45 protein-coding genes and 1 pseudogene are annotated in these 54,407 nt (G+C 58.8%); 21 read left to right on the forward strand and 25 right to left on the reverse strand.

What is annotated here, in order from left to right:
- Positions 1-291 precede the first annotated feature (291 nt).
- Positions 292-762 carry a hypothetical protein gene (locus tag SNL23_RS02095; protein ID WP_143503669.1) on the forward strand — a complete coding sequence of 157 codons (471 nt, stop codon included), beginning with the start codon at positions 292-294 and terminating at the stop codon, positions 760-762.
- 105 nt (positions 763-867) lie between these two features.
- A pseudogene (locus SNL23_RS31450) lies at positions 868-948 on the forward strand (YeeE/YedE family protein); the annotation flags it as partial.
- Positions 949-996: 48 nt separating this feature from the next.
- Here the strand turns inward: SNL23_RS31450 and SNL23_RS02105 are convergent.
- Genes SNL23_RS02105 through SNL23_RS02115 form a run of 3 tightly spaced genes read right to left on the reverse strand, consistent with a single transcriptional unit; the run spans position 997 to position 4,255 of the window.
- Positions 997-1,989, reverse strand: coding sequence for an alpha/beta hydrolase (locus SNL23_RS02105; protein ID WP_318301484.1), 993 nt, complete (start codon positions 1,987-1,989; stop codon positions 997-999).
- A gap of 21 nt (positions 1,990-2,010) precedes the next feature.
- Complete coding sequence (locus SNL23_RS02110; protein WP_083676720.1) at positions 2,011-3,474, reverse strand: MDR family MFS transporter; 1,464 nt, start codon at positions 3,472-3,474, stop codon at positions 2,011-2,013.
- A 25-nt stretch (positions 3,475-3,499) separates the two neighbouring features.
- A complete protein-coding gene (locus SNL23_RS02115; protein WP_076016931.1) occupies positions 3,500-4,255 on the reverse strand; it encodes an SDR family NAD(P)-dependent oxidoreductase in 756 nt (251 codons plus the stop codon).
- Positions 4,256-4,320: 65 nt separating this feature from the next.
- Here SNL23_RS02115 and SNL23_RS02120 point away from each other — a divergent pair, with 65 nt between their 5' ends.
- The 4 genes from SNL23_RS02120 to SNL23_RS02135 all read left to right on the forward strand — a co-directional run bounded on the left by SNL23_RS02120 (position 4,321) and on the right by SNL23_RS02135 (position 8,010).
- Entirely contained in the window at positions 4,321-4,965 is a 645-nt protein-coding gene (locus tag SNL23_RS02120; RefSeq protein WP_076016930.1) for a TetR/AcrR family transcriptional regulator, read from the forward strand.
- A 1,116-nt stretch (positions 4,966-6,081) separates the two neighbouring features.
- Positions 6,082-6,774, forward strand: a complete 693-nt coding sequence (locus SNL23_RS31455; protein ID WP_442969512.1) for a methyl-accepting chemotaxis protein — start codon at positions 6,082-6,084, stop codon at positions 6,772-6,774.
- Positions 6,775-6,832: 58 nt separating this feature from the next.
- Positions 6,833-7,072, forward strand: a complete 240-nt coding sequence (locus SNL23_RS02130) for a cytoplasmic protein (RefSeq protein ID WP_076016928.1) — start codon at positions 6,833-6,835, stop codon at positions 7,070-7,072.
- A 161-nt stretch (positions 7,073-7,233) separates the two neighbouring features.
- Positions 7,234-8,010, forward strand: coding sequence for a nucleotidyltransferase domain-containing protein (locus SNL23_RS02135; RefSeq protein ID WP_318301486.1), 777 nt, complete (start codon positions 7,234-7,236; stop codon positions 8,008-8,010).
- A 225-nt stretch (positions 8,011-8,235) separates the two neighbouring features.
- Here SNL23_RS02135 and SNL23_RS02140 read toward each other — a convergent pair whose 3' ends face one another.
- The 8 genes from SNL23_RS02140 to lexA form a co-directional block, all read right to left on the reverse strand.
- The gene (locus tag SNL23_RS02140; protein WP_318301487.1) at positions 8,236-8,535 is read right to left on the reverse strand and encodes a hypothetical protein; all 300 of its coding nucleotides are present in this window, start codon (positions 8,533-8,535) and stop codon (positions 8,236-8,238) included.
- Positions 8,536-9,365: 830 nt separating this feature from the next.
- On the reverse strand, positions 9,366-9,791 hold the full coding sequence (locus tag SNL23_RS02145) for a hypothetical protein (RefSeq protein ID WP_318301488.1): 426 nt from the start codon (positions 9,789-9,791) through the stop codon (positions 9,366-9,368).
- Positions 9,792-9,900: 109 nt separating this feature from the next.
- Positions 9,901-12,429 (reverse strand): excinuclease ABC subunit UvrA, encoded by a 2,529-nt coding sequence (gene uvrA, locus SNL23_RS02150; RefSeq protein ID WP_318301489.1) that lies wholly within the window; start codon positions 12,427-12,429, stop codon positions 9,901-9,903.
- Positions 12,430-12,437: 8 nt separating this feature from the next.
- Complete coding sequence (locus SNL23_RS02155; protein ID WP_318301490.1) at positions 12,438-14,141, reverse strand: ATP-binding protein; 1,704 nt, start codon at positions 14,139-14,141, stop codon at positions 12,438-12,440.
- 113 nt (positions 14,142-14,254) lie between these two features.
- Positions 14,255-17,344 carry an error-prone DNA polymerase gene (locus tag SNL23_RS02160; RefSeq protein ID WP_318301491.1) on the reverse strand — a complete coding sequence of 1,030 codons (3,090 nt, stop codon included), beginning with the start codon at positions 17,342-17,344 and terminating at the stop codon, positions 14,255-14,257.
- On the reverse strand, positions 17,320-18,735 hold the full coding sequence (locus SNL23_RS02165) for a Y-family DNA polymerase (RefSeq protein ID WP_318301492.1): 1,416 nt from the start codon (positions 18,733-18,735) through the stop codon (positions 17,320-17,322). The genes SNL23_RS02160 and SNL23_RS02165 overlap by 25 nt, the downstream gene beginning before the upstream one ends.
- A gap of 7 nt (positions 18,736-18,742) precedes the next feature.
- Entirely contained in the window at positions 18,743-19,354 is a 612-nt protein-coding gene (gene imuA, locus SNL23_RS02170; RefSeq protein WP_076016919.1) for a translesion DNA synthesis-associated protein ImuA, read from the reverse strand.
- Positions 19,354-19,971 (reverse strand): transcriptional repressor LexA, encoded by a 618-nt coding sequence (gene lexA, locus SNL23_RS02175; protein WP_076016918.1) that lies wholly within the window; start codon positions 19,969-19,971, stop codon positions 19,354-19,356. The genes imuA and lexA overlap by 1 nt, the downstream gene beginning before the upstream one ends.
- A gap of 191 nt (positions 19,972-20,162) precedes the next feature.
- On the opposite strand from lexA, the gene dkgB reads away from it, so the two are divergent.
- The gene (gene dkgB / locus SNL23_RS02180; RefSeq protein WP_076016917.1) at positions 20,163-20,966 is read left to right on the forward strand and encodes a 2,5-didehydrogluconate reductase DkgB; all 804 of its coding nucleotides are present in this window, start codon (positions 20,163-20,165) and stop codon (positions 20,964-20,966) included.
- Here the strand turns inward: dkgB and SNL23_RS02185 are convergent.
- The 6 genes from SNL23_RS02185 to SNL23_RS02210 all read right to left on the reverse strand — a co-directional run bounded on the left by SNL23_RS02185 (position 20,963) and on the right by SNL23_RS02210 (position 28,313).
- Positions 20,963-21,394: a chemotaxis protein CheY gene (locus tag SNL23_RS02185; RefSeq protein ID WP_076016916.1), complete on the reverse strand. Its 432-nt coding sequence runs from the start codon at positions 21,392-21,394 to the stop codon at positions 20,963-20,965. The two genes, dkgB and SNL23_RS02185, sit on opposite strands and share 4 nt — an antisense overlap.
- 136 nt (positions 21,395-21,530) lie before the next feature.
- Positions 21,531-25,166 (reverse strand): transporter substrate-binding domain-containing protein, encoded by a 3,636-nt coding sequence (locus SNL23_RS02190; protein ID WP_318301493.1) that lies wholly within the window; start codon positions 25,164-25,166, stop codon positions 21,531-21,533.
- A gap of 1 nt (position 25,167) precedes the next feature.
- Positions 25,168-25,794 (reverse strand): response regulator transcription factor, encoded by a 627-nt coding sequence (locus tag SNL23_RS02195; RefSeq protein WP_318301494.1) that lies wholly within the window; start codon positions 25,792-25,794, stop codon positions 25,168-25,170.
- A 292-nt stretch (positions 25,795-26,086) separates the two neighbouring features.
- A complete protein-coding gene (locus SNL23_RS02200; protein WP_076016913.1) occupies positions 26,087-26,803 on the reverse strand; it encodes an MgtC/SapB family protein in 717 nt (238 codons plus the stop codon).
- Between the two features lie 553 nt (positions 26,804-27,356).
- Positions 27,357-27,959 carry a GNAT family N-acetyltransferase gene (locus tag SNL23_RS02205; protein ID WP_318301495.1) on the reverse strand — a complete coding sequence of 201 codons (603 nt, stop codon included), beginning with the start codon at positions 27,957-27,959 and terminating at the stop codon, positions 27,357-27,359.
- Between the two features lie 12 nt (positions 27,960-27,971).
- Positions 27,972-28,313: an FKBP-type peptidyl-prolyl cis-trans isomerase gene (locus SNL23_RS02210; RefSeq protein WP_076016912.1), complete on the reverse strand. Its 342-nt coding sequence runs from the start codon at positions 28,311-28,313 to the stop codon at positions 27,972-27,974.
- Between the two features lie 484 nt (positions 28,314-28,797).
- Here SNL23_RS02210 and SNL23_RS02215 point away from each other — a divergent pair, with 484 nt between their 5' ends.
- The 3 genes from SNL23_RS02215 (at position 28,798) to SNL23_RS02225 (ending at position 31,272) form a co-directional block, all read left to right on the forward strand.
- Positions 28,798-29,031: a DUF6124 family protein gene (locus SNL23_RS02215; protein WP_076016911.1), complete on the forward strand. Its 234-nt coding sequence runs from the start codon at positions 28,798-28,800 to the stop codon at positions 29,029-29,031.
- Between the two features lie 175 nt (positions 29,032-29,206).
- Positions 29,207-30,094, forward strand: a complete 888-nt coding sequence (locus tag SNL23_RS02220) for a nitrilase family protein (RefSeq protein WP_076016910.1) — start codon at positions 29,207-29,209, stop codon at positions 30,092-30,094.
- Positions 30,095-30,108: 14 nt separating this feature from the next.
- On the forward strand, positions 30,109-31,272 hold the full coding sequence (locus tag SNL23_RS02225) for a hypothetical protein (protein ID WP_318301496.1): 1,164 nt from the start codon (positions 30,109-30,111) through the stop codon (positions 31,270-31,272).
- 39 nt (positions 31,273-31,311) lie between these two features.
- On the opposite strand, the gene SNL23_RS02230 is transcribed toward SNL23_RS02225, so the two are convergent.
- Positions 31,312-31,932 (reverse strand): transglycosylase SLT domain-containing protein, encoded by a 621-nt coding sequence (locus SNL23_RS02230; RefSeq protein WP_076016908.1) that lies wholly within the window; start codon positions 31,930-31,932, stop codon positions 31,312-31,314.
- A gap of 295 nt (positions 31,933-32,227) precedes the next feature.
- Between SNL23_RS02230 and SNL23_RS02235 the strand changes: the two genes are divergently transcribed.
- Positions 32,228-34,144 carry a hypothetical protein gene (locus SNL23_RS02235; RefSeq protein WP_167663277.1) on the forward strand — a complete coding sequence of 639 codons (1,917 nt, stop codon included), beginning with the start codon at positions 32,228-32,230 and terminating at the stop codon, positions 34,142-34,144.
- A gap of 78 nt (positions 34,145-34,222) precedes the next feature.
- On the opposite strand, the gene SNL23_RS02240 is transcribed toward SNL23_RS02235, so the two are convergent.
- From SNL23_RS02240 to SNL23_RS02250, 3 genes are all read right to left on the reverse strand, one after another.
- Positions 34,223-36,139, reverse strand: a complete 1,917-nt coding sequence (locus tag SNL23_RS02240; protein WP_076016905.1) for a hypothetical protein — start codon at positions 36,137-36,139, stop codon at positions 34,223-34,225.
- A 109-nt stretch (positions 36,140-36,248) separates the two neighbouring features.
- A complete protein-coding gene (locus SNL23_RS02245) occupies positions 36,249-38,213 on the reverse strand; it encodes a hypothetical protein (protein ID WP_167663278.1) in 1,965 nt (654 codons plus the stop codon).
- Positions 38,214-38,786: 573 nt separating this feature from the next.
- Positions 38,787-39,755, reverse strand: coding sequence for a hypothetical protein (locus SNL23_RS02250; RefSeq protein WP_076016903.1), 969 nt, complete (start codon positions 39,753-39,755; stop codon positions 38,787-38,789).
- A 175-nt stretch (positions 39,756-39,930) separates the two neighbouring features.
- Between SNL23_RS02250 and SNL23_RS02255 the strand changes: the two genes are divergently transcribed.
- The 3 genes from SNL23_RS02255 to SNL23_RS02265 all read left to right on the forward strand — a co-directional run bounded on the left by SNL23_RS02255 (position 39,931) and on the right by SNL23_RS02265 (position 42,092).
- The gene (locus tag SNL23_RS02255; protein ID WP_076016902.1) at positions 39,931-41,427 is read left to right on the forward strand and encodes a PAS domain S-box protein; all 1,497 of its coding nucleotides are present in this window, start codon (positions 39,931-39,933) and stop codon (positions 41,425-41,427) included.
- 132 nt (positions 41,428-41,559) lie between these two features.
- Entirely contained in the window at positions 41,560-41,811 is a 252-nt protein-coding gene (locus SNL23_RS02260) for a CsbD family protein (RefSeq protein WP_003211583.1), read from the forward strand.
- Between the two features lie 11 nt (positions 41,812-41,822).
- Positions 41,823-42,092: a DUF1652 domain-containing protein gene (locus SNL23_RS02265; protein WP_003211585.1), complete on the forward strand. Its 270-nt coding sequence runs from the start codon at positions 41,823-41,825 to the stop codon at positions 42,090-42,092.
- 105 nt (positions 42,093-42,197) lie between these two features.
- Here the strand turns inward: SNL23_RS02265 and SNL23_RS02270 are convergent, their stop codons facing one another.
- Complete coding sequence (locus SNL23_RS02270; protein WP_318301497.1) at positions 42,198-43,382, reverse strand: MFS transporter; 1,185 nt, start codon at positions 43,380-43,382, stop codon at positions 42,198-42,200.
- A gap of 155 nt (positions 43,383-43,537) precedes the next feature.
- On the reverse strand, positions 43,538-43,846 hold the full coding sequence (locus SNL23_RS02275) for an RcnB family protein (RefSeq protein ID WP_003211589.1): 309 nt from the start codon (positions 43,844-43,846) through the stop codon (positions 43,538-43,540).
- A 160-nt stretch (positions 43,847-44,006) separates the two neighbouring features.
- Between SNL23_RS02275 and SNL23_RS02280 the strand changes: the two genes are divergently transcribed.
- Complete coding sequence (locus SNL23_RS02280; RefSeq protein ID WP_076016900.1) at positions 44,007-44,357, forward strand: LemA family protein; 351 nt, start codon at positions 44,007-44,009, stop codon at positions 44,355-44,357.
- A gap of 12 nt (positions 44,358-44,369) precedes the next feature.
- Here SNL23_RS02280 and SNL23_RS02285 read toward each other — a convergent pair whose 3' ends face one another.
- Positions 44,370-44,762: a nuclear transport factor 2 family protein gene (locus tag SNL23_RS02285; protein WP_256576955.1), complete on the reverse strand. Its 393-nt coding sequence runs from the start codon at positions 44,760-44,762 to the stop codon at positions 44,370-44,372.
- A 57-nt stretch (positions 44,763-44,819) separates the two neighbouring features.
- On the opposite strand from SNL23_RS02285, the gene SNL23_RS02290 reads away from it, so the two are divergent.
- From SNL23_RS02290 to SNL23_RS02305, 4 genes are all read left to right on the forward strand, one after another.
- Positions 44,820-45,377 carry a helix-turn-helix domain-containing protein gene (locus tag SNL23_RS02290; RefSeq protein WP_076016898.1) on the forward strand — a complete coding sequence of 186 codons (558 nt, stop codon included), beginning with the start codon at positions 44,820-44,822 and terminating at the stop codon, positions 45,375-45,377.
- 23 nt (positions 45,378-45,400) lie between these two features.
- Positions 45,401-46,747 carry a glutamine synthetase family protein gene (locus SNL23_RS02295; protein WP_318301498.1) on the forward strand — a complete coding sequence of 449 codons (1,347 nt, stop codon included), beginning with the start codon at positions 45,401-45,403 and terminating at the stop codon, positions 46,745-46,747.
- Between the two features lie 50 nt (positions 46,748-46,797).
- Entirely contained in the window at positions 46,798-47,895 is a 1,098-nt protein-coding gene (locus tag SNL23_RS02300; RefSeq protein ID WP_318301499.1) for a DNA alkylation repair protein, read from the forward strand.
- 150 nt (positions 47,896-48,045) lie between these two features.
- Positions 48,046-49,905, forward strand: coding sequence for a DUF3857 domain-containing transglutaminase family protein (locus tag SNL23_RS02305; RefSeq protein ID WP_318301500.1), 1,860 nt, complete (start codon positions 48,046-48,048; stop codon positions 49,903-49,905).
- Here the strand turns inward: SNL23_RS02305 and SNL23_RS02310 are convergent.
- Positions 49,853-50,791 carry a LysR family transcriptional regulator gene (locus SNL23_RS02310; RefSeq protein ID WP_318301501.1) on the reverse strand — a complete coding sequence of 313 codons (939 nt, stop codon included), beginning with the start codon at positions 50,789-50,791 and terminating at the stop codon, positions 49,853-49,855. The two genes, SNL23_RS02305 and SNL23_RS02310, sit on opposite strands and share 53 nt — an antisense overlap.
- A gap of 130 nt (positions 50,792-50,921) precedes the next feature.
- Here SNL23_RS02310 and SNL23_RS02315 point away from each other — a divergent pair, with 130 nt between their 5' ends.
- A complete protein-coding gene (locus tag SNL23_RS02315; RefSeq protein ID WP_076016893.1) occupies positions 50,922-52,565 on the forward strand; it encodes a GMC family oxidoreductase in 1,644 nt (547 codons plus the stop codon).
- 191 nt (positions 52,566-52,756) lie between these two features.
- Positions 52,757-54,379, forward strand: a complete 1,623-nt coding sequence (locus SNL23_RS02320) for an MFS transporter (RefSeq protein ID WP_318301502.1) — start codon at positions 52,757-52,759, stop codon at positions 54,377-54,379.
- Positions 54,380-54,407: the final 28 nt, after the last annotated feature.

The following is a 54,407-nucleotide window of genomic DNA, read 5'->3' on the forward strand; positions in this document are numbered from 1 at the left end:
GTCAGTGAGGTTTTCTACTCATCTCGCAGGTGATGCGGCGCGGTTACGCTGCAATCGTGGACAGGCCGTCGCAGGCGGTTTCTTTTGTCACGGGGTTGAGCCTAAACCTATGGCGTCAGGCTGAAATGGTCCTTTAGCTGGCATCGGCTCCTCCTTTAGTACTGGGAGGCAAACGGCCCCATCAAGGCGGGCATGCGACCTATCGGCCCAGAGCGGTCATTTGAATTGTCTATAAACCACAAGCGCTTTAGCATCGTCGGCCCATAACCGATGGTCGACAGGCGCGCCGCGATGACTAGCTCTGCACACATTTGCTACAACTCAAAACACACTGGTTTGACGTTGTCAGACGTTGCCAAACATCTGCGAGAAAACGCCTCGTGGCGCGTCTCGGTAACGGAGTGGAGCGGCTATGGGATGGTCATCCCACAATTGCTTGTCCATACCCCTGTCCCTTTTCTGATTCAGATAGAGGACGACCCTGATTGGGTACCTGGGGAAATTCAGGAAATCATCGAATGGGAAAACCTCGATCAGAATGCGGAGATCGCGCAAAAAATCGCTCAATGTGATGCCCGACTGGCCATCCAGTCGACCACCCCAGACCAGGTCATCAGTGACGGATCGTCGATAACCGTCTCTACACTCGGCGTGGCGATAGACCCTTGCGACCCAGACATTTCGGCTGTGCTGATTATGTTGTGTCGCAAGCTTGAAGGCGTCATTCACGATTGTGTAAATGGCGGGGTCACTGTTCGCTGATCAACAGCCTTCACCCACCCTTCTGTGCAGGAACTGAAAAAATGAGCATTGATTGGATCAACTTTACGCCTTGGACGTCATTAGGCGAGAAAGCGTTGTTTCTTCTTGACCTTGGTGATTGCGGGCGTGCTCGTCGGCGTGGGAACCCGGTACGGCTCCGGCTGTACCAGTGGTCACGGCGTGTGTGAGAGGCAGCAGTCGGCCAAAAGCTGCCATTGAACGACTGCATATTCGTTACGCGGTGCGGATTGCATCGGTCATGATATCGAGTGCTTCGACGGCCGATTGCCCGGGTCCGGAATGCGTAAATCCATGATCGCAATTGGCGAAATCCAAATGACGCACGTCTACCCCGGCGGCCGCAAGACGCATTGCATAATATTGTCCACCCGACCTCACCAAGTCGTTCTGCGCTGTCAGAATGAGCGTTGGCGAAAGACCATTAAAGCTATCGGCTAATACCGGGGATGCCAGCGGTAGCAAGCGGTCCGCCAGCTTTGGCAAGTACAGGCTTTGAAAAAAGTTCATCATTGAAGGCGTTAGCACTGATGCATTCCCGACCGGTACCAGGGGCTCATTGATGTCCCACGAAAAATCCAGTCCTGGATAAATCAACACTTGCAGGCGAGGTGCAAGATCCTTGCGATCTTTCAACTGTTGAGTCACGGCCGCGACAATGGTGCCTCCAGCGCTAAACCCACTGAGTGTGGGGGTGTCCGCAAGAAGCCTATACTCGTGCGGTGAGGTCATCATTCGCTCAATGACATCGCAGGCTTGCATGATTGCAATTGGAAAAGGCGCCTCAGGTGCTAACGCATAGTGCACATTAATCACCGCGCGGCAGGCTTTGACAGCAATATGTCGACAGATCAAATCGTCCTGCCGAGCAAAGCCGACCACGAAACCACCACCATGGAAATTGAAATGCGCCGGCAGTGCGTCCTCCACTCCCTGCGGTCGATACTCAGTAATAGTCACCGTTCCGTGGTGGGTTTCTATCCGCTTCCTTACCACATGAGCGGATAGTTTCCTGATGCCTAGTGTGCCACCTACGCCCACGAAAAAAGGAGCAGCGCAACGCAGTAATAGCACCCTCGCCCATCCGATCACCGTGATGTGTTCGACACCCTCCCGTGCAACAACGGTATTACCCTTTATTAGTAACAATACCGTTACTGACAATGTGATGGTCGCTGCACACATCCATGCCAAAAGCTCAGAGGTCACTGCGCGCGCTCCGTTGTGAGTTCAATATTCAGGAACATCGACGCGCCCCTCTGCTACGGCGACCATTTCTGGTGATAGTGGTTTTTCCCTGAGCAGCAAAGCCAATACCAACGCAAGCACCATTAAAATCATCGCGCCTTGGAATACGCTGTGAAAAGCCGCCAACATCGCTTCGGCAGTTGCCGCGTGTGCCATGCGGGGGGCGAGCACGGCACCAAATATGGCCGCGCCAGTAGCTCCACCAAGGGTTTTGAAGAAGTTCAGAGCGCCAGTTGCGACACCCAGATCGTCGTAGGCAACCGCGTTCTGCCCTGCCACAACCACAACTTGTATGAAGAACCCGAGGCCGATGCCCAGTACCGCGAGGAAAAGCACGATGAGCCATAGCGCCGTGCCCACATGCAATCGCCCCAGCAGGTAAAGCCCAAGCCCCGCAAGCAGTGCGCCCAGGATGGGGAAAATTTTGTAACGACCGGTTCCAGAAATGATCGTACCGGTCAACATGGTTGCACCGATCAGACCTGATAAAAGGGCAATGATGCTGCTGCCAGCGCCTAGAGCGGACAGTCCGAACACGTTTTGCAGCATGAGCGGGACGAAGAGCAAGCCAACAAAAAGTGTTGCCGTAGACAGGAAGAACAAAGCCGATGAAACCGAAAAAATGTCATTGGCAAACAGTCTAAGCGGCGTGATTGGCTCCGCAGCGAAGCGCTGTACCTGCACGTACGCCGATAGGGCGATCACACTTATAGCCGTCAGCCCCAGTGCTTGCCATGAGCCCCATCCAAACGCGTGTCCTCCTTGCACCATCAGCAGTAGAAATGAACCCGTGAAGAGGGTCGCGAGGAGTGCACCACCTACATCCAACTGGTGTGCTATTGAACGAGCAGGCAAGTGCAAGCGAACGGCGATCAAATAGAAGGCTAGCCCTCCGATCGGAACGTTGATCAGAAAAATCCAGGGCCAGCTCCATTGGTCCACAATGAACCCACCCAACAGCGGGCCGACGATAATCGCCAAAGCAGGGACTACCCCGAGAATGGCCTGATAGCGCCCTCGGTCCCGTGCCGGAACCAGGTCGCCGACAATCGCCATGACCAGGGAGCTGAGCCCTCCTGCACCGATGCCTTGGAAAGCACGAAAAACGATCAACCAAAGCATTGTTGGGGCAAGCGCGCACAGCACCGAACCCAAAACAAATAATGCGATAGCCACCTGGAGCACTTTTTTACGGCCCTTCATGTCACCCAGCTTGCCGAAAATCAGCGTGCTTATTGCGCTCGTGAGCAAGAAAGCTGTGGCGACCCATGATGCGTGAATACTGTCGTGCAGATCCTCACCCATGCGGGCGAGCGCGGTGGCAATAATGGTTTGGTCGAGTGTCGAAATAAACAAGACCAGCATCAGTGGCCATAGCATTGCTGAAAGCGCTACTGCCTTCTCAGGCTGTACAGCGTCGGAATATGGGAAGTTGTTATTTAGCATTGGCGTATTCTCTGATGTAGGTCATTCAGACTTGTGCCATGCCGCCATCGATGGCCAGAACACTTCCCGTCATGTAGGACGAATCGGAGCAAGCGAGGAACAACGCTGCGCGGGCAATTTCCTCTGCCGCCCCCCAGCGTTTCAACGGCACGGCGGCACAGACATAGGCGTCCACGTCAGGCTGCTCATAAGCCAATTGCGTCAGCGGGGTCTTGACTGCACCTGGGCTCAGCACGTTAAACCGCACTTGCCGGAGAGCCATTGCCTCATCGTTGGCGAATGTACGAGCCAGGCTTCGCACAGCAGCTTTGGACGCCGCATACAAAGGGTCACCCCAGCGCCCCAGGTCTGCAGCCGCTGAGCCTGTCAGGATCACCGACGCCTCTGCCGCCAGTAACGGCAATGCACGCTGGACGGTGAAAAAAGCACCTTTGAAATTGAGATCTATCATGGTGTCGAATGCTGATTCGTCTACTTCCCTCAACGGTGGACTGTGTGAAGTCCCAGCATTCACCAACAGAACGTCAATGCGGCCGTAACGCGCGGATACAACGCTCATCACGCGGTCAATATCCTCCAGTTTGCTGATATCGGCCGCCACCGCCGATGCTTGCAACCCTATGAGCTTGACGGCCTCGCTCAGCTTTTTGGCGTCGCGCCCAACGATAACCACTTGAGCACCGTGCTCATGCATCAGCTGCGCCGAAGCCAAGCCAATTCCGCTGGAGCCACCCGTTATCAGAGCGACCTTGCCCGATAATTTAAGAACTATTTCAGCCATAAAATCATCCCACGCAGTATTTTGTCATCAAGTGATGACTTAGATACTCCGCGATGGATTTGTGTATGTCAACAGTTGATGACAAGATGTCGCCACGACAGCAGTTAACGGTCCTCGCCTCAATCATGCTTACTCCAAAAGCCGCTTCTCCCTCACGTAATGCGTTGCAAACCCGACAACGCATTTTCGACGCCGCACGGCGATGCTTTTCATCCAAGAGCTACGAAAACGTTGGCATACGCGAGATTGCGAGAGAGTCTGGGGTAGACGCTGCGCTGGTGAGTCGCTATTTCGGCAGCAAGGAACAATTGTTCGAACACGTCATTCAAAATGCATTCAATGTCGACGAGCACCTGCCTGCAAACCTGGAGGACATTGGCGCTTTCCTCGTAGGGCAGGTGTTAAATGACAAATCTGAGGCTGACAATGATGGCTTCAACCCGCTGCGCTTGCTGTTACTGGCGGCAGCTAGCCCAGAGACTTCGTCGGTCGTATCAAGCCGCTTTAAACAAGAGTTCGTGCACCCGCTAGCGCTCCGAATAGGCGGTAGAAATGCTAGTGCTCGCGCTGCGTTGATAGCGTCCTACGTAATCGGAATCGCCACTATGCGGCATTTACTTGATTCACCCGATCTCAATCTGTCTTTACAGGACGAGCCTGTAAGCTTGGTCGTCGCTGCGATCCAGTCTTGTGTTACCCAACCAAGCTGAAAATTCGGTGGCAACCTCTTTGCAAGACAGATCTACCGAGTGCATAAGCCTAAAACTCTTCAAACGAGCCAAAGACGAACGGCGGCTAAAGGGCGGAAACCACCACTTGCGATTGGCCGCTATTGGCCGATTGCAGCCCCTCGTGACAAGCCTCTATTCGCCGTTTCCAACCTAAAGCCCCGCCCAACAACGCCGATAACCTCCTACCACTAATCAATCCCCGCCCCCCTACACCTGATTCGCTCCCCGCATGCCCGTATGGCACGTCGCATGCTTGCCTCACCCCGGCCTGTCCACATGGAGTACGAGTGAATGCCTGCGCAAGCCCGTTTCATCGAGCACTACCGTAAAGCCGACCGCATCATGCTCGCCCTGATCTGGCTGATGACGCTGTTCTCCCTGGGCCTGGCGTTTTGGCATGACACGCTGCTGCAAGCGCTCATCATAGGCGGCGGCACCAGTGTGGTGCTGACCCTGGCCTATCGCGTCATCGGCGGCACCCGCCTGATGCGCTGTGCGCTGGGCGTTGGCCTGATGGTGATGGCGGCGTTGCACATCAACCAGGCCGAGGGCGTCATCGAATCGCACTTCGGTATCTTCGCGCTGCTGGCGGTGCTGACGTTCTACCGCGACTGGCTGCCTATCCTGGTGGCCGCGGCTACCATCGCGGTGCACCACGTGGTGTTTCATGCCTTACAGCACCAGGGCTTCCCGGTGTTTGTGATGGAGCATCACGGCGGCTGGAGCATGATTTTCGTCCACGCGTTCTACGTGGTGATGGAGACGGTCGCCCTGCTCTATCTCGCGGTGCACAGTCAGAAAGAAGCGGTGGAAAGCCAGGAAATGCTCGAAAAGATGCTCGCCGTCACCACCCAGTTCAGCGGTGAGGCCGTCAAGGGCAGCGCGGAAAAAGTTCATGTCTCACTCGCGACGCGTTTCGACCACTTTCTGACCCAGATCACCTGCCTGATCGACGGCGTCGCCCGCGACTCCCACGGCCTCGGCCAACTTGGCCAGGAACTGGCCCACGCCAGCGGCACCCTGGAAAAAGGCGCACGCCACCAGTTGGCGGAAATTGCCCAGATGACCGACTCCATGCAGCGCATGGAAGACGCCATGGGCCATATCGCCGTGCACGTGGAGCATGCCGTCGAACACGCGGGGCAAGCCAGCCAGCAAGTCATCCGTGGCCAGGAAAGCGTCGGCCGCGCCCAGCAGGAAATCACCCAGCTCGCCACCCGCCTCCACGACACCAACGAAACGGTCCAGGGGCTGGCCGTGCAAGCCGAACAGATCGGCTCGGTGCTGGAAGTCATCAGCAGCATCGCCAACCAGACCAATCTACTGGCCCTTAACGCCGCCATCGAAGCCGCCCGCGCGGGTGAGCAAGGACGCGGGTTTGCCGTGGTTGCCGATGAGGTACGCAGCCTGGCGCAGCGCACGGCGGTGTCTACCCAGGAGATCAAGACGATTATTGAAGGCTTGCAACACGGCAGCCGGCAAGCGGTTGAAGCCATGCACGACAGCCGCCAAGGGGTGGAGCGCTGCGTGGAAGACAGTCAGCTGGCGGTGGAGATGCTGCGGGCGGTGGGCAATGATATTTCGCAGATTGATCAGTTGAATGGGCGGATTGTGTCGACCACCCGCGAGCAGTCCACGGCGAATGTGGAGATTGTCGGGCGGCTGCAGTCGGTGCAGAGCATTGCGCAGAATACGGCGCAGGATGTGGAGACGCTGGCCCGGAGCAGTGAGCGGTTACCGCCGATTGCGGTGCGGCTGGATGCGTTGGGGCGTCGGTTTCATCAGTGAGCGGACGCTCGATTGACCCCGATTTTTTCTAGTAAATTTGGAGTTTAAGGACTAACTCATGGATGTGATTTCAGCGCACCTATTTTCTACAAATCACCGCACTCAAATTGAAGCAAGCGATCGCTGTGGCTGTTTTTACTGCTTAGGTGTGTTTTCGCCTTCAGAAATCACTGAATGGGTTGACCTAGATGGCACCGCTTTGTGTCCGAAGTGCGGGATCGACTCGGTTATCGGTTCAGCATCCAGCTTGCCGATTACCCCTGAATTTCTCTCGAAAATGCACGAGTATTGGTTCTAAAAGATTCCGTCACTCGATGGCATCCCTTCTGTTTGAGATCTACAGAGGAGCTTTATCTCAGTGCCGCACGTTTCGGCTACGTATTTACACACTCTGGGCCGGAAGCATTCACTATTGGCTCTGTTAACGTCTCTCTCTGAACACAACTCACGGACGGCTTCATGGAACGACTCCATCCTCGTGGCATTGATGCGGACGGTTATATCCTCACCGTGTCCAACGTCGAGATGCAGCCACAGTTTCAGGCTTTGCTGACGGACGTTTGCATGACGCTCGCGCGGCCGGAACCTCTGCTGGACGGAATTTATATTTATGGCAGTGTCGCTAGAGGCGACGCCGTGCCGGGGGTTTCTGACCTGGACCTAACCCTTATTCTGCACAGCCCTCCTACGTCGCAGGATCTGGAAATGCTGGAGTCGAAAAGGCGCACGCTGGAAAGTCGGCATGCCGAAGTCACCAAGATCGATTTCGATATCGGTACGCTTTCTGAAGTATTGGCACCTGACAATCGATTGAGCTGGGGGTATTGGCTCAAGCATCACTGTCGTTGCTTATGGGGCAATGATCTGACCCAACGCTTCGACCGGCTCAAGCCGTCGCGCGCTATCGCCATTGCCGTGAATGGTGACTTTGAATCCGTACTGACCCGGTATGCCGATGTTATCGACCAGGCGACCACACCGACGCAATCGCTACGCTTGCAGCGAGAAGCTTCGCGCAAACTCATCCGGTCAACTCAAGTGCTTCGCTCTGAACAGGACCTGATGTGGCCGCAAACTCTGGAAGAGCTTGTCGAGCAGTTTGTTCAGCATTACCCGAGTATGAGGATGCAGATCTCTTTTTTCTTGTCCCAGGCAAGGAACCCGGATGCCAAGCCGAAGAAGTTTACGACTCAGCTCCATCATTTTTTGACCTGGATGGCTATACAAACCGGTTGAATCCATAACGCGCCTATGAAATCAGGGGCGATTCATGTACCTACAGACGGGTTATCACGCATGCCATTACCGCGAAATTCGATATCCATAACCTGTTGGCTGCTCCGTGGTGTTACTGAATTGAGTGAATCATCCTAAGCGTTCCAGGATCATCATCGAAAGATACGCTTCCAAGCGACAACAGGCCTTGGATCAACTCCCCATAAATGGCCGACACTCCTGTTCTTATTGATGAGTATCAGCCTCCTCTGCGGGATAAAACTCGCCCTCCTTCCCCATTCTTTTCAGCCGTTCGCGCACAATTACCTCAACGCTGACCACGGCGGCATGATCGTCAGGGTTGACCAACTGCAAGCACAGGCGTTGGACATTCTGATCGTGGGTGCCCTCGCTCATCATCTCGTGGGTAAAGACCTGTTCGCCACGCCATAGGCATAGCTGGGTATGCGTCCCGCCGAGCCATATTTCGTTGATTGATCCAAGGTCGGTGGTCGCTAGTTGATCGACGGTGATTGTCTTATCCATTGCGCTGTACCTTACCCATGAGTAGATACAGGTAGACTTACCGGCATAGCGGGTCGTTCCACGCGTTGGCAGTTCAACCGGGCTAATGGTGGTTAAGCACATCCCGGTTAGAACCAGGACAATTGACGATTGAAGGCGGACAGTGCGAGCCGATAAGGGCAATCATATGAATGATCCTGCTGTTTTACATGCAAATGGCCGCGCCTGGATCAACCTTGATCTCCCCTCCTCGGGCCGATACTGCCAGCTCAACAGATGGCGTGCAGACTATGGAAGACCGGCTGCTATCGACCCAAAGCTGACGGTGGCGGCAGGTAGAAATCGGCCTTGAGCAGACATTCAAGAGGCGACGTCAGTGGGACTGCTACTAAGCACCTCATAGGTCAACCCAGCCTCAAAATATGATGCTCTCCACTCAAGAAATCCTACTTCTGGCTCGCACAACAAGAGAACGGTACATCCAGCCTCCCCCATTGAAACCCTTTCCACCACGGCGATATCTCCAGGAGCCGCCTCCCGAGAACTCATCCAGTCCCTGAGTACCACCGCCGCCCGGTCAATAGTGATCAGTTTTATGATACTGCCCTTGGAAAGTGTCATGCCGTCTGGCCTAAACTTGTGAACGTATCTGGCTTGTAAACCTATTTGGAGATTTAAGGAAGGTCTGCTCCTGGCCGATTGCCGCCAGTCACCAAGGGTAGCAATCGGACAAAAGCTGCCCTCACAAAATACCGCTCTCAGCCAAAAGCAGCGGACAACGCCAAACTATCCGGCGTTACTGCACCTTGCATAGCCCTTTTCCATAGGACGGGGCTTTGAGCGTGAACAGGCTACTTGAAATAGCCTGTGCGGCGTATCCGCAGGCTGTAGACCCAAACGGCAATCAGCAAGGCTGCTTGTAGGGCGGCCGGCAGTACGAACCAGGCAACCTGCACATATTGGCTGGCCGATACCAGGAAAACTTCCGGAAGCATGAGCGGGATTAGCATCAGCCCGAAAAGTAACGAGCCCAATAGAAACCACGAAGATTTTGCACTGCGCAACCATAGCAACAAGCTGCCCACGGCCAACAGAATGCAGGTCAATGCAGCGGGGAGCAGCATGATGATCGAAATATCACCCGTCCTGGCCATACCCCAGCCGTCACTGACCACCCAGTAGGCAATTTTTATTGTGAGAATCAAGCAATAAGCCACCGAGAATGTGACCATCGCCGGGCGTGAGAGGTTTCGTACCTGAGGTGTACTTGTGTCCATAAGTTCCAGATCTAGCGACAGGCCGGATCATCCAGCCAACCGCTGCAGTCTACCGAACGCTCGGGCAATCACGAAGCTGCCGGCGAACATGGCGCACGTCGAGCAAAACTCATCCCAACTCCCGCCCCAAAAACGGCGCAGTCCGGCTCCCCTTACTCTTCGCCACCTTCTGCGGCGTTCCACTCACCACCACCTTCCCACCTCGATCCCCTGCCCCCGGCCCGATATCAATCACCCAATCACTCTGCGCCACCACACGCATTTCATGCTCCACCACAATCACCGTATGCCCCGCCTCCACCAGATGATTCAACTGGCTCAACAACCGATCCACATCTCGCGGATGCAGCCCTGTAGTCGGCTCATCCAGCACATACAACGTCGCGCCCCGGGCATTGCGTTGCAGCTCGGTCGCCAGCTTAATCCGCTGCGCCTCCCCGCCCGACAACTCGGTCGCCGGCTGGCCAAGGCGCAAATACCCCAAGCCAATATCCCGCAGCACTTGCAGCGAGCGCAGCACACCCGGCTCTTCGGCAAATACCTCTACCGCTTGTTCAACCGTCAGCCCCAGCACTTGGGCGATGGTCAGCCCTTCCCATTTGATCGCCAGGGTTTGCGGGTTGTACCGCGCGCCATGGCACGTCGGGCATGGCGCGTACACGCTGGGCATGAACAGCAATTCAACGCTGACAAAACCCTCGCCTTCGCAGTTCGGGCAGCGGCCTTTGGCGACGTTGAAAGAGAATTGCCCGGCATCGAAATTGCGCTTTTTCGCCGCCGGTGTAGCGGCGAACAGTTTGCGCACGTTGTCGAACAGCCCGGTGTAGGTCGCGAGGTTGGAACGTGGTGTGCGGCCGATAGGTTTCTGGTCCACTTGCACCAGGCGGCGGATGTGTTCCAGCCCGCCGCTGATGCGGCCGCCACTGGTTTGCGGGGCGTCGTCTTCGAGGCTGGGTTCGTCTTCGGTTTCCACCACGCGGCCCAGGCCTGCGCCTACCAGTTCCAATAGCGCCTGGCTGACGAGGCTGGATTTACCCGAGCCGGAAATGCCGGTCACGGCGGTGAAGCAGCCCAGGGGGAAGTCCACGCTGAGGTCGTTGAGGTTGTTGCGCGTGACGCCTTCCAGGCTCAGCCAGCCGGTGGGTTGGCGCGGTGGTTGGCTGACCGGGCGCTTTTCGGCGAACAGGTATTCGCGGGTTTGCGAGGCTTCGATCTGTGCCAGGCCGGCGGGTGGGCCGCTGTACAGGACTTGGCCGCCGTGTTCGCCGGCAGCCGGGCCGACGTCGATCAGCCAGTCGGCGCGACGCATGGTTTCAAGGTCGTGTTCCACCACGAACAGTGAGTTGCCGGCGGCCTTCAGGCGGTCGAGGGCGGCGAACAGGGCTTCGCCATCGGCAGGGTGCAGGCCGGCGGACGGTTCGTCGAGTACGTAGATCACGCCGAACAGTTGCGAGCCCAGCTGGGTGGCCAGGCGCAGGCGTTGCAGTTCACCGGATGACAGGGTCGGTGTGCTGCGCTCCAGGGCCAGGTAGCCGAGGCCGAGGTCGGTCAAGGTGCTGACGCGTTCCAGCAGGTCCTGGGCGATGCGTTGGGCTGCCAGGCGTTTTTCCACGGAGAGTTTTTTATCGCCCTGCCCTTCGGCCACCGGGCGCAGGAGCTCGGCGAGTTGCAGCAGGGACATTTGCGACAGCTCGCCAATGTCCACGCCGGCAAATTTCACCGACAGAGCGGCCTTGTTCAGGCGCTTGCCTTCGCACAGCGGGCATGGGCTGCCTTGCATGAATTGCGACACGCGCTTTTTCATCAGGGCGCTTTGGGAGTGGGTGAAGGTGTGCAGGATGTAGCGTCGGGCGCCGGTGAAGGTGCCTTGGTAGCTGGGTTCGAGTTTGCGTTTGAGGGCGTCGCCGGTTTGGGCAGGCGTGAAGCCGGCGTACACCGGGACGGTGGGGGTTTCTTCGGTGAAGAGGATCCAGTCGCGCTGCTTTTTCGGCAGGTCGCGCCATGGGATGTCGACGTCGTAGCCCAAGGTAACAAGGATGTCGCGCTGGTTCTGGCCTTGCCACGCCAGTGGCCAGGACGCCACGGCGCGTTGGCGGATGGTGAGGGAAGGATCGGGCACCATCAGCGCTTCGGTTACTTCGTACACGCGGCCCAGGCCGTGGCATTGCGGGCAGGCGCCTTGGGGCAGGTTGGGGGAAAAGTCTTCGGCGTACAGCATCGGTTGCCCCACCGGGTAGCTGCCGGCGCGGGAGTAGAGCATGCGGATCAGGCTGGACAAGGTGGTGACGCTGCCCACCGAGGAGCGCGTGCTGGGTGTGCCGCGCTGTTGTTGCAGGGCCACGGCAGGTGGCAGGCCTTCGATGGAGTCGACGTCGGGCACGCCGACCTGGTCGATCAGGCGGCGCGCATAGGGCGCCACGGATTCGAAGTAGCGGCGCTGGGCTTCGGCGTAGACGGTGGAGAATGCCAGCGAGGATTTGCCAGAGCCGGACACGCCGGTGAACACCACCAGGGCGTCACGGGGGATGTCCACGTCGACGTTGCGCAGGTTGTGTTCCCGGGCACCCCGCACCCGCACGAAGCCTGGGCGTTGGGTGGTGAGTGAGGTGTCTGGGGGCAGATTGCGCTGGGAAGTCATGGGTAACCTTATCGGGAAGTCAGCACCGAGCGCACCCGTTGCGCCAACTCATCCGGGCTATAGGGTTTGCTCAGCAGATGAATATCGGCGCTCAGCAGGTGGTTGCTGGAGAGAATGTCGCGGGTGTGCCCGGAGGTGAACAGCACCGCTATCGCCGGCACTTGCTCACGCGCCCATTCGGCCAGGTCGGTGCTTTTGACCCGGCCCGGCATCACGACGTCGGTAAAGATCAGGTCCGGTTGCAGGCCGCCGTGTAGCATCTGCATGGCCCTGTCACCGTCTTCGGCGGTGAGCACGGTGTAGCCGGATTGTTCGAGCAATTCCACTGCGGCCGCTCGTACGCCTTCATTGTCTTCGACCACCAGAATGGTCTCCTGGCCGCCGCAGTGCTGTGGCGTAAGGGCGACAGGTGCTTCCTGGCTTTCCGGCCGGAGGCTGCGCGGGAAATACATCTGCACCACGGTGCCGCTGCCCTCCACGCTCTCGACCTCCACATGCCCGCCACTTTGGCGCACGAACCCGAACACCATGCTCAGGCCCAGGCCGGTACCGTGCCCATTCGGCTTGGTGGTGAAAAACGGTTCGAAGGCCCGTGCCAGGATCGTCGGTGACATGCCGGCGCCGCTGTCGGCGACGGCAAGGCGCACATATTCGCCGGGGCTGATGCTTTTGCCGGCGCAATCCGGGGGGTTGAGGATGATGTTTTCACCGGTGATCCGAATCACGCCCTCGCCTTTCATGGCGTCCCGGGCGTTGATCGCCAGATTGAGCAGTGCATTTTCCAATTGGTTGCGGTCGACGTTAATGCACCACGGATCCTTGGGCAGTTGTACATCAACCTGGATGGTTTCTCCCAGCGCCCGCTGCAGCAGCTCGCCCAGGCCTTCATAGATGCGCAGTGGGTTGTACACCGCCGGCGACAGCGGCTGGCGACGGGCGAACGCCAGCAGTTGCGAGGTCAGCTTTGCCCCGCGCTCCACTGCCGCAATGGCGGCGCTCACCCGGCGCTGCACCTGGAGGTTGTCCGGTTCATGCCGGGCCAGCAGGTGCAGGTTGCCGGAGACCACTTGCAGCAGGTTGTTGAAGTCGTGGGCCACGCCGCCGGTCAGGCCGCCGATGGCTTCGAGCTTCTGCGACTGGCGCAACTGTTCTTCGGCGGCGGAACGGGCCTGCACTTCGGCGGCAACGCGCTGTTCCAGGTTGTGAGTGAGTTCCTGACGCAGGCGCTCGGAGATCACATGCTCGGTGGTCTCCACCACAATCGCCAGGACCCCGGCCGGTTGCTGGTCGTCACCGGCCACGGGGCTGTAATACAGGTCCATCCACACTTGTTCCGGGCGGCCGTCGCGCAACAGTTCCAGGGGCAGACTGCGGTAGGACAAGGTGCCGCCGGCCAGGCAGGTGTCGACCACATTGCGGTTGAAGTCGGCCACTTCCGGCCAGCCCAGCTCTACCGGTACCCCCAGCAGGTAGGGGTGGCGGCCACCGGCAAACACTGAATAGCTGTCGTTGTAGATCATGTAACCCGTCCGTCCCCACAGCATGACCATCGGGATGGGCGATGCCAGCATCATCTGCACGGCACTGGTCAGGCTGGAGGGCCAGTCACCAATCGGGCCGAGGTCGGTAGTGGACCAATCGAATGCACGAATCCTCTGGGCCATTTCGCCAGCCCAGCCATCACAGCCGTGGTTATCGGATAAAAACTGCATCAGTCGGCTCTGCAAAAGATAAAAGCTGGGCGGTGATGAAAACTTTGAGCCCGGCGGCAGCAGTTGGTTTCATTGCATATTGCTTATGCCTGCATGAAGGGGCAAGGGCCGATTCAGCGAAAATCCCGGCTGCGCACATTGATGCCCGACAGCAGCGGGGTCAGGTCGGTCAGACGCCCGGCGATCAGGTGTCGAACCTCCCCCACTGCCTCCCAGCGCCCATCCACTTTAAGCAACCGCGAGCCCACCAGCGCCTGGCGTTGGCGCTCGGCCAGATCGCGCCAGACCACCACGTTGATATTGCCGAACTCATCTTCCAGGGTAACGAAGGTGACGCCGCTGGCCGTGCCCGGGCGTTGTCGACCGGTGACCAGGCCGGCGACGCTGACGTTGCGTCCATGCTCAACCAGCAGCAACTCCTTGGAACTGCGGCAGCGTCGTGCGCGCAACTCATCGCGCAACAATGCCAATGGATGTGGGCCCAGGGTGGTGCCGACGCTGGCGTAATCGGCATACAGGTCTTCGCCCACTGTCGGCTTCGGCAGTTCCACTACCGCTTCTTCGGGGCTGGCCAAACCGGCAAATAGCCCCAGTTGCTTTTGCACCCCGGCCACCTCCCAGCGCGCCCGGTGCCGATGCCCGGCCAGGCCACGCAAGGCACCGGCATCCGCCAGCAACTCCTGGGCGCGGGTGTCCAATCGAGCGCGCTCGCCCAGGTCGGCAATGTCGAAAAACGCCCGTGCCTGGCGCGCCGTTTCGATGCGCCGGCCATCCTCTTCGCGAAACCCGGAGATCATCCGCAAGCCCATGCGAATCGCCGGCTGTTGGCCTTCGATCGGTTCAAGGCTGCAGTCCCAGTCACTGGCTTGCACATCCACCGGGCGAATCTGCAAATGATGGCGACGGGCGTCCTGCAGGATCTGGTCCGGGCTGTAAAAACCCATGGGCCAGCTGTTGATCAGCGCGCAGGCAAAGGCTGCCGGCTCATGGCATTTGAGCCAGCAACTGGCGTAGGTCAGCAAGGCGAAACTGGCGGCGTGGGACTCGGGAAAGCCGTAGCTGCCAAAGCCCTTGATCTGCTCGAAGATCTGCGCGGCGAAGGCTTCGCTGTAGCCGTTTTTCAACATGCCGGTGCGCAGGCGTTGCTGGTGAGGCTCGAGGCCGCCGTGGCGTTTCCAGGCGGCCATGGAGCGGCGCAACTGGTCGGCTTCGCCAGGGCCGTAATCGGCGGCGACCATGGCGATCTGCATGACTTGTTCCTGGAACAGCGGGATGCCCAGGGTGCGCTCCAGCACGGCCTTGAGTTCCGGCGATGGGTAGGTAGTTTCTTCCTCCTTGTTCCGCCGCCGCAGGTACGGATGCACCATGCCGCCCTGGATCGGCCCGGGCCGCACGATGGCGACCTCAATCACTAGGTCATAAAAGGTCTGTGGTTTGAGCCTTGGCAACATCGACATCTGCGCCCGCGATTCAATCTGGAACACACCAATGGTGTCGGCCTTGCTGATCATCGCGTAGGTCGCCGCGTCTTCCTTGGGCACCGTGGCCAGGCTGAGGTCCTGGTTGCGATGGCGGCGCAGCAGGTCGAAGCAGCGGCGAATCGCACTGAGCATGCCCAGCGCGAGAATATCCACCTTGAGCAGGCCCACGGCGTCGAGGTCGTCCTTGTCCCACTGGATAATGGTGCGATCGGCCATGGCCGCATTTTCTACCGGCACCAGAGTGTCCAGCGGGTGTTCGGAAATCACGAAACCGCCGGGGTGTTGGGACAGGTGCCGGGGGAAGCCGATCAGTTGTTGGGTCAAGGTCAGCACCCGGCGCAACACCGGGCTGTCGGGGTCGAAGCCACCTTCGCGCAAACGCTCCAGGGGCGGCGCCTCATCACTCCAGCGCCCGCAACAGTCGGCCAGGGCGTTGACCTGATCCGGCGGCAACCCGAGGGCCTTGGCCACGTCGCGCACCGCACCCGCGCCGTGGTAACTGCTGACCACCGCCGTCAATGCGGCGCGGGTGCGGCCGTAGCGTTGGAACACGTATTGCAGCACTTCTTCGCGGCGTTCGTGTTCGAAGTCCACGTCGATGTCCGGCGGTTCATTGCGCTCCCGGGACAGGAAGCGCTCGAACAACATGCTCGTCAGAGTGGGGTCGATCTCGGTGATGCCCAGGGCAAAACACACCGCCGAGTTGGCCGCCGAGCCGCGGCCCTGACACAGGATCGAACGGCTGCGGGCGAAGCGCACAATGTCATGCACGGTGAGGAAGTAGCTTTCGTAGCCCAGCTCGGTGATCAGCTTCAGCTCATCGTTGATCTGCCCAAGGGTCTTGGCGTCCACGCCGTGCGGCCAACGCTGGGCAATGCCCTCTTCGGTCAAGGTACGCAACCAGCTCTCAGGCGTTTGCCCTTCGGGCACCAGTTCCCTCGGGTATTGATAGCGCAACTGGCCGAGGTCGAAGGTGCAACGCCGGGCAATATTCAGGGACTCTTCCAGCAAGTGCGCCGGGTACAGCGCGGCCAGTGCATCGAGGCTGCGCAAGTGCCGTTCGCCATTGGGGTGCAGGCGCGCACCGGCTTCAGCCACCGGGACGTGATGACGGATCGCGGTCATGGTGTCTTGCAGGGCACGGCGACCACGCACATGCATATGCACATCGCCGCAGGCCACCGCCGGCAGGTGCAGGCTGGCGGCCAGGTTCAAACGTTGTTCAAGGTGGCGGGCATCGTTCTGGCCGCAATGCAGCTCCACCGCCAGCCACAGGCGATCGGTAAACGTGCTGCGCAGCCATTGGATATGGGCCTGGGTGTCGGTGTCTTCGACCAGCCATAACGCCAGCAAACCTTGCACGGAGGTGAAGTCTTCCTGCAGCAGGCGGTAGTGACCTTTTTCCGCACGGCGGCGGGCGATGGTGATCAGCCGGCACAGGTGCTGATAGCCCTCCAGGTTCTCCACCAGCAGCACCAGTTTGGGGCCGTTTTCCAGGCGCATCTCGCTGCCGATAATCAGCGGCAACTCGACTTCCTTGGCCGCCTGCCAGGCACGGACGATGCCCGACAAGGTGCACTCATCGGTGATCGCCAGCGCTGCGTAGCCCTGCTGCTTGGCCCGCTCGAACAGCTCGCGGGCACTGGAGGCGCCACGTTGGAAACTGAAGTTGGACAGGCAATGCAGCTCCGCGTAATTCATGCGAACCAGCCTTGCAGCCACAGCGCGCCGCTTTCACCCACGGTGCGGTACGCCCAGCCCTGTTGGCCGGCGCGGGTGCGCACCAGGTAGTAATCGCGGCGCACATCGGCGCCATCCCACCAGCCGGATTCGATGCGCTCCGGGCCCATCAGGATGTGTAGGCCGTGCTCGGCCAGGGGCGTCGGTTCATGCAACAACCAGCCGGGGCGTTGCACGTTGTTTGAGGGTGAGCACGGGCGAAGATCAGCACCGGGTTGCCAGGCGCATTCGGGGCGGTGATCGGCGTGAAAGCGCAGGCCTTGCACCGCCTCGTCTCCAAGCCGCGCCCGCAGGCGTTCGCGCAGTTGTTCCCACGGCAGGGTTTGTTGCGGGCGCTCGTCGAACAGGTCCTGGCGCTGGGGCACAAACACCGGCAGGTCCTGGGCCACCAGGCGAAAGCCACGCACCGGCGAGGTGACTTGCACCTGCTCCAGGCGGCCACGGGCCAGTTCAAACAGCATCGCTGCGTCACGCTCGGCGCTGAGCAGGCCGACTTTGATGACGGTGTCGGGTTCTGCGGCGTGTTCCAGGTGCAGGTCAAAGCGCTGCACGCCACTGTCGCGGCCACACAGGAACGCCGATAAATCGCCGGTCAAACGGCGCAAGGGAAATAGCAAAGCCTGGTGGGACAGCACATCAAAATTCAGCTCGATGCGCACATCGAACTGGTCCGGCGGTTGGTAGAACGCCAGGGCCAGGGGCCGTTGCCCGCACAGTGCATCGAGGTGTTTGAGCAGCGCCGCGTCGAAACGCCGGGCCAGGGTATGCCGGGGCAATGCCTGCACCTGGGCCAGGGTGCGCAGGCCCATGCGCGACAACGCGGTGGCGGCTTGCGGGTCGAGGCCGGCGCGATCGATGGGGATCGGCGCCAGGGCTTGTTGCAGGCCTTGCTCATCGGCCACGGCCAGGCCGTCGTAGGCATTCGCCAGAATCCGTGCCGCCGCCGGGTTCGGCGCGGCGACGATGCGGTGGCGAAACCCGAGGTCGGTCAGTTCCTTGCGCAAGCGCGCTTCGAGCAACGGCCAGGGCCCGAACAGGCCCAGGCTCGACTCGATCTCAAACAGTAACGCCCGTGGGTAATACACGCTGACCTGGGAGCTGAAACGGTAAGCCCAGGCGGCGAGAAATTGCTGCCAGTATTCGATCTGCGCCGGGTCGTATTCGGCGCAGGCAAAAGCCTTGGTCAAGGCATGGGCCGCCGTCAGGGATTGGCCGGGGCGCAGGCCGAGTTTGCGGGCGGCCTCATTGACGGTTTGCAGCACCCGCCGCTGGGGCGTGCCGGCCAACAGGGCCAATGGCTGATCCGGTTCGGGGCGCAGACGCAGCACCCCGTCCAGCGCCAATTGCGGGAAGACAATACACACCCAGCGCATGCCAACCTCAGTGCCCAAGCGCAATGGGCGCGGGATGGGCCAGGCCGCCCCGGCACTTGAGCACCCGCACTTGCGCAGGGCTCGCCTCCACCGCCAGGCGCAAGGCGGCCGGTGACGGGTTGATGGCCTCGTTCAAGGAACGCCAGGCAAAGGCCAGGGTCTGGCCCGTTTCCGCCGCCACCTGCAAGCGGCGCAAGGCCCGGTCATCGGCCTTGCGCGGCCAGCACAGCACCGCGCCACAACTGCCGGAACGCAGGCATTGCTCCACGGCCCACAGGGCGTCACGTTCATCGGCCTGGATCACGGAAAGCTGGCGCACATCCACCCCGGCGTTTTGCCAGGCGTGGGGGTACGGCGTGTAAGGCGGCGCCACCAGCACGATGCGCTCGCCGGCCGCCGCCAATCGCGCCAGGGTCGGCCACACCAGTTGCAACTCGCCCACGCCCTCCTTCGCCATCAGGATTTCGCTCAACGCCGCTTCCGGCCAGCCACCGCTGGGCAGCACTGCATCCAGGGCCGCAAGCCCGGTGGGATGGATGCTGGCAGGCGGCGCGGCGGGCCGGCCTTTCCAGACCCGGCCGCCATTGAACAGCGAGTCCAGTGCAACGACGGCGCCCATCAGCCTTGCCTCACCAAACCGCAAAACACCCCTTCGATGGCCAGGTCCTGATCGGGCCGCACCACGATGGGTTGATAAGCGGGGTTGCGCGGCAGCAAGCGCACGCGCTCGCCGACGTGTTCGAAACGCTTGATGGTGACTTCACCGTCAAGGCGCGCCACCACGATCTGCCCGTTCAAGGCCTCGGCACTGCGGCGTACGCCCACCAGGTCGCCATCGAGGATGCCGTCTTCGATCATCGAATCGCCCTGCACCCGCAGCAGGTAATCCGGGGTTTTCGCGAACATGGCCGGGTCGAGTAAGAGGCGGTTGTGCACTTCAGCGTCGGCGCCGATGGGCAAGCCGGCAGCTACCCGGCCGAGTACCGGGATGTCCAGCAGCTCCGGCCGCGCCGGCTGATTGAGCAGGCGAATGCCGCGTGCCTGGTTGGGGTTGACCTCGATAAAGCCACCCTCGGTCAGCGCCAGCACATGCTTGCGCGCCACGCTGCGGGAGGCAAAGCCGAACGCCTCCGCGATCTCGGCGAGGCTGGGGGACTGGCCTTGCTGCGCGATACGGTCGCGGATAAAGGTCAGGATGGCGGTACGGCGGGGCGTTAGATTCGTCATGGAGTACATTTGTACTCCTGTGGGAAATTTCTAGCAATATCCGTCAGTCGCTTCCTATGTGGTCACGGTAGCTGTGTTGGCTCTTGCTCTTCACCACTCATGACTTTTGGTAAAGAGTCCTTTTCGGATTCAGCGGTTTTTCTGAAGGAACGAGGGGTCGATACTCGACTCCATTGTTCACATCACTTCAGGAGTCACTCATGTCTATTCCCGCATTCGGCCTCGGTACGTTCCGCCTGCAAGGCCAGGTCGTCATCGACTCCGTCAGCACCGGCCTGGAGCTGGGCTACCGCGTCATCGACACCGCGCAAATCTACGAGAACGAAGCCGATGTCGGCCAGGCCATTGCCGACAGCGGCATCCCACGGGACGAGCTGTTTATCACCAGCAAGATCTGGATCGCCAATTTCGCTGAAGGCCAGCTGATTCCCAGCCTCAAGGAGAGCCTGCGCAAGCTCCAGACCGATTACCTGGACCTGACCCTGATCCACTGGCCATCGCCGGAAGACCAGGTGCCGGTCGCCGAGTTCATGGGCCAGTTGCTGGAAGCCAAGCGCCAGGGCCTGACCCGCCAGATCGGCATTTCCAACTTCACCGTCGACCTGATGAAACAGGCGATTGCCGCCGTCGGTGCCGAGCACATCGCGACCAACCAGGTCGAGCTGCACCCGTACCTGCAAAACCGCACCGTGGCGGATTTTGCCAAGGCCCATGGCATCCAGATCACTTCCTACATGACCCTGGCCTACGGCGAAGTGCTGAAGGACCCGGTGATCCAGCAGATCGCCGAACGTCATCAGGCAACCCCGGCGCAAGTGACCCTGGCCTGGGCCATGCAACTGGGTTACGCGGTGATCCCGTCGTCGACCAAGCGCGCCAACCTGGCCAGCAACCTCAAGGCGCTGGAGCTGACCTTGAGCGACGCCGATATGGCGCAGATCGCCGGCCTGGAGCGTGACCATCGGCTGACCAGCCCCAAAGGCATCGCCCCGAACTGGGACTAAGCCGCAGGGCTGCGGGACAACTCCCGCAGCCACGGCAGTACCCGCAAGCCACAAGTGGCTGGCGGCGGGTCGATGATGTCCATGAAGTGTTCGAGGTTGACGCTGTCCGGCGCTCCCGGCAGGCGCACCAGCAGTGTCGGTGTGGCGGCCGGCGTGCCCAGGTCGCGGATATCGTAGACCAGCACATGGCGAATCTGCGGGTGCTGTTCCTGGTAGGCCAGTACCCCGCCCTCGCTGTCTGCCAACCCGGCATTGATGATCAGCACGTCGAACGGCTCCGTCGGGATGGCCGTGAGGATCAGCACTTCTTCAAAAGTTTGCACCGGGACGATGCGGTAGTAGCCCAATTGGTTGAGCATTTTTTCGATGTACAGCCGTTGAAGGTGCTGTTCATCGGCGATCAGGATGGTCAGTGCTTTGTTTGGCATGGCGATCACCTGAGCAAGGAGCGCTCGTGAGGGACTGGGCGGCCTATTTTCCAGACATATCTCGAAGACTAAATAAGGCTTGTTCCACCTTCATGTAGGAGTTGTCCCAAATAGCTCGAATGACAGCCCTCGCCGGTCAAGTCTGATTGCAATAAACCGACAACCCGTGATGCAGGTGAGCGAGCGCTTCGTCCACGTCGTCGACGGTACCGGCCAGCTCGTTATGCGCTTGCCGTTCACAGACGTTTTCCAGTACCTCACAGCACTCCATCAATGCCTGGGCCTTAACCATGCGCGCGCCGCCTTTGGTGCGATGGGCCAAGTCATGCAGGCCGGCAAAGTCGGCCTTGCGTTGCAGGATCAGCAACTGCCCATGGTCGGCTTCCAGGCTGTCGAGCAACGGCGCCAGCAATTCTTTTACCGCGTCGATATCGCCCCCGGTCAGTTTCTCCAGGTGGCTCAAGTCAAAGTCTGCCGATGGCTCATCTGCGGTGGCCGGTGCCACAGAAGGCGTTGCCGTTCGCAGCACCAGAGCCGCATGCAAATCCTCAAGGCCGGTGGGTTTGAACAGGCAGCCATCCATTCCCGCCTGCCGGCAACGTTCGGCCTCCTCGGGCTGGGCATTCGCGGTGAACCCCAACAGCAGGCAAGGCGCCAGGCCACGCTCACGCTCCAGGGTGCGGATATCCCGCGCGAGTTCGTAACCGTCCTTGAACGGCATATTGCAGTCGGTAATCACCCCGTCAAAATGACCGGACAACCACAACTCAAGCCCCTCGACGCCATCTTCGGCAGTGGTGATTCGGTGCCCCAGGAAGCTCAACTGCCGGGCCAGCAGCAGTCGGTTGGCCGGGTAGTCATCCACTACCAGAATGCTCAGTGCATGAACCGGCGGAGTTTCCAAGGCAACGGATACGGCCGGTCTCAGGATCGCGTCGGCGACTTCCAGCTCCAGCGTGACGTCCACCCGGGTGCCCTGCCCCAACAGACTGCTCAATTGCAGTTGCCCGCCCATCATCTCGCACAGGTTGCGGCTGATGACCAGGCCCAGGCCCGAACCGCTGCGCGCCGATTGCGCGGTGTTGTTGCCCTGGATAAACGGGTTGAACAGGCGTTTCTGGTCTTCGACACTGATGCCGATGCCGGTGTCTTCCACCCACAGCCTGAGGCTCAGGTAGCCGTTGGTAATCGCCGACGAACCGGACGCGCCAAGCCGTACCTGGCCATGGGGAGTGAACTTGATTGCATTGCTCAGCAGGTTCGACACCACCTGCTTGAAACGCATCGGGTCCACCACCACGTATCGGTCAATCAGCGGGTCGAGTTCCACCGTCAATAGCAGGCCCTTGGCCCGCGCCAGCCCATCGAATACCCGTGCTACGGAAGACAGCAACTCGTGCAGGTTCGAAGGTTCAAGGGCCAGGGACAGATGGCCCGACTCAATGCGTGCGATGTCGAGAATATCGCCGATCAACTCCAGCATGCCCCGCGACGCATCAGCGGCCACCTCCAGCGCATCACGGTCGGCCCGATCCTGCTCGGCGGCTTTCAAGGCCAGTTCGATCATGCCGATCACGGCGTTCATGGGGGTGCGTATTTCATGGCTCATGGTCGCGAGGAAGGTGGTCTTGGCGCGATTGGCTGCGTCGGCATCCTCCTTGGCCTCCTGCAACTGGCCCAGCAGGTGCTGCCTTTCGCTGACGTCGACCCAGCCGGCGATCATGCCCACTACCCGCTCATCACCGTCGCGGTACGGCAGCATCCAGTGGTAGATGGTCAGCACCGTCCCGTCCGGCACCTTGAGCACACGGTCCTGGATCTGCGGCTCGCCCCGCTCCATCAGGCGCAGGTAATCCTGATGAAAAGACTCGGCCTGGGGACGATTGCCAGGGTCGGTCTCGACCACGGTTTTACCGGTCACATCCTCCAGCTTGTAATCGAACACATCGAGGTAAGCACTGTTGCATGCCATCAGCCGACCGAGGCGATCCCGCACATAAATCGGATGAGGCGTGCCGTCGATCAACACCCCCATAAAGCGCATCTGATCACTCAGGGCGCGCTCGGCCTGGACTCGTTTGCGGATCAGCTGGCGCAGATAGATTGCCCAACAGAGGGTGATCAGCAACAGCAGTGCCGCGAGGCTGAAGCCTTGAATAATTGCATTGCGGTGCCGCGCCCAGTAGCTGTCTTCAACCAGCACTTCGCTGCGCCAGTGGCTGGCCAACTCGTCCATTTCCTGGGGCGTGATGCTCAGCAGTGCTTTGTCCAGGATCGAATACAACTCCAGTTGGCTGCGGTTGACACCGAAAGCGATGCGGGCCGGCTCAGAGCCGACCGTGCTGGTAACCCGCAACCGGTCACGGTATTCGCGGGCAATCATGTAGCGGGCGCTGATCAAGGTATTGACGGCAGCATCGGCGCCGCCACTGGCCACCAGCGCCATGGCGTGTTCAGGGTTCTCGACGTCCACGAACTTGATGGTGGGATAGTCCCGGGCGATCCCCTCCTGCAGGCTATTGCTGCCAATCAGCGCCAGGCGCTTGCCGGCCATGTCTTCCAGGGTCAGGGGGGTGCCGTCATCAATGCGACTGACCAGCACAAACGGATTGATCAGGTAAGGTCGGGTAATGCGCACCTTTTCGGTCCGCTCGGCGCTGGGCGTGACCACCGCGATCATGTCTGCGCCACCCGCGCTGACCTTGTCGATTTGCTGGGGCATCGAGGTGCCCGGGATGAAGTCAAACTTCAACCCGGTGCGCAAGCTGATGCGAGCCAGCACCTCCGCGCTCAAACCTTCGAACGCGCCCTGCTTGTCGACAAATGAAACCGGCAGGAACTTGTCGAGTGCCGCGACCTTTATCCTGGGGTTCTTGTCCAGCCAACGCTGTTCACTGGCGCTCAAGCGCAACCGGTCCGCGCCCAGGAACCCAAGATTACCCGCACTCCAGCGCCGCAGGATTTCCATCTGCTCACTGACCGGAATAACGGCCAGCGCCGCGTTGATGATCGACTGCAGGCGCGTGTTGTCACGGGGGAATGCAAACCCGAAGGGATTGACTTCAAGTGACGAGAAATCCGCCATTCGAACGTTGTTCAGGTGGTTTCTGTTGATCAGGTAGTTGGTGCTGATTGCGTCCCCCAGGTAAACATCTGCTTGACCAAACGCCACCGCACCGATGCCCTCGAAGGTCGACGGAAAAAGCTGTAGCCGGGCATGGGGATAAAACGCCTGCACCGCATCAGGTTGCATGTAGTGATAGAACATCGCCACGCGCTTGCCGGCCAGGTCGGCACTCAAGGTCTGGCTGTCGCCTGTGCGGGTTACAAGTGCTGGTTGATCCATGGCGTAGGAGCGCGATAACACAAGTTGCGAGTCTGCTGCTTCGTAACCGTTGGCAGACCCCATAAAGTCCACCTCGCCGCGCTTGAGCGCGCTGATGGCTTCATCCCGATTGTCGTAGCGTCTGACTTCTATGGTGATGTTCAGTGCATCGGCGATCAGCGCCGCATAATCCGCCGTAATCCCCTCAAGCTCATCGCTGGTGCTCAGCTCGAAAGGTGCGTAATCAGGCGCCGAAATCCCCATCAATAAGCGGCGCCGTTCGCGTAGCCAGCGCCAGTCCGCCTCTTGCAGCTCTACGGTGGGGGTTTCAAGAATGGAGTGCCCCAGCAGGTACAGGGTGCGTGGCTCACCCAGGGCCAGGCCTTGTGTACAAAACACGCCCAGCAGCAGACTTGCACTCAGCCACAAGACCCGGAAGTTGTTCATTTCAGATCAGGTGATTGCGCTGGGCGAACTTGGACAAATGCACCACCGACGACATCCGCAGCTTCTCCTTCAAGCGGGTTTTATAAGTGCTGATGGTCTTGTGGCTGAGCAACATGTCCTCGGCTATTTCCTTGTTGCCAAGCCCCAGTGCCAGCTTCTGCAACACGGTCAACTCACGGTCGGACAGCTCTGCCACCAGGTCCTGCTCGGTGGACTGCAAATCGTCGCGCCGCACCGAGCTGGTGGGCAGGCTCGGAAAGCAGCTGTAGTTGGACATCACGGCCTTGATCGCTTTTTGCAGTTCATCCAGCTCGCCGGTCTTGGCGACAAACCCCATCGCACCGGCCCGCATGCAGCGGGTGGAGAAGAACACCGCCAGGTAGGACGTCAGCACCAGGATCTTGCAAGGCAGGCCCAGCGCCTTGATTCGGCTGATCACCTCCAGGCCGCCCAATTTGGGCATCGCCAGGTCGAGGATGATCAGCTCGGGGCGCTCTTCCCTGGCGATCTGCATGGCATCGGCGCCGTTGCCGGCCTCGAAGATCGTGTCGAAACCTTCCTGCCTCAGCAGATAGCGCACGGTTGCGCGGATAAATTGATGGTCATCCACGATTAAAGCTTTGCTCATAAGGCTCCCCTGGGAGAATTCAGCACCGTTACACATCACACGGGACCTATCTACCTGTGAGAAATGACAGTTCCGACGAACGGCTCTGAACATTCCTACAAGCAATAGCCGGGTCCCTCCACTTGAACCGCGCATAACCATAGGTAAGCGGCACCGGCGTGCCTGGCTAGTCGCAAGCGCGCAACCTTACCAATGGAATGACGCGGCAACTGAAGGGATAGTCCCAGCTCGATGTAGGACTTTTCCTCACTAAAGCATAGTAAAGAGCGGCCTGCCGGGGAGCGGAGGTCGTCTAGTCGGTGGTACTTGGGCTCCAGAACGCCTGTACCACAAGAGTCGAGGTCGAAATACGCGCCACCAGCGCGTCCAGTTCGTCACCGTCGACGGAGGTCACGGCCAGCGTCGCCTCGATTTCCACCTCTTCAGGACCAAAGGGACGTACGTCCACGTCACTGGCCGGGTAGTTGCAGCGCGCAAGCTCGGCTTCGAGCAAGGCCAAGACCGCTTTTTGCTGGGTACGCCGGGCCACCACGTAGAGAATGTTGGTGACCTCGGCCGACACCACGTCCAATGGCTGGCGGTTGATGTTATTGACGATCGGCCGCAGCAAGGTGTTGGCTGCCAGCACAAACAACGTGCCCAGCAGCGCTTCGAGGATCAGGTCGGCACCGGCACACGCGCCCACCGCCGCCGATGCCCAAAGGGTGGCTGCGGTATTCAGCCCGCGCACGTTGCCCTCTTCACGCATGATCACGCCGGCACCAAGAAAACCGATGCCCGAGACCACATAGGCCACGACCCGCACCGCCCCTTCCGCGCCGCCCAGACGGTTGGCCATGTCGACGAAAATCGCCGCGCCCACCGCCACCAGCACATTGGTACGCAAGCCTGCTGTGCGCTGGCGGTACTGACGTTCGAAACCAATCAAGCCGCCGAGGATAAAGGCTGCGGTGAGGCTGACCAGCGTGTCGATCAGTGAGTTGAGGTTGATGTTGTTGATTGCTTGCATGGTGTGTCACTCCTGCGTGAGGAAACCTTCGGGCAGGTACGACCGTCCGGTGCCGTGGCCGAGTGGCGGGCACGACAGGACAGGCCCGCCTGTCGCAAACGACAGGCGCGTCCGTAGTACCGCGATGCAGGGCATCACCTACTGGTCAGCGTCGATGAGAGGGAACTCGGAATCGGGCCAGGACTGGCCGCTACCGGGATGCCGTTTCTCGCTTTTGGGCGAGACAACGGCATCGGAAAAATGCGCGTTATCTTGCCAAGTTTGTGCCGGTTATCGAGACCGGCCGACGACTGTCACTCGAACAAGTACCCACTGAGGGTCTCCGCTATTGATGAAAACGCGCGAAGTTTACGCTCCGATTTAAGGAGAGTAAACCGTAGGAAAGCGCACCCGAAAGGGTTAGGAAGATTCTTCAGGTAGGGTTCAGGTAGGCGCCTCCACCCCCGTAGCAGCTGTCGAGCCTAAGCGAGGCAGCGTCGGCCGCACTGCGGTCATCGAGCCAGACACAGCACCGAGTCGCGCCGAACGCAGCCTCGCCCAGGCTCGACAGCTGCTACGCAAAGGACGGTCGATCACGCTCTACCAGCGCCAAATACTCATTGATCTGCCCACCCGCCAAGGCCTTCACCTGAATGGACACCCGATTCACCTGCCGCCCCATCTCGATCCCATCCCGAGTCCGCACCTGAACATACCCAAGCCGGGGCCAGAACCGCTCGGCCTTGACGTTCCCCACCACCACCGTCAGCCGCAACCAGCGTGCGCCCTGGCTCACCACCCACGTCTGGAAATCCGCATGCAGCTGCCGCGCAAAACCGGTGCCATGCAACGGCGTGGCCACCAACAGCAACCCGATATGCCAAACCCCGGCCGCCAGCAGGTCGGACGCCACATTCACCACCGCAACCAACTGCCCTTCGGCATTGCGATAGCCAATCCAGTACATCCGCGTGTAGCTCCAGGTGTCGGGCAGTTGAAGAGTCAACTCATCCCGCGCCTCCATGGGCATGGCAGGCTCACCGTTGACCGCGAGAAAATACTCCGGCGCCGCCTCGAAAAAGCCCTGCAGCTCGGCTTCATCCTCAAGGGTCAGCTCAACCACCCGGATGCCCGCTATCGAACTGCGCGGCAAGGCCATCGTTTCAACAACATCCATGTTCATCCCTTCTCAATCGTCGCGCGTCAGTACTTCCAGCAACTCAATTTCAAAGCGCAGATTACTGTTGGGCGTGATATGCGCGCCCATCGATCGCTCGCCGTACGCCAGATGCGCCGGTACAAACAACGTGCGAATGCCGCCGACTTTCATGCCCATCAGCCCCTGGTCCCAGCCTTTGATAACGCGACCGGTACCGATCACGCATTGAAACGGCTTACCCCGCTCCCAGGAGGAGTCGAACACCGTGCCGTCTTCGAGGGTGCCGGTGTATTGCGTGGTGATCAGGGCGCCTTTGACCACGGCTTTGCCGTCGCCTAGGCGGACGTCGGTTATTTCAAGTTCGTTGCTCATCGTGTTCTCTCGTTGTCACAGCAGCCGGTGTAGGTTAATCGATGAAAGCCAGCCGCCCTTTGCGCTAATTCAGGTAATGGCCAAAAACGAACGGCAGTTTACGTTTTCAGGAGAAGGAATGCCGATATGGAATGCCTGACTCCTGACAACTACACGTCCGTCAAAGGCCAAATCAGTGACATTTCTCTTTCCTTTGCAGGAAGCTTCCTAGAAAATTCTGCCCCCTTGTGCCGTTCAAATCACATGGCTAGTCTCCAGCGGTCACTGCCAATTCAGTGACCGGGTTTAGTAGCCCACGACGTGATTAGGCGCAAGGCGCCCCCTTCTGCAAGGCGCTTTTTTTCGGCCCTGCGTTATGGTGGCCGTGCGTAGGGCACCTACGGGTGCGCCGGGTCCTAATCACCGGTCTACTAACCTGCGTGCGGCCGCCACCCCGTTTAGTAGCGATGGTGTCGGCTCTCTAACGTCGATTAGGAGTTTAACCATGAGCAAGATTGTTACTGAAGAACCAGCGCTATTTTCCGTTGACCCCGATACCAGTTTTGAAAGCGCCCTCACCCATACCAGCAGCTTGTTGCACTGCGCATCAGTCACCGCCCAACAAGCCGGCGACCAGTTGGATGGCACGTCGCGGGCACTAGTCATTTCAGTAATGCACCTGGTGGATATGGCACGCGTGATGGTTGACCAGGCGGTGGATTGTTTACAACCGCGTTAAGGATATCGATCGTTCCCGCGCCGAGCGAGGGAACGATCCCCATGCCTCTAGCAAACTACGTACCGGAACTGACCTACAACCCAAGCGGAAGCAACTGACTTACCCTCGTTCATCATTTCACCTCTTATAAAAAAACAACCACCCTTGGTTGCATAAAAATAAGAGGTCACCCGCAATGAGCGATCCAACAAGCCCTGTCCGCATAGCTGTCATACAGTTCGATCCCCAGGTCGGAATGGAAAACCGGGAACGTAACCTGCGTCATAGCCTTGAGTTGGCAACGGAAGCAGCGGGCGGTGGTGCCAATCTGATCGTGCTGCCAGAGCTCTCGAACTGTGGCTATTTCTTCTCCAGCCGTCAGGATGCGTTTGATCACGCCGAGGCCATTCCGGGCGGACCGAGTGTGCAAGCCTGGATGGATTTTGCCTGTAAACATCAGGTGTATCTGGTGGCAGGCCTCAGCGAAATCTCCGGCATGCAGTTGTTCAACACCGCCGTACTGCTGGGGCCGGACGGTTTTATCGGCAAGTACCGCAAAGCCCATTTGTGGAACCTGGAAAAGCTCTGGTTCAGTCCTGGCGATGTAGGGTTCCCCGTATTTGAAACACCCATAGGCCGCATAGGCCTGTTGATCTGCTGGGACATCTGGTTCCCTGAGGTGCCGCGCATCCTCAGCCAGCAAGGCGCCGATATTATTTGCAGCCTCAACAACTGGGTATGGACCCCGCCTCCGTTGTTCGACGACGCGGGGAAGTGCATGGCGTCGTACCTCACGATGACCGCTGCTCACGTCAACAACGTGTTTATCGCCGCTGCCAGCCGTATCGGAGAGGAACGCGACGCACGTTACCTCGGGTGTTCGCTGATTGCCGGAACCAACGGTTGGCCCATCGGCGCGGTGGCTTCGGCGAATCGGCAGGAGATCCTGTTTGCCGATGTTGACCTCACCAGCGCTCGCAGCGCACCCATCTGGAACAGCCTCAACGACTTGCAGCGGGACCGGCGTACTGATCTTTACGACCAGATGCTCGGGTATACCCAGCACCGCGCCCTGCCACGCTGATCGGAGGGCCCATGATGGAAATCCTTTTAGAAAAACCGTCCCTACACTGCTCCCGAGCCGATAAGACAGTCATCGCCCTGGGCGCTGCCAGTGCATTGCTGATCCTATGGATAGCCCTGACTCACCCTTGGCCGGGCTATGTCGACATGGTGACCAGCCTTCCTCACCCCAGCGCCTGGCTTCGCTGGGTGCTGGGGGATATCAGCGAAGTCGCGTTCTACAAACATGAACTGGCCTCACTCGGCCTGCTTGGCGGCGCGTACCTGGCGTGGTGGGCCAGCCGTACAGGCAAGTCCTGGCAAGGCTTTGCCATCTCGTATGGCACCGGGCTATGGCCCTGGCTGGTGACCAGCTCATTACTCGGTTTACTGCTGAGTAATGCGCTATGGGGATGGACTGTGACTGCAAGCACTTGGCAGCCGACGTTTGCAGCATTTGTTTCGCTGCCGGCGGCCATGGTGCTGATGTTCGGCGGAGGCTGGAAAGTCACCCTCAACGGCGCAGTGCTAGGGGCCTTGCTGGTCACGCCGATGTGTTTGTTGATCGTCAATTACATCTGCGTACCGCTGGGCTTGCCGGTGGTCATCGGAAATGTGCTGGGGATGGCGGTTGGCAGTGTGATTGCATTTGTGTTGTGCCGTCGCGTGCCGATCCTGGTGCGCAGCCACTACATAGCCCCGATAAAGCCTGCGCCCTTGAAGCCACCGAGCTATGGCGTGGTATGGAGCGCGCGAAGGGTATTGGCAGACTTTTCCGAAGCGCCGTTCTTTGGCAATGAGCTGGCCAGCCTTGGCTTATTGGCTGGCGTGTTACTGGCTTATGCGCTGAACCCGATGAGCCCGGCCTATGGATCTGGCCTGATAGTGCATCTGATCGGCGCGCAAGCGTTGACGTCTGCGCTGGGCGTGGTGATCTGGAGACATCAGTGGATCAAACGTGGTTGGTATCCCACGTATGTTCCGCTGGTGTCGGTGGTCCCGGCGGCCGTGTTGACCTATGGCGGCAGCTGGGTGGTGATGGGTTCAAGTGCATTGCTAGGCGCGTTGATTGCGCCGCCACTGGCCTGCGCCATTGCAGGACGGCTACCCGCGCACTTTCATCCTTATATCGGCAACGTCATCTCGATGGCGTTGAGCACCTTGATGGTGGTGCCATTGGTGGGATGGTTAGCCGTTTAGCCACCCTCCCTTAAGCCGGGCAATGGAATGCCCGCGCACTCAAAGCCAATGCCAAAACCGACTCCAGAACCCCCGCCCCAAATCATTCTTGCAGCCCGCATATTGCGCCGCATACATCTGCGAACGCGCTTGCACCTTGCTGGCAACCGGCATCAGCCAGGCTTTGCTCGCATAGGTGCGCTGACGATAACCGCCCCAGCCTTCGTGGTAGTTCAGGTATTGGCCGTAGGCATCGTATTTGTACACGCCGTTGATGGTGTAGGTCTTGTCCATGTACCAGCCGACAAAATCGATGGCGTCGTCAAAGTCCTCGCGACTGGCGCCGGTGCGGCCGGTGCTTTTCTGGTAGTCGCTCCACACTTCGTCCTTGGCCTGGGCGTAGCCGGAGGCGGTGGACACGCGGCCCCAGGGGATGATCCATAACAGGTATTTGCGCGGGGTCTTGGCGTCCTGGCGGAAGCCGGACTCTTGATACATGATCGCGAACGGCACCTGGATCGGCACGCCCCAGCGCGCCTGGGTCACCTTGGCGGCGTCGTACCAGTCGTCCTTTTCGCGAAAGATGCCGCAGATGTCGTTGGGGGTGCGGGGCGGCGAGGTTCCGCATCCAGCCAATAAGGCGGTGAGTAATAACAGCCCTGTGGTTTTTACTGCGTTCAAAAGCCCACCGTCTCATCGTGAGGATAAAAGGCGGGCAGTTTACTCGTTCGGCGGGGTTGATGCAGAGGGGCAAGCGACACTATTCCGGTGGACACACCGCCATGAGTCGTCACCGGCACGTAGTCACCCTTGGGACTCGGTGCCTCGCGTAAATCAGGACGAACAACTCAAGCCAACAGCCTATGTTCATCGCCACCTGTAAGTTCTGACAGTAGCCAGAACTTTTCTTTAAGTATCTGATTGATTTTGCCGAGCCGCCCATAAGCCGGAGCCTATGAATCCCGAGGATCCCATCATGTCCACTCCCCCTGTAGAGATCGATCTTTTGCCAGCCGTAGAGATTCCTGGAATGCAGCCCCCCATTGCGGAGGATATTGACGCCCCTGAAAATCCCGCAGGCCCTGCCGATGGTGGTATTGGTCTGCGGCACGTCGAACATCCCTTGACCGTGCGTATGCAACGCCCCCCTTCCAGTCCTCTCGGCACAGAGTTTCATCTGTTCTGGGGTGACCACCCCATAGCAGTAGCCTCCAACATCATTCACGAGGGTGACGAGGAATTAAGTTGCATACCGTTTACTGTATTCCCACATTACATACGTGAGTTTTGGGCCGATCCGGTATATGCCCAGGTAAAGCGGCCCGGTGGAAATCCGAGTGAGACCAAACCGCTTCGCTTACGAGTCAACCTGCGCCGTCCCGGGGGACGAGATCCCGACGACGATGAGGAAGGCAATCAGAATCTGATATTCGAACTGCCTGAGGATGTGGTGCTGAATGGCGTAAACGATGAGCGCGCCAGATTAGGTGTAGAAATCGTCTGCAGGCATTGGGTAAATATGGCGGCATACGACCTCATCCTCGTCGCCTGGGGATCTCAAACTGTGTCACGCCGAGTTACCGTGGATGAAGTCGACGAAGATATCTCTGTACTCATTGACTACTCGTTGATCGCTCTCGCAGGAAACGGTGACTTCATACCTGTGGCTTTCCAGGTCATTGGCCCGACCGGTAACTACCCGGACGAATGGGCACGTTGGTCGGCGCGAACCAGAGTGGACGTACACCTGAATGTACAACGCCCCAATGCACCTCGTGTAGTATTTCCCGTCATTAAGCATGACGTTATCAGTCTGGCAGAGCTGGGTAGCTGGAATGTGAGGCTCCAGATCGATATCGATGAATCAGATGCTCAGCATTACTTGCTCGCATCCCTCATCTGGGCCGGCAAAGATAGGGATGGGAACTCAGTGCCGGCCACACCGAGCCAGCCTATATCAGAGGCTGGTACCTATGATTTCGAAATCGACAATGCGCTGGTCGTCGCCATTGCCAAAGGAACCGTAGTCGTTCATTACTTACTACAGGCTGGTGACTTACCAGATAAGCGCTCCTACAACTTGCACCTAAGGGTAGTTGGTGAGGTTAGCGAATGGCCGGCGCCAACTATCGATCAGCAGATGGGTAATGAACTGGACCCCAATCTCCCAATAATCACCATTCGTCTTCCCAGGCAAGCAAGCTGGCATCCTTCTGACACGCTGACGATCGCGATGTTGTCAGGCAGCGAAGACGACACTGTCGAATACACTGACAGTCGTCCTGTAGGGGATTCACCACCGCGCAGCGACCTGACATTTGATGTTCCAGGAAATCAGCTGCGGCGATTTCAACAACGTCTTACCGAGGTGTTTTACAGCGTCACGCGAGGCACGGGCTCACCCATGAACTCACTACGCCGCGTAGTACAGGTAGGGAAACTGACGCCAGCACTCAGGGACTTCACGAGCTTCGACAATCGCAACTGGAACAGTTGGGCCAATAAAGTTTCAGTACGGGGGGAACTCGCCATTGATGGAGCGCAAAATGTGTGTTGGCGGGCTTCCAAGACAGCAGCCGAATTGATCGAGCCCGGAATAGAAAAAGCATACGCTGGCTTAAAGAACAGTACCCAGTATGAAATTAGTTTCTATTGCAAGACGACGGGCAGCACCACGCCGTCAAGTATCACGACTGCCTTTGCCGGTGAGACAAGCGTTAAAACGGTCATGCCTAACAGAAACTGGGAAAAATTCAGCCATACTTTTACGACTCCTGCAGTAACTCCTGCGCAAACGCAGAACGCAGTCATCTATTTTTCCGTTAACACCGCCGCTACGTTTTTCCTTGATGAGATCCAGGTTCTGGAACGAAGCGCAAAACGTCATCGGTAAGGTGCTTCATAATTCTTCCCAGCTTCGATCTCTTGGGGAGGGCTATTGCAGCCGTCCCCAAGCTTTTTCGAAAGAAGGCTAGGGAGTAACTAATGTTGCTTTCTGTGGGTCGAGATACTGATTTCTTACATTTCCGCCCCAAAGTACATAGGTGCCATCCACTCGTCGCGCTGCAAACGATGGATCCGGACGCGGGGGAATAGGCGGCGGCGGCGGCGGTACTTGGACATAGGGAAAGCGTTTGATGGAGTACAACTCTGTTACTCCGCTGCGCAGATAAGGCGCAAGCTCGGGGGGAATCTCGCCAGCATCCTCCATTGCCAGAGTTGCCCCCCATACCAACACTGCTCCATCTGTTCCTCCGGCTGTGGTGATGACACCATAAGCACCATTGGTGCAATAAACATCGCGAATCAAGCTTGCCATTAAGACTTGCCGCAGTGCGGGGCTCATTGCCCCTCCATGAGTGTTCAAGCCTGTCACTACAATGGAATTGGTCCGACCATCATCATGGCGACTCAACAGGAAAAAACTGACATCATTGGAATACAAACTTATATTTCCATCAACAGTAGTGACAGTTGAAGAAACGTTGCCATGTCGTCTTGTGGCGCTAGCCTTATCCGAATTACGATTGGGGAAACCAGGTACCGGATGAGTGTCTTTGAACGCAGCTTTGAATTCCCTTTTTATTTGAGAGGTGAGCGGCGCCCCTCCATATCGGGTATCCCCCCAAGCCTCCGCCTGACCATTGCTGTTAACCATCAAAAAGGCCCATCGAGTTGATTTGCAGATAACGATATTTCCCCGCAAAGCCAGTGCAGCAGCAGACGCAGACATATCACCACCTTCGGCAGCTCGTCCCCAACTCACTGCCCTGCGACGGTTCTTGGTTATCGCGCAAAAAGAAGTAGTGGCAGCAATGACCGACTGCACTCCGCCGTCATCCAGAATCCTCTCCAGACGGTCCGCAGCAATCGTACCTCCCCCCGCTGCCAGCCCCCATACCGCAATGTCGCCCTCATCACTGATCGCACAGAATGAAACAGCTGTTGCGACGATTCGCGTGATAAACATCCTATTGAGTTGTGAGCGCACATTTGCTGGAATAGAGCCTCCGTTATTAGCCTGCCCCCAAGCATATACGCGACCTCCCCGGGTTCGTACGGCGAAGGCATCATCGGCGGCGTAAATAGCTTCAGGAGGGTCAAACCACAGTGCCTGCTGAATTTCCAGAGGCACTGTCGAAGCGGGGTTGTTCAGCGGACCTATCGCTCCAATGCTATTCGCACCCGGCACAGGATTGTCATAAATGAAAGCAAAGGCACTGCGTGTGCTGTAAACGGACTTGATTCCCTGAAGCGGAGGTAGAACCGCCGGGATCGTCGCTCCCCAACATAATAACTGATTAGTAGAACCCACTATCACCAATGCAGCAAAGCTGAACTCTGAGGAAAACAACTTGATCGCTTTATTATTTCTTAGAAAGTTTATTATTTCTGGAGGCACCGGCAATCCCCAACCATTCTGACCTTCCAAAAACACATCACCACTGACAGGCTCAAGTAACGCAAATACGCCCCCAGTAGATACAAATATCCTATCTTCAGGTTCTGGCACATGAAACGAAAAGTTACCTCTCTGCTTCAAGTAACACCATTCGTTCTCCTCATCACTTATGCCTTGAAAACCAGAACGTATTTCATAATAATCCGAAAAGGCTTCCACACCTTCAACCCCACCCGAAGCTACAGGCACTACTGAAAACTGCAGAAACCCACCAACATCAGACGCTTTCAACTTAATATCGAGCTGCCCCTCTTCAATTAAGCGAACACCATTTATGTGCCAATAAAAACGAGAGACACCCTCATGATTACCACCGTTACTTTCATAGGTATAGGTACCGTGCACCGTAGCTCTCACTAATGCATCTCCAATAACTTCCAGATTGGAGGCAATGGGGCCCGCCGCGGTTTTTTTGTTAATTATCATTTTGACCTCCCGCCAATTTTAGACAAGACAGGCTGAGCAGAAGCCTTAATGCAAAAAAAACACCAAGGCCGCACGAAAAATGCCAAACACCGCCACTCACTTGATATTATCATTTTGGCAGGATTAATTCGTTGGCCACAAGATTCTTCGCGCCCCAGACAACATAACTTCCATCCACGCGCCTAGCGACGAGAGCGGAGGACAATCGTACAGTAGTGGGTGCTCGTGGCGGCATTTGCTTAATGGAATAAAGCTCTTGAACTCCAGACTCTACATAGGCCTGCAAGTTATCTGGAATCTGCCCTGCTTCGTTCTGATTATTGTTCCCGCCAAAAACAGTTACGACCCCTGTAACACTGCCTTGAGCACTAATGATTCCATACGCACCATTTGAACAATGTATCTTTTCTATTTGACTTGCCATTAGCACTTGTCTGGTCGCTTGAGGAATCGAACCACCGTAACCTGCATTCCCCCACGCAATCAAACTATTAGTCGTACCATCCATATTCTGACCACATAAAAAGAAACTCGTATCATTCGAGGAAAGTGTAATTACTCCAGAAGCAGTGGTTAATCGATACAAACTATTCCCATCATTCCCTGCCGAGTCACACACGCACGCCTGAGAGACGGCCGTTAAGCTTTTTTGGTACCAACCATCCACGTTCAGCGCCTTAAACATTGCCGCGATGCGTGGTTTTTCACCACTTTCGTTAAGCAACTGTTCGGCATCTCTCGGTCCTTCAGCCGCAACACCTAGTGGTGGCGTGGCCCCCCCCATATCGGATCTGCCCCAGGCTTCGGCATCTCCAAAACTGTTAATCATACAAAACGCCCAAGCGGCCCCCTTGCACATCACGATGCCTCCACGCGCGGCAAGTGCCTTTGCCGCCTCAGTCATCAACCCACCGTCCGCTCCACCCCATGCCAATGCTTTACTACGCCGTTTAGTGATCGCACAAAAAGCATTACGACTGGCCACAACTTGGACAACTCCGTCCTGATCAAGAATCTCTTCAATATCTGAAGGATTAAGAACCCCCCCGGTAAGGGTATTGCCCCACGTCACAACACTTTTGATTTTAGGGTCAGAAAATCGCTCAGGGCCAATTGCACAAAATGCGCCGGCAGTACTAATGACTCGCTCAACCTGAATTCGATCCAACTGAGTTCTAACTGTCGCCGATATAAATCCCCCATCATCCCTATTCCCCCATGCGTAGAGACGTCCAGCTTCCGTTAAAACTGTAAAAGACAGCGACGTCGCATAAATGGCTTTGGGCTTATCGAACAATAATGCTCGCTGAATATCATCTGGAACTACGCCGCCATTCGCGGGATCACCAAACGCACCAATAGTATTTTTTCCTGGAGGCGGATTATCATAAATGAAAGCAAAAGCGGAAGAGTTGCCATATACAAACTTTACGTTATTCAACTCCAACCCAGGTGGAATGCTACCGATATTGGCGCCCCATAGTAACAACCGCGTAGTGCTTCCCAACACCGGAACAAGAGCGGCAAAATCCTTCTCGGTCGAATAAATACGGGTAGCCGGATTATTTCTCAGGTACTGTAAAATTTCTGGGGCTGGCGCGCCAGCGTAGGAAGCGCTTCCCTTAACCATAATACTCTGACTGCCCCCATCCATAACCGAGAACGCGCCAGAACTTGAAATAAATATTCGATCACTTGGCTCATTACTATAAATTGAAAAATTCCCACGCTGCTTGATAAAGCTGTTGTTATTTTCCTCATCGGAGATATTTTGATAACCCGTCGCCACTCTATATATATTCGAAACTTCCTCTATCCCAGCCTCTCCTGAATCGGACTTTGGAATCACCGAAAACCGCAGTGTTCTACCCGCCAAATTTGAGCCAATTGGGAAGTCCAATCTTGAGGTTGGTGCGTACGGAACCTCATCAATATACCACCGATAACTGGAGTCTCCTTCAGCAGCTCCCGCACCGTCAAAGAAATAACTGCCGCGTACTGAACCGCCGGGTATCAGCTCACCAATAATAGTTACATTAGTTGCTTTAGGAGCGGCCAATAAAGAATTACTCATCACGTTATCTCCTACCGTTCATCAACTGAAAACAAAAAATCTATTTTCTGAATTGAATTTTTATAAGACATATGTAGTTAAAGGCAATGACTGCCCTCCGTCTACTGTCAGATCTAACAGGTAGGTACACCGTTCGTCTTACGCTAGAAACGTGAAATGAGTGGCTCGTCAGGACAACAATGCGACGCTTTCCAAAACTGCCCTTTCTTTATTCAGACGCTCAAGGCATCAGCCGCGGCGCTCGGTGGAAGAGCGTTGCAGGCTCGGCTGGCTGAGGGGAATCGCCAGGCATTAGAGCAGCTGCAAGTGATCGGCCTGGGCCGCTTGGCGGCGGCGATCGATGTACAGGTCGGGTTAGCTAAAGACTTTTTTGCCAGGAGCAGATGGTGCAGCGGCGCGGAGGCTTCCCTGATGCCGGGGGTCGGTACACGGAGCGGCCGGTTAGCGTCACCGGACAAGTCACGCAAGGCGTAGTGCATGTAGTCGGGGTCGACGTAGGAAGCCACATGGCCTGGGAAAGCATTGTGGCGAGGGAGCTTGCTCCCTCGCCACAGACAGCACCTCACATCATGATCAGGCCAATGGCACCCGACGTGTAGTGATCGCTAGGCGACCTACACCGAAGCTCAACGCCGCACCCAGCAGCAACATCAACAAGGTGCTCCACGCTGCACGGGATAGTTGCTTGGCCGCCACTTCACCGGCTTCGCGGGCTTTCTGTTCAGCCTGTTGCTTCAGCTCGTCAACCTTCTGCACGGCCTGCTGGTAGGCCTGGGCGTAGTTGTCAACGATCTGGGTGGCTTCAGCCTGGCTCTTGCCGGTACGCGCAGCGACGATGTTAACCAGCGCCTGCTTGTCTGCTGCATTCAAGGCGGGCTCACCGGACGCCTTGACGCGCTCGAACCACTGCTTCAGTTCATCACCGGCCTGGGCTGGGTTGGTCGCCGCATCGTTGGCCGATTGCTTGCCATCCGCAGCGGCTTGATCGGCTTTTTGCTCGACGTTGGCAGGGTCCAGTTCAGGCTTGCCGCTCTGCTTGAGCAACGTGTCGAGCTGGCCTTGCAGGCTGTTCCAATCCAGCTTGATGCCCTGCTCATTCAACTGCTGCTTGACGCTGTCGCTGATGCCCGGCGCCACGGCGGCGATACCGCTACCGGCCGCCGACAACCCTTTACCGACGACGTTACCCGCGGCACCGACAACGCTGGTGGCCAGCGCGGCGAGCAGCCAGGTGGTGAACAAGGTGGTGATGGTCCAGCTCAACACGCCATGCAGGCCGCCGCGATCCGGTGCGGTACGCCCGGCCACGAATGCACCGGCACCGATGGCCAGCAACGTCGAGACGAACAGCCAGATACCGGCACCGGTACCAAAACCGCTCAGCGGGTTACCGGCCGCCATCGGGTTTACAGCACTGGCGCCAATTGCGGTGCCGAGTACGCTCAACACCAAATAGGTCACCAGGGCAATTGCACTACCGGCCAATACCGAGCCCCAGGAGACTCGAAACAGCGAACGGTTGGTTTCATAGACAGTGGTCATGTTAAATCCTTTGAACAGTGGGTAGGTGGCCAGTTTGGCGAGGCACCTACCCTTCGGTCTCGGCACAATTGCACTAGGCGCACTGGTGCATTCGCACCCCGCGCCGTGCACTTTCTCTGCACTATCCTGAGCCTCAGGTGTCGTACTTCCTATGCGACTTACCCCAGGAGAAAGCATGAGCCAGGCCGTCCTCGCCAAAGAAACCAACCGCCGCCAACTGCAGCAGATCATCTCCGGCTTGTCCGACGGGGTGATCCTCGCCGAGGCCGACCAGACCATCCTCTGGGCCAATGAAGCCGCGCTGCTGATGCATGGCGTGGATAACGTCGAAGACCTGGGTGCCAACACCAAGGAATACGCCGCGCGCTTTGCCTTGCGGTATCGCAACAATCACCCCCTGGCTCTTGAGAATTACCCGTTAAGCCGGGTGGCGGACGGTGAAGAGTTCAGCGATGTGGTGGTGGAAGTCACGTCTGCCGGCGACGAGGAAAAGACCTGGGTGCACCGCCTGCGCAGCCTGGTGCTCGACGACGCGTCCGGTGAGCCGGAGTTGCTGGTACTGATCCTGAGCGACGCCACCGAATGGGCCAGCGCCGAACAGCGCTTCGAAAAAACCTTCAACGCCAACCCGGCGCCGGCGGTGATTTGCCGCTTGAGCGACCTGCGCTATATCAAGGTCAACCAAGGCTTCCTGGAGATGACCGGCTACAACCGCGACCAGGTGATCGGCCGCTCAGTGTACGAACTGGACGTGTTGGAGCAGGCCGAAAACAAAGACCTCGCCGTGAAACGTCTGGGGGAAGGTGCGACCATTCCGCAGATGCAAGCCGAGCTGAAACTGCCCGAAGGCGGCAGCAAGCTGGTGATCGTGGCCGGCCAGCCGCTGGACATGAATGAGGAAGACTGCATGCTGTTTTCCTTCACCGACCTGGAGCCGCGCCGCAAAGCCGAAACCGCCCTGCGCCAGAGCGAGGAACGCTTCGCCAAGTCCTTCCGCCTGACGCCGGTGCCAACCCTGGTGTGCAACGCCGCCAACCGCCAAGTGGTGGATATCAACGAAGCCTTCATGACCATCACCGGCTATACCAGTGAAGAACTGATCGGCAAATCCATCGAAGACATCGACTTTATCGACAGTCCCCAGGCGAGCACGCAACTGTTCACCACCCTGGAAAAAGCCGGCAACCTCGACGGCCTCGACCTGAAGATCCGCAAGAAAGGCAATGAGCTGATCGACTGCGTGCTGTCTGCCGACACCGTGAGCATCCAGGACGTGCCCTGCTACCTGCTGGTGCTGATGAACATCACCGAACGCAAGCGCTCCGAGCTGGAACTGGTAGCCGCGATCGAGGAAGTAATGCAGGACGCCTCATGGTTCAGCCAGACGCTGATTGAAAAACTGGCCAATGCCAAGAGCGTCAACAGCCCCAATGTACCGAACATTTCCTTCACCGACCTGACCGCCCGTGAGCGCGATGTACTGGGCCTGATTTGCGAAGGCCTGGCCGACAAGGAGATTGCCTCGCGCCTGAAACTGGCGCCCAACACCGTGCGTAACCATGTGGCCACGGTGTACTCCAAGCTGGGGGTGCATAGCCGTAGTGCAGCCATCGTCTGGGCCCGTGAGCGCGGGCTGTTTGCCGGTGAATTGCGGGTTAAAAAACCGAAATAGAGTGCAAATGCACTAGTGCGACCGGTGCAAATTCGCCTTATTGCACGAGGGTGCACTGCTTAACCTTGAAGGGTGGGCACAGGGCTTTGGGTCCTGTGCTGTTGAGATGTCATGCCCTTTAAGGAATCCGTCATGAAAAGCGAACAAGTCAAAGGCGCCGTCGAAAAAGTGGCCGGCAAGGCTCAAGGTTTTCTGGGTGATCTGACCGGTGACGAACGTCTCCAGGCCGAAGGTGTGGCCCGCCAGGCCGCAGGCCAATTGCAGCAAACCTACGGTGACGCGCTGGACACCGTTGGCGACTTTGCCAAGCAAAAACCCTTGGCTACCGTAGCGATTGTCGCCGGTGTCGGCCTGCTGCTGGGCCTGTTGCTGCGTCGTCGCTGAGGAGCGCCCTAATGTTTACGCTCTCCCAACTGCGCAACTGCATTGAAGAGGCCCTGTCGCCCCTGACCTGCGAGTTCACCCTGTGCCGTGACGCCTCGTTGACCCTCAAAGTCTTCGATGCCGAAAGCGGCCGGGTGGACCTGGTGGTCACCGGGATCAGCGTCAACAAGCTGCAGACCCCGCAGGAAGTGGAAAAGATGGTCGACGAGTTGCGTTACGAATTGCAGAGCAACACCGTTGGCAAACTCAGGCTGGATGACCTGCCGCTACGGCCGCTGTAACTGTAGGAGCGAGCTTGCTCGCGAAAAACGCCCAGGCACCGCGCTCATTCAGGCGTGGCTCATTATCGTTGACGACCTTCGCGAGCAAGCTCGCTCCTACAGTAGTTAGCGTGCCTTCAACGACGCCCCGATAAAATAGAACACCCCTCCGCCGACGATAAACGCTGCCAACATGTAGAACATGTAGTGGGCCGGCAGGCTGGCCAGTACCAGCCCGCACAGCACCGGCCCCAGGGCAGCGCCGAGGTTGGAGAGGTTTTGCGCCCCGTAATACATGCCTCGAAGATGGTCCGGGGCGATGCGGTCGATAAACATGTACTCGGCCGGGAACACCACGATTTCACCCACGGTGAAAATCGCCATCGCCAGGATCCACCACCACACGTTGCTCGCCAGGGCAAAACCAATCACCCCCAGCATGAACATGCCCAAGCCGAAGATCAGCCACTGGCTCAGGTAACGGTGGGAAATCCGCCGGCCAATCGCGTATTGCAGGGTGATCACCAACACGGCGTTGGTGGTGAGTACCGCGCTGATAATCGTGTAGGTGTATTCAGCCGTGGTGGTAGTCACCAGGTATTGCGAGAGGTACGCGGTGAACTGGCCGAACACCACGGCACTGAGCAGGCCGCCGAGGGTGAAGCACACCAGCCGATGATCCCGCAGCAGTACGCGGCCCACGGCGAGGAATGACACCGGCTTTTGCGTGGTGTCGACGGTGGCCAAGGTGCGGTCGCCCCAACGCCAATACAGCAGGAAAAATCCAAGGCCCAGAACGGCCGACAAGATAAACGGCAAGCTGATATCGAGCTTGGCTATCATCGCGCCAAAAAACGGCCCTACGGCATAACCGATATTGGTCAGGGTGTACTTGATGGAAAACGCTTCGCTGCGTTCATCTTCCGGCAACAGGCTGGCAAACCCGGACTTGATCGCAATGTCGATCACCGCGTACGCCAGGTTGATCAGGATCAGGCAGCTATAGAACGACCAGATTTCCCGGGCCAGCACCGTGCCGATAAACCCCAGGGCAAACACTACGCTCAGGCTGAGCAACAGCCGATAACTGTTGATGCGGTCTACCAGGAAACCGCCGTAGACACTGAGCAGCGAACCGACGATCAGCGAGCTGCCGATCACCAGGCCGACCTGGCTGATATCGAGGGCGAAGTGGTTGGTGAGGTAGATTACGAGGTACGGAAACGTGATGGCTTTGGCCAGCGTGAGGATCAGCGTGGCCGACAGCAGCAGATTCACGGTACGTGGGTAGTTTCTTATTGTGGCAAGCATCCTGCTCTCATTTTGATCAAGGTAACGAGGCCATTGCGGCCTGCAAGCGGATGTACCTTAACGCAAGATGAGACGAAATAAATGCTGATTTATGCATTTATGCAAAAAATAAATGCAGCGGGATAAGGACTTGGTCGCTCATCCCGCTGAACGCCTTATTTTTTAACCGGCGTGATGTCGAGAATCGTGCCGTTGGTGGTTTTTAGCAACACGTACTTGTCGTTTACCCGGGCCCACTGGCTGTCTTCTTCCGGCTGCTTCAAGCCACGTTTCTTCCAGTCGGCAATGGCCGATTCCTTACGCATCAGAATGTCTGGCGCGCGGTCGCCCGTCTTGAGGTCGCGGGTATTGATGTTTGAAGGCTGCACGGTTTTTTGCGGGGTATCCGCGGCCTGGACGGTGAGACTCGCGGCGGACAGGCTCGCGGCAACCAGCAGGCAGGCAACAAGGGATTTGGACTTCATGGGCACTTCCTTCAATGAATGACGCGTAAAGATTCCGACCGCAGCCGTGAAGAATCATTCAGCGAAGTGATTGAAGCGGCGGATGGATGGACGGCCAACGACCGAGGCGACGATTAATCAGATAAGATTGGTTCTTTTTTCCAGCTGCTCAGGAAGTCCAATGACTGGTACCCACGTCATCATCATTTTCGTGACTATTGTCACCTTGCTCGCGCTTTACGTGTTCGGCACCTACCGGGAACTGGTGGCGCTGCTTGATCGTTGCAAAAAAGCCTTCGGCCAATTCAAAGAGGCTGAGCAACAATTGGCCACCGCGCAAAACGCCTCGTCACCCGCCGCGGAGATTACCAGCCTGGAAAGCCGCGTCGCGTTCTCACGGCAGCTGTTCCACGATTCGGTTAACAACTACAACGCCTACAAACACAAGTCGCCGACGTCGGTGGTGGCCGAGCTGCTGGGGCATCGTGATGATGTCAGCCTGTCCGGGTTTGAGGTCAAGCACACGGCCTGAACCTGCCGACACTTACACAGGTGCACGCTGACGCGTCGGCGTGCCCTGATGAAACACCATCTGCCACTGCCCGCCGCTCACGCGCCATACCGAACTGCGCAACGACTCCCCCGCCGCATTGGCCTCAGTCGCCGCCCGCTGACAGCGATACGTCACCAACGCCACGCCTTCGGCCAGCATCTTCAGAGCAAAGTCACTGATACTACGGGCTGAAAACATCTCATCCTGCAGCCCCTCGATCACCTCGGCCTTGCTGGCCCACACATTGCCACTGGCGCCAAATTCGACGAAATCATCCGCCAGCAGCACCGACAAGCGCGCCGCATCTGCACGGGTGGTGCATTGATGCAGCTCCTGTTCCAGGCTGCGTAAATGCTCCGCCAACTCCATACCCATTGCCTCCATGAAATTAATCCTGTAATTTTTCATGAAATTTCTTAATAAGAATTTCACGAAACGCCTATGGACAAGCAAGAAGAACTCGACGCCCTGGCGATCCTGATCCACGACCTGCGCAAGCACAAGAAGCTCACCCTGGCGCAACTCGCGCAAAAGATCGAGCGTTCCGTGGGCTTCCTGTCCCAGGTTGAACGTGGCCTGTCGCGCCCTACCGTGGCCGATCTGACCGCTATCAGCCATGCCCTCGGTGTGCCCACCACCTACTTCTACAGTTTGTCCAAACCGAAGGCCGTGAACTGGGTCACGCGCCCCAATGAACGGCGCACGGTGTATTACGCCAACGGCATCACCGACATCCTGGTGTCGCCGAGCATGCACGGCGCGTTCTCGATGCTCGACAGCCTATTGGCCCCCGGCGCCAACAGTGGCGAACAGACCATGAGCGACCGTGCCGAACAGGCCGGTTATGTACTGGAAGGCGAGTTGACACTGTGGGTTGAGGGCGAGGCCGACTCGGTTACCTTGCGCCCGGGTGACAGCTTCCACCTGGCCAGTTTCGCCCACTGCCGCTACGGCAACCTGACTGACCTGCCAGCCCGCGTGCTGTGGGTCTACAACTGAAGGCACACCAAGGAGCGTCATCCGTGAAAAGCCATTCCTCCACGCTGCTGGCCGAAGTCCGGACCTTTCGCCAGAACCATCCCGATGTGCGTTATGTCGACCTGATTGCCCTGGACATTCCCGGGCATTTCTACGGCAAGCGCTACCCGGTGGACATGCTGGAAAAGGTCGCCGCCGGCAGCCCACTGAAACTGCCGCAGAACGCAGTGCTGCTGGGTGCCCAGGGCGGTTTGTTCAAGATCGGTGACTATTGCTTTCACGACGGTGACCCCGACGCCAACCGCCGCCTGGTGCCCGGCACCCTCAAGCCGGTGAGCTGGGAAGCCCAGCCGCTGGGGCAGATGCTGATCACCTCCGACGGCACCGAAGCGCCCATCGAATTCGAACCCCGGGAAGTACTGGCCAAGGTGCTGGAGCGCCTGCACCACAAAGGCATTCACCCGGTGGTGGCGTTTGAGCTGGAGTTCTACCTGTTCGATAAAAAGCTCAGCGACGGCCTGCCGCAATTCGCCCGCGACCCGCTGAGCGATGACGCCGACGACCAGCCCAACCTGCACATCGAGCGCCTGTCGCGTTTCGCCCCTGTGCTGGACGACATGGTCGAGACCGCCAAGGCCCAGGGCATCGACATCACGGTGATCACCGCCGAACTCGGCCCCGGCCAGTTCGAAATCAATTTCGGCCACCTGGAAGACGGCCTGCGCGCCGCTGACTGGGCGGCCCTGTTCTGCCGCAGCACCCGTGGCGTGGCCCTCAAGCACGGCTATCGCGCCAGCTTCATGGCCAAGCCTTACCTGCAACACCCCGGCAGCGGCATGCACGTGCATGTCAGCCTGTACGACGCAGCGGGCAATAACCTGCTGGCCGCCCATCAGCAGCAACCGTTGCGCCACGCGGTGGCCGGCTGCCTCGAGCTGCTGCCCCATTGCATGCCAATCTTCTCGCCCAACCACAACGCCTTCCGCCGCCTCGGCGGCACGGTCAACGCGGCAACCCGCGCGTGCTGGGGTTATGAGGATCGCGACGCGTGTGTACGAATTCCTGAATCCGACCCACGCAACCTGCGCATCGAACATCGCCTGGCGAGTGCCGATGCCAATCCGTACCTGGTGCTGGCGGCGATTCTGGTGGGGCTTGAACACGGTCTTGAGGCTGCCAAAGAACCCCTCGCCCCGCTGAACGAAGACCGCAACAGCGGCACGGATTTCCCCCTGGAGATGCTCGAAGCAGTGCGCGCCATGCAGCATCAGCCGGCATTGCGCGAAGGCCTGGGCGCCGAGTTTGTCGACGTGTATTGCGAGAACAAACGCCAGGACCACCTGGCATTCCAGCAGGAAATTCATGCGCGGGAATATCGCTGGTATCTCTAGGCTCTGATGGTTAGCCTCTTGGGCATCTCTGGCTACCCGCGGACTTGCCCATGACCGACCAAAGCGCCCCGGCCCTGAAGGAAATCTTCAACGCCGAACGCCTGCAACACATCGCCACCGAAATGACCGCGGTGTACCCGGCGTTCGACGCCAAGGGCTTTCTCAAACACGCCAAGGCCGGGTTGGCAGACCTGTCAGTGATGCAGCGCATGGCGCGGGTCAGCGAAAGCCTGCACGCCGTGCTCCCGCTGGATTACCCCCAAACGCTGAAGTTGCTGTATGCCCTGGCACCCCGCCTGAACAGCGCCTTTGTCAGCCTGTCCCTGCCCCACTACGTCGCCAGCTACGGCGGCGATGATTTCAAGCGTTCCATGGCGGCGCTCAAGTACTTCACCACCTTCGGCTCTGCCGAGTTTGCTGTGCGGTATTTCCTGCTGAAGGATTTCAAGCGCACCCTGGCGGTGATGCAACAGTGGTCGCTGGATGACAACGAACACGTGCGACGCCTCGCCAGTGAAGGTTCACGGCCTCGGCTGCCATGGTCGTTTCGCTTGGCCGAGGTGCAGGCCAACCCAGACCTGTGCGCCTCGATCCTCGACAACCTCAAGGCCGACAGCAGCCTCTACGTGCGCAAGTCGGTGGCCAACCACCTCAACGACATCACCAAGGACCATCCCGACTGGGTACTGACCTTGATCGAAGGCTGGTCCCTGGACAATCCCCACACCGCCTGGATCGCCCGCCACGCCTTGCGCAGTTTGATCAAGCAAGGCAACACCCGGGCGCTGACGATCATGGGTGCAGGGGCCAAGGCCGAGGTGAAGCACCATCAGCTGAAAGTCGAACCGGCGGTGATTAACCTGGGGGACCGGATCAACCTGTCCTTCAGCCTGGAATCCATCGCCGACACCTCGCAAAAGCTGGTGGTGGACTACGCCATCGACTATGTGAAAAGCGCCGGTCACAGCGCGTCCAAGGTGTTCAAGCTCAAGGCGTTTACCCTGGGCGCCGGGGAACATCACGCCATCAGCCGTGGCCAACATATTCGTGAATTGACCACACGCAAACACTATTCCGGCAAGCACGCGGTGCACGTGCTGGTGAACGGCGAACGGCTGGGAAGTGTCGAGTTTGAGCTCGCAAAATAATCCTTAAAACATTAACGAAGGCTCTATCTCGGGCCTTTCAGCGAAAATAATTGTCCGACAATGCTAGGCATTCGTGTTGAGATCCATTATCATCCGGCGCCTTCTCGGTACCCCCAGGGTACTTGTGTCAATGTTCCACCTGAGGCGCCCATGCACCGTTTTTCGTTTTACCGTCCCCTGATCTGCATCAGCTGGGGGCTTGCCAGCCACAGCGCGTTTGCCGCCCTGCAACCGATGGCCGAAGCCCCGCTGGCCAGCGACACCGAACTGCATTGCCACTTCAACCGCGACGCCAGCGTCGACTGCACCACGCGCTACCACTACACCATCCTCAAGTCGAACGGCCGGGAAATGCTCTCGCGGATCGACTTCAGCTATCAGGAAGAGGACGGCTTTGAACTGGTCAAGGCCGAGTCCACCCAACCCGGTGGCAAACCGTTGCCCCTGGATCAGGCACAAATCGACACCCGCACCGCGCCCAATCCTGACCAGGGATTCTCCCGAGAAAAACAGACCTCCCTGGCATTCCCCAACCTGCGGGTCGGCACGCAAATTCACTATACGGTGCGCGAACACTATCCCGCCAAACCGCTGATGACCGAGTTCTACTACGCCCTGCAGTTCGGCCCCAGCGCTGCACGGCGCGACCACTTCAAGGCACGCTTCACCGCCGAGCGGCCCATCGAGTGGCGCAGCGAACTGTTGGAGGGTTTCAGCATTACCCCATCGGCCAATCGCAAGACCCTGGACGTGGTGCAAAAGGCTCCGACCTACCTCAGCTACATCAACGAATCCGCCAACGCCTACATTCGCCACGCCCCGCGCATCGAAGTCGGCAGCTCGCTGGATCGCCAGCAGTACTTCGGCAACTTCGCCGAACGCTACAACCAGATACTCAGCGCCAAACTGCCGCCCCAGGGCGCCGCCGCCGTGGCCGCCGTTCGCGGCCTGCCGCCGGCGCAACAAGTGGCCGGCCTGATGCAGCACATCAACGACCACTACCGTTACCTGGGCGACTGGCGCGCCTCGGATCGCGGCTATGTACCCTTCAGCCTGGCCGAGATCGAACAGCACGGCTACGGCGACTGCAAAGACCTTTCGACGCTGCTGGCGGCCATGCTCAAGGCCAGCGGGATCAAGGCCGAACCCGCCTGGGTCAGCCGCGGCGACGTGGTCAACCCGCTGCTGATTCCCGGCACCGGCGCACCGAACCATGCCATTGTCCGCGCCGAAGTCGATGGCCAGGTGTGGTGGCTGGACCCGACCAACCCGGTCTTCGCCCCAGGCCAGACCCTGCCCGACATCCAGGACCGCTGGGTGCTGGTGACCAACGCCGAGGGCCAGGTACGTGAAGAACACATCCCGCTGCAACCTGCCGCCACCACATTGATCCTCGACAAGCAGGAACGCTTCGATGCCCAAGGCACCGCCCGCGTCTCGGCCACCGTTGATTTTCGCGGTATGCCGCTGATGCAACTGAGCCTCGCCGACCGCCAGCAAGGCGCCACCGCCAGCGACCAGAACATCTGCGACAACTTCGGCAAACAGATCACCGACTGCCAGGTCAACCGCCCCGCCACGGCGTTTTTGATCCCGGCCAGCTATAAGGTAAGCGCCACCCTGACGGACATGCGGCCCCTGGAGCCCTTAGGCAATGACCACATCTACAACGATGCCTTGCTGCAGGAGAAATGGGACGGGCTGCTCAACTATCGCCGCAACGGGCAACTGGCCGACTTGTATGTAGGCAACCCCGAGACGCTGGATTACACCATCGCGCTGTCGGGTGGGCAGATCGACAAGGACATCAAGGCCTGCCAGGTGCACTCGCCATGGTACGACCTGGACCTGACGGGTGAACGCGTCAAGGGTGAATGGCGTTATCACTACCTCTTGGTGCAGAAGATACGCTGGCTGACTCACGATGAAATTGTCAGCGCGCCGTTTGAAAAGATGATCAATGAAATCCGGGCCTGTGGTGAGCAGGTGCATCAGGTGGTGAAGCTTTAACCTCCCCCAACAAAACCCCTTGCTCCCGCGCGCACAGTTCCACCAAGTAATCCCACAACACTCGCAACCTTACCGACTTGTGCAACTCGCGCCGGGAGCTGATCCAGTAGCTGCGCTGGATGCTCTCCCCCGGCAGCAGCGGCACCAGATCCGGGTCGCTTGCTGCCATGAAGCACGGCAACACGGCAATCCCCAACCCCGAGCGCGCGGCCTGGTGCTGGGCGATCACGCTGGTGCTGTGGAACACCACTTTGGGGTTGCGGCAGAAGCTGCTGAGGAATTTCAATTCCTGGCTGAACAGCAAGTCGTCGACGTAATCGATCCAGGCATGGACGGCCAAATCCTCGCGCTTTTCAATCGGTGGCGTACGGTCCAGGTAGCTGCGGCTGGCGTAGAGGGCCAGGCGGTAGTCGGTGAGTTTGCGGGTCACCAGTTGGTCGACGCTGGGGCGTTCCAGGTGGATGCTGATTTCCGCTTCGCGGTTGAGGATGCTGACGAAGCGCGGCACCGCCAGCAGTTCCACTTCCAGGCCCGGGTAGCGTTCGAACAGGCCGCCCATGCGGCTGGCGAGGAACATCACGCCCAAACCCTCGGCAACACCGAGGCGGATCTTGCCCAGGGGCGCGGCGGAATGGGTCAGTTCTTCTTCGGCCAGCAGTGCCACGTTTTCCATGGCTTCGGCGTGTTTGAGCAGGGCTTCGCCGGAAGGCGTGAGCTCGTATCCCTGTGCGTGCTGCACGAACAGCGCGGTGCCGAGGCTTTTCTCGATGGCCTCAATGTGCCGGGCCACGGTGGCGTGGGTGGTTTTCAAACGTTGCGCCGCCGTGAGCAGGCGTCCGCTACGCTGTAACTCAAGAAAGAACCGCAGATCATTCCAGTCGAACATGCCGCCTCCGCTCTCCACCTCAAAAGCATCGCTGTCTAAAAACGCACAGCAGCTGGGTAAAAACTAACATTTTTAAGACGAAAACTAACAACTAGGATGGAGCCAATAAGAAAAACAAGCGAGGTCACAGATGCATTCTGCAGCTGCTGAATACGATTACGTGGTGGTAGGCGCCGGCCCCGCAGGCTGCCTGCTGGCCAATCGACTGTCTGCCAACCCTGCCCACCGCGTGTTGCTGCTTGAAGCCGGCGGTCGCGATAACTATCCCTGGATCCATATTCCCGTCGGCTACCTGTTCTGCATCGGCAACCCACGCACCGACTGGTGCTTCAAGACCGAAGCCCAGGAAGGCCTGCAAGGCCGTGCGCTGAGCTATCCACGAGGCAAGGTGCTCGGCGGTTGTTCGTCGATCAACGGCATGATCTACATGCGCGGCCAGGCCCGGGATTACGACGGCTGGGCCGAGGACAATCCCGGCTGGGCCTGGAAAGATGTGCTGCCACTGTTCAAGCAAAGCGAAAACCATTTTGCCGGCGCCTCGGAATTCCACAGTGATGGCGGGGAGTGGCGGGTTGAACAACAGCGCCTGCACTGGCCGATCCTCGATGCGTTTCGCGATGCGGCACAGCAGAGTGGAATCGAGAGCATCAGCGACTTCAACCAGGGCGACAACGAAGGCTGTGGCTACTTCCAGGTCAATCAGAAATCCGGGGTGCGCTGGAATGCGGCCAAGGCGTTTCTCAAACCGATCCGCCAGCGGCCCAACCTGACGGTGATGACGGAGGTTGAAGTCGACCGCGTGCTGCTGGAGAACGGGCGCGCCACCTCAGTGGTTGCTCGCCAGCAAGGCCAGGCCGTCACATGGCGGGCGCGCAAGGAAATCATCCTGTGCGCCGGTTCGGTGGGTTCGCCCGGCATTCTGCAACGCTCCGGCATTGGCCCTTCCAGCGTGCTCAAGCCCTTGGGCATCGAGGTGCTGCACGAGTTGCCCGGCGTCGGTGGCAACCTGCAGGATCACTTGCAACTGCGCCTGATCTACAAGCTGGAAAACGCCCGCACCCTGAACCAGATCGCCGGTACCGTGTTGGGCAAGATGGGCATGGGCCTGCGCTATCTGTACGACCGCAGCGGCCCGCTGTCCATGGCCCCCAGCCAGTTGGGCGCGTTCGCCCGCTCCGGGCCGGAACAGACGTCGGCCAACCTCGAATACCACGTGCAACCGCTGTCCCTGGAGCGCTTCGGCGAACCGCTGCACGCCTTTGCGGCCTTTACCGCCTCGGTGTGTGACCTGCGCCCGCAAAGCCGTGGCCGCATCGACATTCGCTCGGCCAACCCGGCAGACGCGCCGTTGATCCGCCCCAACTACCTCAGCCATCCGGAAGACCTGCGGGTGGCCGCCGACGCCATTCGCCTGACCCGACGCATCGTTTCGGCGCCGGCCCTGAAGCAATTCAACCCGGTGGAATACCTGCCCGGCGAAGAACTGCAAACCGACGAACAACTGCAGGAAGCCGCCGCCCGCATCGGCACCACGATTTTCCATCCAGTGGGCACCTGCCGCATGGGCAGCGACAAGGAGGCGGTGGTCGACGCGCAACTGCGGGTGCACGGTGTTCCCGGCCTGCGCATCGCCGACGCGTCAGTCATGCCACGTATTACTTCCGGCAACACCTGCTCACCCACGCTGATGATCGCGGAAAAAGCCGCGCAGCTTATCCTTTCGCCGAACACAAGGAGCCTCGCACCGGAGAAAGAACTGACCTTACCGGCTTGAACTTACCTTACCGGCTAGACCTGTAGGAGCGAGCTTGCTCGCGAAAAACGTCAACGATAACGCGTGCATTCCGGATTAACGCAGTGTCTTTGCATTCTTCGCGAGCAAGCTCGCTCCTACAGTGGAATAGCGGCGCTGAAGCTGGCGCCGACAGTGGAACAACAATAAATAATCACTGTGAGGGCTACCCAATGTCAGAACACGCTCAACCCCTGGACCCGGCGCTCGGCGCACGCTCGAGCAACGACACGCAGAAAGTCATCTTCGCCTCCTCCCTCGGGACGGTGTTCGAGTGGTATGACTTTTTCCTCTACGGCGCCCTCGCGGCGGTGATCAGCAAGCAGTTCTTTGCCGGGGTCAACGACACCACGGCGTTTATCTTCGCCCTGATGGCCTTCGCGGCCGGCTTTGTGGTGCGCCCGTTCGGCGCGCTGGTGTTCGGTCGGCTGGGGGACATGATCGGCCGCAAGTACACCTTCCTCGCCACCATCATCCTGATGGGCCTGGCGACTTTCTGCGTGGGCTTGCTGCCGACCTATTCAAGCATCGGCATCGCTGCACCGATCATCCTCGTAGCGCTGCGCATGCTCCAGGGCCTGGCGCTGGGCGGCGAGTACGGCGGCGCAGCCACTTATGTGGCCGAGCATGCCCCGGCGGGCAAACGCGGCTTCCACACCAGCTGGATTCAATCCACCGCGACCCTCGGCCTGTTGCTGTCGCTACTGGTGGTACTGGCGTGCCGTTACTTCACCGGTGACCAATTCGAAGTGTGGGGCTGGCGCCTGCCGTTCCTGCTGTCGATCGTGCTGCTGGGCATCTCCACCTGGATCCGCTTGAGCCTGCACGAGTCGCCGGCGTTCCTGAAAATGAAAGAGGAAGGCAAGGCCAGCAAGGCGCCGATCCGCGAGTCGTTCGGCAAATGGGAAAACCTCAAGATCGTGCTGATTGCGCTGTTCAGCATCAACGCCGGGCAAGCGGTGACGTTCTATGCCGCGCAGTTTTATGTGCTGTTCTTCCTCACGCAATTTTTGAAGATGGACCCCGCACTGGCCAACATGCTGCTGATCATCAGCGTGGTGATTGGCGCGCCGTTCTTCATCTTCTTCGGCTGGCTCTCGGACAAGCTGGGGCGCAAGCCGGTGTTGATGGTCGGCCTGCTGCTGGCCACCGCATTGTACTTCCCGATCTTCAAGGGCCTGGCCTACTACACCAACCCGGCGATGGACCACGCGAGCCGCCAGTCTCCGATCACGGTGTTGGCGGATCCAGCCACCTGCACCTTCCAGTTCGACCCAGTAGGCAAGGCGCGTTTTGACAGCCCGTGCGACAAGGTCAAGACCTTCCTGGTGAAACAGGGCCTGCCGTACGAAAGCGCGGCCGCTCCGGCCGGCAGTGCGGTGCAGGTGAGCGTGGGTGATGTGCGTATCGATGGTTACGACGAGGCTGCCCTGAAAGGCGCGGTGACGCTGGCGGGTTATCCGCAGTCGGCTGACGTGGCGCAGGTCAACAAAACCATGGTGGTGGTGCTGATCGTGGCACTGATCCTGATCGCCGCCATGTGCTACGGCCCGCTGGCGGCGCTGATGGTGGAGCTGTTCCCGACGCGTATCCGCTACACCTCGTTGTCGCTGCCTTACCACATTGGTAACGGCTGGTTTGGCGGGTTCCTGCCGACGGTGTCGTTTGCGCTGGTGGTGTACACCGGCGATATCTTCTACGGCCTGTGGTACCCGGTGGTGATTACCGGGGTGAGCTTGATCGTCGGGCTGATTTGCCTGAAAGAGACCAAGAACGTGGATATCGACAATAACTAAACGTCGATCCGGCTGACACTGGATATTC

The organism is Pseudomonas sp. SED1, assembly GCF_034044025.1.
GTDB lineage: Bacteria > Pseudomonadota > Gammaproteobacteria > Pseudomonadales > Pseudomonadaceae > Aquipseudomonas.

Bases quoted from the DNA above. Each gene is read 5' to 3' on its own strand.
- SNL23_RS02095 (WP_143503669.1), top strand. From the start codon at position 292: ATGACTAGCTCTGCACACATTTGCTACAACTCAAAACACACTGGTTTG.
- SNL23_RS02110 (WP_083676720.1), bottom strand. From the start codon at position 3,474: ATGCTAAATAACAACTTCCCATATTCCGACGCTGTACAGCCTGAGAAG.
- SNL23_RS02115 (WP_076016931.1), bottom strand. From the start codon at position 4,255: ATGGCTGAAATAGTTCTTAAATTATCGGGCAAGGTCGCTCTGATAACG.
- SNL23_RS02120 (WP_076016930.1), top strand. From the start codon at position 4,321: ATGTCAACAGTTGATGACAAGATGTCGCCACGACAGCAGTTAACGGTC.
- SNL23_RS31455 (WP_442969512.1), top strand. From the start codon at position 6,082: ATGGGCCATATCGCCGTGCACGTGGAGCATGCCGTCGAACACGCGGGG.
- SNL23_RS02130 (WP_076016928.1), top strand. From the start codon at position 6,833: ATGGATGTGATTTCAGCGCACCTATTTTCTACAAATCACCGCACTCAA.
- SNL23_RS02135 (WP_318301486.1), top strand. From the start codon at position 7,234: ATGGAACGACTCCATCCTCGTGGCATTGATGCGGACGGTTATATCCTC.
- SNL23_RS02140 (WP_318301487.1), bottom strand. From the start codon at position 8,535: ATGGATAAGACAATCACCGTCGATCAACTAGCGACCACCGACCTTGGA.
- SNL23_RS02145 (WP_318301488.1), bottom strand. From the start codon at position 9,791: ATGGACACAAGTACACCTCAGGTACGAAACCTCTCACGCCCGGCGATG.
- uvrA (WP_318301489.1), bottom strand. From the start codon at position 12,429: ATGACTTCCCAGCGCAATCTGCCCCCAGACACCTCACTCACCACCCAA.
- SNL23_RS02155 (WP_318301490.1), bottom strand. From the start codon at position 14,141: ATGCAGTTTTTATCCGATAACCACGGCTGTGATGGCTGGGCTGGCGAA.
- SNL23_RS02165 (WP_318301492.1), bottom strand. From the start codon at position 18,735: ATGCGCTGGGTGTGTATTGTCTTCCCGCAATTGGCGCTGGACGGGGTG.
- imuA (WP_076016919.1), bottom strand. From the start codon at position 19,354: ATGGGCGCCGTCGTTGCACTGGACTCGCTGTTCAATGGCGGCCGGGTC.
- lexA (WP_076016918.1), bottom strand. From the start codon at position 19,971: ATGTACTCCATGACGAATCTAACGCCCCGCCGTACCGCCATCCTGACC.
- dkgB (WP_076016917.1), top strand. From the start codon at position 20,163: ATGTCTATTCCCGCATTCGGCCTCGGTACGTTCCGCCTGCAAGGCCAG.
- SNL23_RS02185 (WP_076016916.1), bottom strand. From the start codon at position 21,394: ATGCCAAACAAAGCACTGACCATCCTGATCGCCGATGAACAGCACCTT.
- SNL23_RS02190 (WP_318301493.1), bottom strand. From the start codon at position 25,166: ATGAACAACTTCCGGGTCTTGTGGCTGAGTGCAAGTCTGCTGCTGGGC.
- SNL23_RS02195 (WP_318301494.1), bottom strand. From the start codon at position 25,794: ATGAGCAAAGCTTTAATCGTGGATGACCATCAATTTATCCGCGCAACC.
- SNL23_RS02200 (WP_076016913.1), bottom strand. From the start codon at position 26,803: ATGCAAGCAATCAACAACATCAACCTCAACTCACTGATCGACACGCTG.
- SNL23_RS02205 (WP_318301495.1), bottom strand. From the start codon at position 27,959: ATGGATGTTGTTGAAACGATGGCCTTGCCGCGCAGTTCGATAGCGGGC.
- SNL23_RS02210 (WP_076016912.1), bottom strand. From the start codon at position 28,313: ATGAGCAACGAACTTGAAATAACCGACGTCCGCCTAGGCGACGGCAAA.
- SNL23_RS02215 (WP_076016911.1), top strand. From the start codon at position 28,798: ATGAGCAAGATTGTTACTGAAGAACCAGCGCTATTTTCCGTTGACCCC.
- SNL23_RS02220 (WP_076016910.1), top strand. From the start codon at position 29,207: ATGAGCGATCCAACAAGCCCTGTCCGCATAGCTGTCATACAGTTCGAT.
- SNL23_RS02225 (WP_318301496.1), top strand. From the start codon at position 30,109: ATGGAAATCCTTTTAGAAAAACCGTCCCTACACTGCTCCCGAGCCGAT.
- SNL23_RS02235 (WP_167663277.1), top strand. From the start codon at position 32,228: ATGTCCACTCCCCCTGTAGAGATCGATCTTTTGCCAGCCGTAGAGATT.
- SNL23_RS02240 (WP_076016905.1), bottom strand. From the start codon at position 36,139: ATGATAATTAACAAAAAAACCGCGGCGGGCCCCATTGCCTCCAATCTG.
- SNL23_RS02245 (WP_167663278.1), bottom strand. From the start codon at position 38,213: ATGAGTAATTCTTTATTGGCCGCTCCTAAAGCAACTAATGTAACTATT.
- SNL23_RS02250 (WP_076016903.1), bottom strand. From the start codon at position 39,755: ATGACCACTGTCTATGAAACCAACCGTTCGCTGTTTCGAGTCTCCTGG.
- SNL23_RS02255 (WP_076016902.1), top strand. From the start codon at position 39,931: ATGAGCCAGGCCGTCCTCGCCAAAGAAACCAACCGCCGCCAACTGCAG.
- SNL23_RS02260 (WP_003211583.1), top strand. From the start codon at position 41,560: ATGAAAAGCGAACAAGTCAAAGGCGCCGTCGAAAAAGTGGCCGGCAAG.
- SNL23_RS02265 (WP_003211585.1), top strand. From the start codon at position 41,823: ATGTTTACGCTCTCCCAACTGCGCAACTGCATTGAAGAGGCCCTGTCG.
- SNL23_RS02270 (WP_318301497.1), bottom strand. From the start codon at position 43,382: ATGCTTGCCACAATAAGAAACTACCCACGTACCGTGAATCTGCTGCTG.
- SNL23_RS02275 (WP_003211589.1), bottom strand. From the start codon at position 43,846: ATGAAGTCCAAATCCCTTGTTGCCTGCCTGCTGGTTGCCGCGAGCCTG.
- SNL23_RS02280 (WP_076016900.1), top strand. From the start codon at position 44,007: ATGACTGGTACCCACGTCATCATCATTTTCGTGACTATTGTCACCTTG.
- SNL23_RS02285 (WP_256576955.1), bottom strand. From the start codon at position 44,762: ATGGAGGCAATGGGTATGGAGTTGGCGGAGCATTTACGCAGCCTGGAA.
- SNL23_RS02290 (WP_076016898.1), top strand. From the start codon at position 44,820: ATGGACAAGCAAGAAGAACTCGACGCCCTGGCGATCCTGATCCACGAC.
- SNL23_RS02300 (WP_318301499.1), top strand. From the start codon at position 46,798: ATGACCGACCAAAGCGCCCCGGCCCTGAAGGAAATCTTCAACGCCGAA.
- SNL23_RS02305 (WP_318301500.1), top strand. From the start codon at position 48,046: ATGCACCGTTTTTCGTTTTACCGTCCCCTGATCTGCATCAGCTGGGGG.
- SNL23_RS02310 (WP_318301501.1), bottom strand. From the start codon at position 50,791: ATGTTCGACTGGAATGATCTGCGGTTCTTTCTTGAGTTACAGCGTAGC.
- SNL23_RS02315 (WP_076016893.1), top strand. From the start codon at position 50,922: ATGCATTCTGCAGCTGCTGAATACGATTACGTGGTGGTAGGCGCCGGC.
- SNL23_RS02320 (WP_318301502.1), top strand. From the start codon at position 52,757: ATGTCAGAACACGCTCAACCCCTGGACCCGGCGCTCGGCGCACGCTCG.